Below are 52,698 nucleotides of genomic sequence, written 5' to 3' on the forward strand. Positions count from 1 at the left end.
GCTCAGCAACTGTATTGGATGTCATGTTTTCTGAGTTTTGCGTTGAGGATTGTGAGGAGTTTTCTGGCGATAGCGATGAGGGCGAGCTTTGGAGGTTTTCCAGCGGTTCGCATGGCGCAGTAGGTCTGCTTGAGCCTTGGGTGATGGCGCGAGGCTGAGAGGGCGGCGAGGTAGAGTGCTTCGCGCACCCTTGCGCGCCCGCCCCAGACCCGGCGTTTTCCCCTGAAGCTTCCGCTTTCATGGGCATGGGGAGCAAGGCCTGCAAGGGCTGCGATGGGTCTTCGGGCCAGGTGTCCGAGCTCTGGCAGGAAGGCGAGCAGGGCTGCGGTTGTGACCGGTCCGACGCCCGGTTCGCTGGCGATGAGGCGGGCCCGGCCAGCCAGGGTGTCATCGGCCTCGATATGGACCGCGATCTCCTTGTCCATGGTGACGATCTGTCGGGTCAGGCCTGCGATCCTGGCTTTCAGCCGCCGCACCAGCGGGCCGCAGCGATAGCGTTCGAGCTGGTTGAGACAGGCTTTTCGGGCTTCAACAAGATCATGCCGGTAGGCGTGAAGCTCGCGCAGGACCTGCACGCCGGGTGCGGGTGGGACGTGCACCGGCAGGCTGATCTGGCCGGCCATGGCCGACAGGAGCCGGGCATCGACACGGTCTGTCTTGGCCAGCACGCCAGAGGCGCGGGCAAACTCGCGCGCCTGGCGCGGGTTGACCCGGTACATCCGCACGCCAGCCTGGCTCATCGCCCGTTCGAGCGCTTCGCCATAAGGGCCTGTGGCCTCGAAGACGATGGATGGGGGAGCCAGCAGACAGAGGGTATCGAGCCCTGCCGCATCATTGGACAGCCGGTGAAAGCAGCCGTCACGCGGATCGAAGACATCGAGATGCGTCTTGGAAATATCGACGCCGAGAGCAGGGTGTGACATGAAGAAAATCCTGTCCTTGTCATACGGGGTCGGCTGTCACCGCCCCTGGCAACTGTTCAGGCGACACAACTGTCGTACCCGGCAGGCGAGCCCCTGGCTGAGCCACGATCCGTCAAATCAAGGATGAGAACGGGGTCTCGCCTGCCACCCCTCTATCGCACACTTCAAACAGACAAGGATGAGGGCCTTAAGGCAGGCTCAGGGCGGGTCGAGGGTGCGGGGGTGCAGCGGTGCAGTGACGGTACACCTGGAGGGTGCAGTAAACCGTCCGCAGGGTGCCGTGAGAGTGCACCAATCGAACAGCACCGCGAGCGCGCCAGGGTCGAGCGGGGCAAGCCGCGTCCAGGGCGTGCGGTCGAAATCGCGCGGCAGCTCACCGCGGGCGGCGCGCTCGGCCTCGGAGGCATCCATGAAGCTCACGATAATGACGCCGGTTTTCATCAGGTGCCACATGAAGCCCTTGCGGCCTTCGGCGCGGCACCTCGCCGCCGTCGCCTCAAGGCGGATGAGATAGACCCACAGCACCGGCCAGAAAATGACCGGCACGTGAGAATGGCACCTCAGAAGCATCCGCGCATCCATGACCGGGAGCATAGGGCCGGATCAGGGGGAGGGGGATAGATTCGCGACCGTGCCTGCTTTGGGCGCACAGCGGAGATTCGCACTGCTGAGTCTTTCACTGTCCAGAACTAAGGAGTTGCTTGGGGGCAGCACTTATCGCACCGGTAGACTGGCTCGGGCCAAAAATTTGCTTCAGAAGCTTGCTTCTTTTATTACTTCCTCAACGTAAAGGTAATGGAGGGGCTATGGAGGCCGCATTTTGGTTCTTCCTGCTTGTTGGCGCATTTTTCACTGCGCTAATAGGCGCGTGGCTTGGATCGAAAGTCCATCAGGAGGGAACCGGTTTTTGGCTTGGCCTTTTGCTGGGTCCGATTGGTTGGATCATAGTTTTGCTTCTTCCCCGGGAGGCTGATCCGGCTACGCGGCCCAGTACAAGCACAGCCTCACATTCGGGATCGATAGCCGCAACGAAGTGGTCTGAGTTGCGGACAAGCACAGATATCGCGGAACTGTCGGCATTCATTGAAGCTTTTCCCGGCACCAATGAAGCGTACGAAGCTGCAAAGCACAAACAAACTGTCGCTTCCTGGCGTGCTGCCGACCAAGAAGACTTAAGCGTTCTCAGAGAATTCTATCACCGCGATGATTTGCCTTGGCTTAAACTAGAAATTTGGGAAGCAATCCGACGAGCAGCTCCAAAACATACGGAAATCGCTGCGTTCAAAACTGAAGTTGAAAAAGAGGAAGACCGCCAGCGAGAACAAGAAGAGGAAAAACGGCGTGTCGAGGCTGAACAGCAAAGAGTGATTGCCGAAGAGGAAGCAGAACGAAGAAAAGCTCGTGAAATTAAAGACAAGAAGAACGCGTATTTGGTCATGTGGATATCGATTGGCGCAGTCGTCATAGGAGGATCCGTGTATATCGCTTATCATTACCAGAAATACCAAGCACTCTCACCCAACCCGTTAAGGGCTGAATTGGATCAGAAGCTACAAGCGTGTTTGCCTTTAGCTGAGCAAAGAGATGAGCTTGTGGCCCAACGCAACGCCATGCCCCTTTCTCCGGAAAGAGACGAATTAGCCTCTCGTATTGAGGAGTTAGAGTACGATAAATTACCCGAATGCATGGGCAATGTTCGACAACTACAAGACGATCTGCGCGAAACAGAAGCGGAAACACCGAACAATTTTTTCGACTACCTAGTATCGGGATCAAATTAGCCGAACTATATGCTTACGCAAACAATGAGGCAGTGACCGTTTTGGCAAATGGTGTTGCGATTAATCGCCGCTACCTAAACCTTACCTGACTGTCGAACGGTCACCGCTCAGTCTCTACCTAATGTCCGCTTTCGGGCTACAAGAGATATTCGCGGCGCCAAACTGTTTTCCCTACTCCCCCGCACTCCATCCCCCCGGCGGCGGCATGGCGCTGGCGACTTCGCGGTAGGGGGTCCATTCGCCTTCATGTTTCTTCAGGATGAGCAAATAGGTGTTGGGGATCTCGACGCGCGCGCTTGCGCCTTCGGGCCGGTATGACTGCACCGTGGTGCCGTATTCATACGCCCAGTCCTCATTGACGATGACGAGCTCCTTCGGCGTGATGTCGAGGCGGTAGCCGGGCGGCAGGGGCGCCTCGCCGGCGGCGGCATACATCTGAAGGTGCGCCGGGCTGCCGGGCACGGTCTGCTGGAAGTCCGGATGGCTGAGTGCGCCGAGCGCGGCGAAATCCGCCCCGGCCATGGCGGCCATGAAGTCTTCACGGAGCCGGTCGATCGCGGCGGCCTCCGTGCGCTCGTCGAGCGGGGCGGTCTCAGGCGGCGTCGTGGTGCAGGCGCCGAGCGCCAGAGCGAGCCCGGCGGCGGCAAGTCCTGTGCGGCACTGTCCGAGGATGTTCATGGGCGTCCCTCCCTTGTGTGTGCGTCCCGGCGGGAAGAATGCGCGGCGTCTGCGCGCGGCGCAAGTTTTCCGGGCTTAACGCCCACGGCAAACGCCGCTATACGGCTCGCCCATGAGCGAGACGAGCCCCAACCCCGCCCAGTACACCGCCGAGACGCTGTCGGAGGCGCTGCCCTATATTCAGCGCTATGACCACCAGACCGTGGTCATCAAGTTCGGCGGCCATGCCATGGTGGACGAGACGCTGTCGGACGCGTTTGCGCGCGACGTGGTGCTCTTGAAGCATCTCGGCATCAACCCGGTCATCGTGCATGGCGGCGGCCCGCAGATTGCGAGCCTGCTCGACAAGCTCGGCATCAAGTCGGAGTTTCGCGACGGGCTGCGCGTGACCGACGATGCGACCATGGAAGTCGTCGAGATGGTGCTGTCGGGGCCGATCAACAAATCCATCGTGCGCGCCATCAACAAGGCCGGCGGCAAGGCGGTCGGCCTGTCGGGCGCCGATGCCGACCTGATGAAGGTGAAGCGCGCGGCCCGCAAGTCGAAGGATGCCGACAGCCAGGTCGAGAAGCTGATCGATCTGGGCTTTGTGGGCGAGCCGGAAGCCATCGATGTCTCGGTGCTGAAACTGCTGTCTGCCTATGAGCACGACTTCATCCCCGTCATCGCGCCGGTCGGCTTCGACGGCGAGGGCAAGCGCTACAACGTCAATGCCGACACCGCGGCCGGCGCCATCGCCTCGGCGCTGGGGGCGAGCCGGCTGCTCCTGCTCACCGATGTCGCCGGCGTGCTCGACAAGAACAAGCAGCTCATCCGTGAGCTGAAGGCCGACGACGTGCCGGGCCTGATCGCGGAGGGCACCGCGCAGGGCGGTATGATACCGAAGCTTGAAACGGCTGCCGGAGCCGTCAAGAATGGGGTCGGAGGGGCCGTCATTCTGGACGGGCGCGCCAAGCACGCCCTGCTCATGGAGCTGTTTACCGAACATGGAGCCGGCACGATTGTTCTCTAGAGCGCTGGGCGTTTTCGCGGGGCTGTTTCTCCTCGGCCTGGTGGGCGCAGGCAGCGCGCAGGCGCAGGACAAGTCCGGCCAGGGCTGGTCGATCTGCAACCGCACGAGTTTCGTTATCGAGACGTCGGTGGCCCGCTATGAGGGCCAGGGCGTCGTCGTCGAGGGCTGGAAGCGGCTGCGGCCCGGCAGCTGCGAAGTCGCGCTCGCCGGCTCGCTTCGGCCCGGCGTGCACTATCTCTTCGCGCGCAGCTCCACGGCCCATCGCGGCGGGCGGCGCATCTGGGGCGGCGACACGCCTCTTTGCGTCGACACCACCGGCAGCTTCTCGGTCGAGAGCCCGCAGGACTGCGCGGCCATGGGGCTGGAAAGCCGCGACTTCCGCCCCGTCCTGATCGAGAACCGCGACACCTGGAAGACCTCGCTCACCGAGATCGAGGAGTACAGCCTGGAGCAGGCCGGCAATGCGGGCATCCAGCGCCTGCTCGCCGATGCCGGAGTGTTCAACGGCAATATCGACGGCGCCATCGGGCGCAAGACGCGCGCGGCGATCAACGACTTCCTAACCAATAACGATCTCGACCAGGAGATGAGCGATCCGGACCTGATCGACATCCTTGAACAGATCGCCCAGGACCGCGGGCGCAATATCGGCATGACGCTGTGCAACCGCACGCGCAACCGCATCTGGGCGTCGATTGCGCGCCGGCGCGGTGAGGGTTGGGAAAGCCGCGGCTGGTGGCAGCTGGAAAGCGGCGGCTGTGCGCGCGTCATCGACGAGCCGCTGCTGACAGCCGAACACTTCGTCTATGCCGAGATGGAGGATGGCGGCCAGACGCGCATGCTGAAGGACACGACCGACCCGTTCTGCATCGGCCATATGCGCTTTGCGATCACGGGCCGGAAGGATTGCGAGGCCTCGGCCTATGAGACCGCGCTCTTTGCCGCCACCCCGCAGCCGGAAAACCGCCGCCTGCTTTACGAATTCTTCGAGCGCGACTTCAAGGAGCCGGACTCGTGAGCCAGCCCAGCATCGACCTGAGCCGGATCGAAGCGCGCGATGTCTGGGTCTTCGACCTCGACAACACGCTCTATCCGGCCGAGTGCGACCTGTTCGCCCAGATCGACCAGCGCATGACGGATTTCGTGGCGCGCTTCCTGCGGCTCGACCGGGCCGAGGCGCGCGCGCTCCAGAAGCAGTATTATGCCGACCACGGCACGACGCTCAAAGGCCTGATGACGATGCACGGCATGGCGCCGGACGACTTCCTCTCCCATGTCCACGAGATCGACCTGTCGCCGCTGCCGGTGAAGCCGGACCTCTGCGACGCCATCGCCTCGCTGCCCGGCCGAAAGCTCGTCTACACCAATGGCTCGCGCCGCCATGCCGAGCGGGTGACGGAGTATATGGAGCTGCACACCGTCTTCGACGGCCTGTTCGGCATCGAGGACAGCACCTATCATCCAAAGCCCGCCCAGGCCGCCTATGACGCCTTCTGCGCGCATCACGATGTCGACCCGGCGCGCGCGGTCTTCTTCGAGGATCTCGAGCGCAATCTCGCGCCCGCCCACGCCATGGGCTTTGCCACCGTGCTCGTCGGCTCCACCAAGGACTGGAGCCATGAGCCGGCCGGGGCGCGGCCTGCCGGCGAGGCCGACGCCGACCATCCGCATGTCGACTATCTGACCCATGACCTGACAGGCTTCCTGCAGGACGTGTTGCGGACCTTGAGGCCGGAAGACGAAACGGCGCCGGACGCGGCCACACCGGCGCAAGGCTAAGGCGGCCATTGCGCTGAAAGCGGTCTCTCCGGCATAAAGAGAGACCTAGCCCGAAGGAGGATTGGCATGAGGCAGACATCCGGATGGACCGCAAAGGGCCCGGCGCTCGGGCTGGTGATCGGTCTGGCCATGGCAGGCCTTGCGGCTTGCGGCGGCCCTGACACCCCGCCGGAAGACACGACGTCCCCGGACACAAGCTCCCAGGATGAGGTGAGTGACGTGACGACGAGCGATGCGGCGATGGTCGAGAACGGCCGCGCGATCGTCGAGATGCAGTGCGCGACCTGCCATGCGATTGGCACCGCAGACGAAAGCCCGCGCACCGATGCACCGCCACTGCGTACCGTGCTCGCCGACTATGACCCGGATGCGCTGGCCGATGATTTCCGGGAAGGCATCCATGTCGGCCATCCCGATATGCCGGATTTCAATCTCGGTCCGAAAGGCACCGATTCCGTCCTCGCCTATCTGATCTCCATCAGGGCGGACGACTAGGCGCCTTCCGGCTGAGGGCAGGGCTATTTTTTGCCGAGATATTCCTCGTCGGTCACGAGTTCCATCCATTCGACATTCTTGCCGTCCAGGGCTTCCTGGATGGCGATATGGGTCATGGCGGTGGTGGATGTCGCGCCGTGCCAGTGCTTGTGACCGGGCGGGCACCAGATCACGTCGCCCGCCTTCACCTCGACACGTTCTTCGCCTTCGCACTGAGTCCAGCCAACACCGTCGGTGACGATCAGCGTCTGGCCGAGCGGGTGGGTGTGCCAGGCGGTGCGGGCACCGGGCTGGAAGGTCACGCTGGCGCCAGTGACGCGCGACGGGTCCGGGCGGTTGATCATCCAGTCGATGCGCACATCGCCGGTAAAGGTTTCGGCGGGGCCTTTCACGGCCTCCTTCGAGCCGTTCCTGATGATATCCATGATGTCTGCTCCTTTCGGCTTGGCCCGTGGCAGCCTGTGATAGCTGCCGTCCGGGGTGAGGATCATCCCTGTCAGGACATCCAACCGAAAAGATAGGGGCTTGGTTGCAGGCCGATTACCGCGCTGTGCGCGATGAGACTGGTGAACAGAATTCAGGAATGGCCGAAGCGGGCAGGGCCGGGCCTCAGGTTTCGGCGCCCGTCTCGCCGCAGGCCCTGAAGGCCCTCAAGGCGCTGGAAGGGAAGACGCCGTAGTCTTTCGCCGGGCCGTGCCTGTCCGCGCAAGGGGATGATTGCCAGCCTGATCCGGCCTGCTAAGCTCACCTGAAAAAGAGGGGAGGAGCAGGCATGTCGGAGACATTTCACCTGCCGGAGGTCAATCGCGTCGGGCTCATGGCACCGTTTGAGTGGCTGAAACTTGGCTGGCGGGATTTCCGCCGCGCGCCGGTGACCTGCCTGGCTTATGGGGCCGGGCTGGCGGCGCTCAGCCTGCTGGTCACCGCCACGCTTTATCTGACCGGCCAGTTCACATGGTTCCTGGTGCTCGCCGGGGGCTTTCTGATCGTTGCGCCGATCCTTGGCATGGGGCTCTACAAGGCCGCATGCCTGCTGGAGCGTGGAGAGAAGCCGGCCCTGCCCGCGATCCTGCCGCAGCCGGGCATGGTGCGTGCCGACGTGATCCTGCTGGGCGTCGCGCTCTTCGTGCTGTTCGGCGTCTGGGCGGAGGCTGCCTATATCGTCTACGGCCTGTCGACCTACACCCTGCACGAGACGATCCCCGAATTCCTCACCTTCCTGCTGACGACCGAGGAAGGCCGGCAGATGGGGCTGGTTGGCAGCGTGATCGGCGGGGGCATCGCCTTTCTCGCCTTCACGCTCGTGGTCGTCTCTGCGCCGATGCTGCTGGACGAGGCGAACAATGTCTTCATCGCCGTGATCACCAGCATCCGCAGCGTGATGAGCAACCTGCCGGTGATGCTGCTCTGGGCCTTCCTGATTTCTGCCCTGGTCGCGCTCGGCATGGCGTTCGCTCTGGTCGGGCTGGCACTCGTCTTCCCGTGGATTGGTCTCTCCAGCTGGCACGCCTATCGCAGCCTCGTCGCGCCCCGTCCGGCCCTGGCCGGCTGAAGAAAAACACCCTGCCGGAAGAAACCTGTCGCGGGGGGCATGCATTAGACGGGGAAGTCCCGATGCATGCCAACGAGAGGCGACATGCCGTGGATACGTCCGGCCCTGGCCATCCTGCTTCCGGCCCCGCTCCTGCTGGCGCCTACCGCGCGCGCGCAGCCGCTGAAGGTGGGCGATGTCGAGATTGGCGGCGCTCTGCGCTTCAATTTCTGGGACAAGAGCTGGCAACGCACCAATAACCGCCCGATCGACGAGCTTGAAGTCGACACGCTGCGCGCCGAGCTTCGCTATGACGAGGGCGGCGACTGGTTCGCTTCGGCGCAATATCGCTACTATTTCTATCAGGATGAAAAGAAGGACTCGTCTTTCTTCCATAGCGCCTATGTCGGCTATCGCCCGGACGAGGAGAGCGAGGTCGTCGCCGGCATCAACAAGGTGCCGTTCGGCCTCATGCCTTATGCCGGCAACAGCTATTTCTCGACCATCGCCTACTATGTCGGGCTGGAGGACGATTACGATCTCGGCATCCGCTATGGCCGCGATGAGGGCCCGTGGCGCGTCGATGTCGGCTGGTATCCGTCGGCAGAACCTGATGGCGTCGGCCAGAGCCGTGACAGTGCGCGCTATTCCTATGATGTCGTGGCGTCGGGAACCTCCGGCAATAGCGAGGAAAACCAGTTCAACGCCCGGGTCGCGCGCAGCTATGAGTTCGGCCCCGTCACCGGCGAGGCAGGGCTGTCGGCCCAGTATGGCAAGATCCCGAACGAGACGACGGGGCGGACCGGCGATCACTGGGCCGGCGCCGCGCACCTGGCAGCCAATTACGAGCGCTGGTCGGCGAAGCTTCAGACAACCGCCTATGAGTACGATCTCGCCAGTGCGCCCGGAGAAGATCGGCGCCGGGTGACGATGGGGGCGTATGACTATCCCTATAAGGTGGCCGCCGCAGGGCGGATCCATTCACTCGCGCTGAGTTACACCCAACCGGTCGACGCGATGGGGGTGGAGGCGGTCACGCTTTACAATGACTACAGCATCCTGACGAAGCAGGCCGAGGGCTTCGGCGATACCCAGCACAATGTCACCGGCGCGGCGATCGATTTCGAGGGGCCGGTCTTCGTCTATGTCGATTATGCGCTCGGTCAGAACAATGCCTGGCTGGGCCCGAATTTCGGCACTGCGCTCGCCGAGGGCGGCCCGGACAATGACTGGGAGCATCGCTTCAACATCAATGTCGGCGTCTATTTCTGATCGAGGGCGAGCCGCGCGCGCCCGTCTGATTTTCACCGTGGCTCTTGCAGCCTCGATCCAATCAGGCTTGAAGGCGTGGCAACAAGACGTGACCACAATGGAGAGCGCGCCATGACCGCGAAGCTGGAAAGCATCATCGAACAGGCCTGGGAAGACCGGGCCAATGTCTCCGTCGAAACGAAGGGTGAAGTCCGCGACAGCGTCGAGGAAGCCCTCGCCATGCTCGACTCCGGCAAGGCGCGCGTCGCCGAGAAGGGCGGCGATGGCGACTGGCATGTGAACCAGTGGCTCAAGAAGGCCGTGCTCCTGTCGTTCCGCCTTAATGCCAACGGTCCGATCAAGGGCGGCCCGGATGGCTCGACCTGGTGGGACAAGGTGCCGTCCAAGTTCGATGGCTGGGGCGCGGACGACTTCGCAGCCTCCGGCCTGCGCGCGGTGCCGAATGCGGTGGCGCGCCGTGGCTCCTATATCGCGTCCGGCGTCGTGCTGATGCCGAGCTTCGTGAACATCGGCGCCTATGTCGACGAGGGCACCATGGTCGACACCTGGGCGACCGTCGGCTCATGCGCGCAGATCGGCAAGGGCGTGCACCTGTCGGGCGGCGCCGGCATCGGCGGCGTGCTGGAGCCGCTGCAGGCCAACCCGACCATCATCGAGGACAATTGCTTCATCGGCGCGCGCGCCGAGGTGGCCGAGGGCGTCATCGTGCGCGAGGGCGCCGTGCTCGCCATGGGCACCTATCTCAGCCAGTCGACCAAGATCGTGCACCGCACGACCGGCGAGGTCGTCATGGGTGAAGTGCCGCCTTATTCGGTCGTCGTGCCGGGCTCGATGCCGGCCCCCGACGGCAAGGGGCCGGGCCTCTATTGCGCGGTCATCATCAAGACCGTCGACGAGCGCACGCGTGGCAAGGTCGGCATCAACGAGCTGCTGCGGCCTTAAGGCAAGCGCCTTTGGGGGCGTGATAAGCTCATGGCATGACGACAGACACTCTCACCCGCCCATCCGCGCTTGCGGCAATCGGCGAGACCGCGCCGGAAGAGGGCGGGCGCTGGGAGGTGCATCTGGCCTACCGGCTGGAGACGTCGAACACCGTGGTCGACTTGCGGGCTATTATTGACTTTGTCCGCATCGGCCAGTTCTTCAGCGGGCAGACGGTTGTGGCTTTTCAGGCCGGTGATGATGTCAGGTACCGCGTCGATGCCGATGTCGAAGGCGAGCTGACCAAAAGCCTCGTCATGCTCGACCTGCACATGCAGGAAGGTGTCCTCAGCGTGTCGCCCTTCTTTTGTACGGGCGAGGCGAAGACCGAGGGCAAGCGCTATGAAGGCCACTGGCACATGCCCTGCCTCAAGCCCCAGACTTGCGGGTGCGATGGCGACGATGGCGCCTTCTCGTTGACGCGCATCGGCTAACGTTTTTGCGCTGGCGTCGGCTTCACGCCAGCGCTGGGGAGCGACCGCCGCCAAGCCCCCACAGGGGTCCGGCACCGGCGCTTGGTTGGCGACCACCGGTGCCGGAGAGGGATACTCTATTCGGTCGTGTCGCCGATGACCGTATAGAGGCTTTTGAGCTCCATCGCCGGGGCAAAGCCGGGCTTCAGAGCAATCGTGTCCTCGATCCAGGCATAGGCCTGCGAATACTCGCCGAGATTATGGTGGGCCAGAGCGAGGTTGTGGGTGTACTTGTAGCGCTCCCCGCCCTCGGGACCGCCGGTTGCCTCGAGCACGTCGATGGCGGCTTGCGGGTGCCCGGCCTCGATGAAGACGGCCGCGCAGGATACCCCGGCTTCCGGGCCGCTCAGCCCGATCCCGATGGCGCGCTCGCAGTCCTCTACGGCAGCGGAGACCTGTCCCAGGCGGCGCTTGAGCGTCGCCCGGTTGACCAGCGTGGCGGAGCGTTTCTCATCGTTCATCCACGTCTCCTCCAGGGCGAGCGTGCAGCGGCGGATATCCGACGCCTTCGAGGTGGCCTCTCGCGTGGCTTCATAGCATTTCAGCGCATCGCCCTTCTCAAAGCGGAGGATGCGCGGACCGGCGTGCGCGGTCATGGCCGGCACGAGCGTTAGCGCGGCGAGCAGGGCCGCCGACAGGGTCCGGCAGCGGAGGGCGATTCTGTGTGTCATGTCTGTCTCCTTTGCAGGTCAGCATTGAGCCTGCGGGGAAACTGGCCTCTTGAAGCCTCGATCGGAATTGGCGATAATGACAATACATGGTCGATTTCCGACAAGGTGGAGGCAGAACATGACCACAGCAAAGTCCGACCGGCTGCACCGCGTCGTGGCCATCACCTATGACCGGCTCTGGCCCTTCGAACTTGGCATCGCCTCGGAGATCTTCGGCTGGAAACGCCCGGAGCTTGACACTGACTGGTATGACTTCCAGGTCGCCGGACCGAAGCAGATCCTGTGCGCGCAGGGCGGATTTTCCATCATTCCGGATGCCGGCTATGAGGTGCTGGCCGAGGCCGACACGATCATCATTCCGGGCTGGCGCGATTACAATGAGATCACACCCGACGAGATCATGGAGCCGCTAAAGGCCGCGCATGCGCGCGGGGCGCGGCTTGTTTCCTATTGTACCGGAGCGTTCGTGCTGGCCCATGCCGGCCTGCTGAACGGGCGCAAGGCCACGACGCACTGGCGCTATCTGCCGGCGCTCTGCGAGCGCTTCCCCGAGATCGAGGCGGTCGAGGATGTGCTTTATGTCCATGATGGCAACATCGTCACCTCGGCCGGCAGCAGCGCGGCCATCGATTCCAGCCTGCATCTCGTGCGCCAGGATTTCGGTTCCGAGATCGCCAACAAGGTGGCGCGCAGCCTGGTCACGCCGCCGCACCGCGATGGCGGCCAGTCGCAATATATCGAGGCGCCCTATCAGGAGCGGGCCGGCAAGTCGGTCGCCCTGGTGCTTGACTGGGCACGCGAGCATCTGCACGAACCGCTGACCATCGCGCAGATGGCCGAGCATGCGGGCATGAGCGAGCGCACCTTCCTGCGCCGCTTTCGTGAGGGGACAGGCATCACGCCGCTCAAATGGCTGCGCCGCGAACGCGTTTTCCGGGCGATGCGCCTGCTGGAGAAGACCCGGCTGGACCTCGCCGACATTTCCGACCAGTGCGGCTTCGGCTCGCTCGAGACCTTTCGCACCGCCTTCCGGGAGATTGCCGGCACCTCGCCGCATGCCTATCGCAAGCGCTTCGAAGCGGTGTCCGATCAGCCGATGGCGACCTGAATGCCGGCCAGCCCGACATAGGCGGCCAGGATGGCGAGGCCCTCGAAGCCGATGCCGCGGCGTTCGCGCATGATGAGGCCCATGAGCAGGATGGCGGTGATCATGATCGCGCCGACCAGCATCAGATCGTCGGCCTCGGTCATGGCGTGATAGATCGAGCCTTCGCGATAGGCCGCATCCGACAGCGACAGGAAGAGCACGTCGAACGTGTTGCCGCCAATGATGCCGCCGACGGCCAGCTGCAGCGCCCCGCGGCGCACCGCCGCCAGCGTCGTCACCAGCTCCGGCAGCGAGGTCGCGACCGCCGTCATCAGCGCGCCGACGACGGTTCCCGAGATGCCGAGCTCCTGAGAGAGGACGGCCCCGGCGCGGGCAATGGCAAAGCCGCAAAGGGCCAGAACCACGCTGAGACCGGCAAAGACAGCGATCATCACCGGCAGGGGCTGCTTGTTGGCTTCGCCTTCGTCGGGCGTGTCGGCGCGGGTTTCCGGAGTGCTTGACGGGCGCCACATCGGTTTGTCCCTGAGCGCCACGGCGGCCCGCGTGCCGAAGAGGTAGGCCGCGACCAGCAGGAGCGAGATCGGGTGGACACCGTAGACGGTGACCGGCGGGGCAAAGGCGGCGGCCAGCGGCAGGCTGACCAGCAGCATCAGCAGGGCCGCCATCAGCATGTTGTTCGCGTCCGCGGCGGCATGTTCGAGATTGACCCGCCGGTAGATCATGTCCGCGACGACGAGGAAGGCCGTCTGGGCCGTGATCCCGCCGACCGCATTCGAGACGGCCAGTGAGGCAAAGCCGTCGCTGGCCGCGGTCACGGAGGTCACGATGCCTGACAGGGACGTCGCTGCGCCCAGCAGTATACCGCCGAAGATCGCTTCGCCGAGGCCGGTGCGGTCGGCCAGGCGGTCGGCTTCCGTCGTCAGACGTGTGCCGGCGAGCGCCACCACGCCTGCCGCGATGAAAAAGACGAGCAGGGCAAGCGGGGTGGAAATGATGATGGCCTTTCTGTCGCCGGGTTAAGCTGGTGCCTTGGCAATGCCTGCCCGGCGCGATGGTTCCGCCCGGCGACGGCGCTTAGCTGGCCCGGGCGGTGATTTCCCAGCAAGCTGCGGTAAAGCGGATTTCCCCGTCTTCGATATGCGCTGCAAAAGCGGCCCGCAAGGCGTCGAGCAATTCCGCGCGTTTTGCCTCCGTCATTTCAGGCAGGCGGCTGCTGACGGGGCCAAGCCGGGTGAGGAACAGGTCGAGCGCGTCGGCCGGAATAGCGCAGGCGATATCCACGGGTGCGATCTTGATACCGGTCCAGCCGGCCTCATCCAGGATGGTGCGCACACGGGTGTCATCGGCAAAGCCGAACTGGCCCGGCGCGTCCGGGTTGGGTGCGGGCAGGTCCGGCAGGAAGGGGCGCGCGGTGCGTCCGGCGAGCGTCATGAACGGATTGTCCGCAGGGCTGCGCCAGGCATAGGCGTGCAACTTCGCCCCGTCCGAACAGGCGCTGCGGAGATTGGCGAAGGCGGCGACCGGGTCGGCGAAGAACATGATGCCGAAGCGCGAGAGGACCATGTCGAACCGGCCCGGCTCGAAGGCATGGGTTTCCGCGTCGGCGGCGATGAAGTCTATCTTCGCCCCGGCCTCTGCCGCGCGTTCGCGGGCGCGGGCCAGCATCGGGCGGGAAATATCGATGCCGGTATAGCGGGCCTTGCCGTCTGTGGCGCGCCAGGCGGCCAGGCTGACGGCACCCGTGCCGCAGCCGATTTCGAGAATATCGCCGGGCTTTTCCGCCTGCACCGCGTCGGCGAGCGCGGTCTCGAGGCCGGAGAACATCGCGTCCATGACGCCTTGCGCCTCGACCCAGGCGGCCCCGCCGGCCCCGTTCCAGTGCGCGCTCTGCTGGCTGCGTATCTCGTCCTGCTGGCTCATGCCCGTTTCCTTTCCGGTTGACTGTCTGCCCGCTTGAATATTGGGCCTCGATGCCGCATCCTGCCACTTGAAGTCAGCTTTAGGTCAAGCCTGTCATGGATCCTGATATTTCGGAAGTGGCCCGGCGGGCCGGTGTACCTGCCTCCACGCTACGCTATTATGAAAAGAAGGGGCTGATCGCCTCGACCGGGCGGCACGGGTTGCGGCGCCAGTTCGACCCGGACGTCTATGAACGCCTCGCCCTGATCCAGCTCGGCCAGGCGGCCGGCTTCTCGCTGGATGAGATCGCGCAGATGTTTGCCGGCGGCGCGCCGCAGATCGACCATGCCCAGCTTGCCGCCAAGGCCGATGACCTCGACCGCACCATCCGGCGCCTCAGCGCCATGCGCGACGGGCTGCGCCACGCCGCGAACTGTCCGGCGCCGAGCCATATGGAGTGCCCGAAATTCCGCCGGATCCTGAAGGCCGCCGCAAGCGGCGCCTTCCGCCCGCGCGACGGGAGCCCTGCCTAGTCGTCTTCCATGACGTCCGGGTTGCGCACCTTGATGAGCCCGTTGCCGATCATGGTCATGACCAGCTCGTCATTCTGGTTGAAGACTTTCTGCTGCGTCTTTGTGAGCCCCATTTCCGGCCGGCTCTTCATGCGGCGCTTGGACATCAGCGTTGTCTCGACGCGCAGCTCGTCGCCCGGATAGACGGGCTTGATCCAGCGCAACTCGTCGACGCCGGGCGAGCCGAGACTGGCGCTCTCTTCCTGGTCTTTCCAGCTTTCCACCATCAGCCGCATCGTCATCGCCGCGGTGTGCCAGCCGGATGCCGACAGCTTGCCGAAGAAGGTCTTCGCGGCGGCCTCGTCATCGAGGTGGAAGGGCTGGGGATCGTACTTTGAGGCGAAGTCGATTACCTCCTCGCGGGTCACCTTGTAGGGGCGCGGAGAATGGGTGACGGTGCCGACGACCATGTCTTCATAATATTTCATGCGGGGCTCATCCTTGAGGCTCGATCCGCGCCTAGATCGGCATTGTTGCGGCCCGATGCAAACCCTGACCGTGCGGCAGCTGAGGCTTGCATGAAGCGCTGCCGCCTGCTTCCTAGGCCCCATGCAGACGCTTCTTCCCCTGGCGGCCGAGATCGGCAACCGCCTCAAGGCCCGCGGCGAGACCGTCGCGGTGTCGGAATCATCTTCCGGCGGACTGATTTCCGCGGCCCTGCTGGCGCAGGCTGGCGCCTCGGCCTGGTATCGCGGTGGTGGCGTGATCTACACCCCGCAGGCCTTTCGCGGGCTGATGGGGCTCACACGGGACGACATTGACGGCATGCGCTCGGCGACCGAGCCCTATGCCCGGCTGATGGCGCGGACCATCCGGACCCGGCTGGATGCAAGCTGGGGGCTTTGCGAGACCGGCGCGTCCGGGCCCGGCGGCAACCCTTATGGCGATGCGGCCGGCCATACCTGTGTGGCGATCGCGGGCGAGGGCGGTCATGCCCCGATCCTCTCGCGCACACTGGAAACAGGCCTCAGCGACCGGGAAGAGAATATGCGCCGCTTTGCCCGCGAGGCACTGGAACTTCTCCATAACGTACTTGCATGAGCAATCCGGCATTGTCGCCGCATCGCGGACGGGGCTAGACTTCACCTGAAGCAAGCGAGGGGGAAGCGATGGACGGCACAACGCCAGCCGGCGAAAGCTGGGATTTCGGACAACCGGTGGCCGGCTATGCCTGGCGGGTTCCCGCGCCGCGGGCGAACCTGCTGCTTCATCATGGCTATGGCGAGTATGCCGAACGGTTCGTGGAGAGCTATAGCCGGCTGATCCCGACGCTGAACGCCAAGGGCTTCAGCGTCTTTGCCTATGACGCCGAGGGTCATGGCCGCTCTCCTGGCCCGCGCGGGTCGATGGACATGATGAAGGCCGTGGCGATCCACCAGGCCGCCCGCAAGGCGCTGGCGGACGCAGACGAGCCGCTCTTCCTGATGGGGCATTCGCTGGGCGGGCTTGTGACGGCGGCGAGTGTCTCTGACGCGCCGGATGGCGCGGCCGGCGTGGTGCTGACCAACCCCGCGCTGGAGATCGAACTCAGCCCTGTGCTCAAGGTCATTGCCGGGGTTGTGGCGGCCGTTGCCCCGCATGCCCGGCTGACCCCGCAGCTCGAAAACGATGCCATCTCGCGCGACCCGGAGGTTATCGCGGCCTATGACGCCGATCCGATGGTCATCAACGAGGCGCCCACGGCCCGCGTCGGAACCACGGCCTTGCGCCTCATCAAAAAGGCCTGGGCGCAGTTTCCGGACTGGACGGTGCCGGTGCTCGTCCTGCATGGCGATGCCGACCGGATCGTGCCTGTGGAGGGCAGCCGGCGGTTCTTCGACACGATTGCCAGTGCTGACAAGAAGCTGGAGGTGTTCGAGGGCGGCTATCACGAGCTGCTGAACGATCTCGAACGCGAGCGGGCGCTGGCGGCGATTATTTCCTGGCTCGATGCGCGGACGGGATGAAGATCCGGGCCTACCGCGCTGAGGATGCCTCGCGTCTGGAAGAGATCTTCCGGCGGGCGGTGCATGAGATCGGGATTGATTTCTACACGGATGAACAGGTCTCGGCCTGGGGCGGCCCGCGTGTAACCGCCGCGCACCTGCACAGGAAATATGCCGATGGCCGGGCGACCTTCATTGCCGAGGACAGGGCCGGAGCGGCCATCGCCTTCTCGGATCTCGAAGCCGACGGCCATGTCGATATGCTCTATTGCCATCCGGACTATGCCCGCAAGGGGATTGCCTCGGCGCTGCTCGAGGCCGTAGAGCGCACCGCAAGGGCCAGCGGCATCGAGCGGCTGTACACCGAAGCTAGCGACGCGGCGCGACCGGTCTTCGAGCGGGCCGGTTACACGGTGCTGTCGCGCCAGGACCTCGATATCGATGGGGTCGCACTGCACAATTGGAAAATGGAGAAACGGTTTTGACGCAGAAGATGGATGGGGCGCCCTTGCAGGAAAGCGATATCGCGATCCGCCTCCACACCGGCCATGCCGACTTGCTGGAGCAGGGGGTGCGGGCGGCTTTCCCCGGGATCGAGCTTGCCCGTGGCCCGCTGGAGACCTCGCGCCGCGAGCGGATGCTCGTCACCTTCATCCCGCCCCGCGACGAGGACCTCTCCAAGTATGACTGGGTGCATTGTGTCGGCGCCGGGGTCGATGCGATCTGCAAGACCTTCGAGGCCATTGATCCCAAGCCTCTCGTGACACGGACCGTTGGCCGTATGGGCGACCAGATCGGGGAATATTGCGTCGCCTATGCCCTGGCGCATCTGCAGAAGATGGCGCTGCGCCGCGCGCTTCAGGCCGAGGCGCGCTGGGCAAGGGGCATGTGTGCGCCGACCTATCTCTTCGAGACGAGCGTGGCCGTTCTCGGCACCGGCGCAATCGGCCAGGGGGTGGCGCGCGCCTTCAGTGCGCTTGGTGCCACTGTCACCGGGATCTCGCGCTCCGGGACGCCGGTCGACGCCTTCGACCGGGTGATCCGGCTCGATAATGTCGCCAGTCATCCGGGGGCGGACATTCTTGTTGCCGCCCTGCCGCTGACACCGCAAACCGACGAGCTGGTCGGTGCCCAGGTCTTCTCGACGCTGAAGAGCGCGCTTTTCATCAATGTCGGGCGCGGGGCGACCCTGGACGAGGGGGCCTTGCGCGGGGCGCTCGATGCCGGGCAAGTCTCGCATGCCGTGCTGGATGTCTTCCGCGATGAACCGCTCGATCCGTCGAGCTGGCTCTGGCGGCATGAAGCGATCACGGTCACCCCGCACGTCTCGGGCCTGACCCGGCCGGAGGATTCCGTCGAGCGGCTGCTGCAGCTGTTGAAGACGCGCCTGTCGGGTGAGGCAATCCACTCCGACGTCGATATTTCACGCGGCTATTAGGCGGCCGACAGCGGCAGGCCGAGGGTGCGCAGCATGAAGTCGGCACGCGCGCCCACGCCTGTTTTTGGCAGGTCGATAATGGCCAGCCCGCGTTTGGGGTAGGCGAGCCGCAGCCAGTTATATTCGCGCACCGCCTCTTCATAGGGCAGCGGGCGCTCGTCGTCCTGCTCATAGAGCGCCGGCCAAGGCGGGGCGAAGAAGACCGGGCTGGAATAGACACAGGCCCTTCCGCGTGCCTCGAGATCCGCCGGCAGCGGGATGGAGAGCCGCTCGAAATGCGCCAGTGCGTCGATGGCCGAGCGGTCGAAGAAGGCCGGCGCGTTGAGGCCCCGGACGGAGGCGAGGCTCGTGCACGCATATTCGATGGCCTTGCGCACGAAAGCTTCCGGATTGACCCAGGGCAGGGCATCCGACCCGGTTGCCAGTGCTTCGCGGACAATGTTGCGGCCGGGCTCCTCTACGGTGTGAAAGCCGCGGGCAGCGAGCTCTGCGAGCAGCGTGGACTTGCCGCCCGACGAGCAGCCCGAGATCACGATGCGGCGCTTGTCTGTCATGTGCCCCAGGGGTGGTCATCATACATGACGCGTTCGAGATAGAGCCCGTCGGAGGGGGCGACCGGCCCGCAGGCGGTGCGCTCGCGTGCCTCCAGGATCTCCGCGATCCACTCCGGCGGTTTCATGCCGCGGCCGACTTCGACCAGGCTGCCGACAATGGAGCGCACCTGACGGTGGAGATAGGAGCGCGCCGTGGTCGTCACTTCCACCCGGTCGGCAAAGCGGTGCACCTCCAGCGTGTCGAGCGTCTTCACCGGGCTCGCGGCCTGGCACTCGGTATCGCGGAAGGTGGAGAAGTCATGCTCGCCGATCAGCAGGTTGGCGCCAGCCTGCATGGCATCGGCGTCGAGGTGCTGGGCGACGCGCCAGGCGCGCCCGCGCTCTAGGGTGAGGTCGGCGCGTCGGTTGATGATGATGTAGCGATAGGCCCGGCCGGTGGCGGAAAAGCGGGCGTGGAAATTCTGGTCGACTTCCTCGGCCTTCAGCACGGCGACGGGTTTGGGCCGCAGATGGAAGTTCAGCGCGTCCGGGATCTTGCGCAGCGGGCGCGGCTTCTGCAGCTCGATATGCGCGACCTGGCCGGTCGCATGGACGCCGGCATCGGTGCGCCCGGCCCCCTGAACGAGGACCGGCGCGCCGTCGAGCGCGGCGCAGGCGGCTTCCAGCGCGCCCTGCACGGTCGGCTGGTCGTCCTGGCGCTGCCAGCCATAGAAGGGGCGGCCATCATATTCGAGGAGGAGGCGGAGGCGCTGGGTCATTGCGGCTGGCTGAAGGCCTGGGGATAGGTGAGGCCGCCCGAGCGCGGGGCGGTCATGGTCAGTTCGATGCCCATGAAGGCCGGGCCGGACCAGGGCGCCTCATAGCGTGCGCCGACGTCGGGCGAAAAACCGAACCTTGAATAATAGTCCGTATGCCCCAGAACGAAGACCAACCCGCGCCCGGCACGCTCGACCCGGCTCATGCCGAGACGGATAAGATCGTGGCCGACCCCCTTGCGCTGGCGCGAGGGGCGTACCGACATGGGGCCGAGACCGGCGGCAATGTCGCGCCCGTCGACCAGGATCCGGAAGAACTGGATATGGCCGACAAGCTGCTCGTCATCATGCGCGACCAGCGAGACGAGGCTGTCGCTGTCGGCATTCAGCTGGTCGATGATGGCGGCTTCGGCCGAGGAGCCGAAAACCCGTGTGTTCAGCGCGGCGACGGCGCCGGCCTCGATGGCGAGCGTGTCGCGGATCCAGACATCGCTCATGTAAAGGCGGTGCCTTTCGCCACCCTGTTGCCGCGCAGGAAATCCTCTGCCTCCATGGCGCGGGCGCCCGGCTTCTGCAGCTTGAGCAGGCGCACGGCGCCGCCATCGCCGCAGGCCACGAGAAGCGCATCATCGAGCAGCGTACCCGGCGCGGCGTCATGGGTTTCGTCGCTGAGCCTGCTCATCAGGGCCTTTACGCGGACCGGCTCATCCTCCGGCTTCGGCGACCAGTGGAACCAGGCGCCGGGGAAGGGGGCGAGGCCGCGGATCTGGCAATCGACCTCATGGGCGGGCATCGACCAGTCGATGCGCTGGTCGGCGGCCGTGATCTTGGCGGCATAGGTGACGCCGTCCTCGGCCTGCGATTGCGGGGTGAGGGTGCCTTCAGCAAGGCCGTCGAGCGCGCGTGGGGCCAGCTCGGCGGCGAGCCCGGCCAGTGTGTCATGCAGGCTGCCGGCGGTGGTGAAGGGGAAGATACGGGTCTCTTCGCTGGCCAGCACCGGGCCGGTGTCGAGGCCTTCCTCCATCATCATCGCCTGCACGCCGGTTATTTCATCGCCGGCCATGATGGCACGCTGGATCGGCGCGGCGCCTCTCCACCGGGGGAGAAGCGAGGCGTGCATGTTCATGCAGCCGAGCCGCGGGGCGTCGAGCACGTCCTTCGGCAGGATCAGGCCATAGGCGACGACCACGGCGGCATCGAGACCGAGCGCGGCGAAGCGGGCCTTTTCCTCGGCGGGCTTCAGCGATTTGGGCGTGCGGACCTCTATGCCCTCAGCGTCTGCCCAGGCATGGACGGGCGTCGGCCTCAACTTCCTGCCGCGTCCGGAAGGGCGCGGCGGCTGGGAATAGACACAGGCGATCTCATGGCCGGCCTCGGCGAGGGCGGCGAGCACCGGGACGGAAAAGTCCGGGCTTCCCATGAAGGCGATGCGCAGGGGCTTTGTCATGGGGGCGGGTCTATCGCGGCAGGCGGAATCCGCAAGACGGAAGGCTGTCGTCTACCATCTCAGGCCGAAGGGCGCGGGATCCATCCGCGCATAAGGCCGGAAGATGATGACAAGGGTGAGCGATATGAGGATCGCGATGGTCCAGCGGACCCAGGTCTTGGCGAGAAAGCGCCGGATGATCTAGGCCACCGTGGCGGCAGCCGGGCGGGGCTTCGACTTGGCCTTGAAGCGCAGGGCCTTCTTCACCTTGTCGACCGCGCGCTGGCGCTTCAGGCGCGACAGGTGATCGATGAAGAGGATGCCTTCGAGGTGGTCCATCTCGTGCTGGATGCAGACGGCGAACATGCCCTCGGCGATTTCCTCGCGCTCATTGCCGTCATAGTCGAGATATTTGACGCGGCAGCGCGTCGGGCGGTCGACCTCGTCGAATACGTCCGGCACCGACAGGCAGCCTTCTTCATACGGCGCCATGTCCTCGGTCAGCGGCAGGATTTCCGGGTTCACGAAATAGCGTGGATTGGGCTCTTCGCCTTCGCCGGCGAGGTCCATCACGATGACGCGCAGCGGCTCGCCGATCTGGATGGCGGCCAGCCCGATGCCGGGGGCATCGTACATCGTCTCCAGCATGTCATCCATGAGCTGACGAAGTTCATCCGTGACACCGCCTTCGACGGGCTTGGAGACTTCCTTCAGACGCGGGTCCGGGACGGTAAGAATTTCGCGAATAGCCATGCGCACAAAATAAGGGGCAGGCGGGGGAAAATCAACGCGTGAGCGCTGATCACGCCGCATCCTCCTCATCTCCATCCTCATCCTCGCTGGAGAAATCGAGTTCTCCGGTGCGGTCCGGCAGGATGGCGCGTTTTTCGATAGTCTCGATCTCGGGCACGGATTTTTCCGGCGGGGCGATCTGCAGGTCCTCGAACTTGCGCGCGGCTGGCAGGACGCGTGAGGTGAGGCTGGAGCCGAGCTTGTTATAGGCGTCCACCGCGCCATTGAGCGATTTTCCGACCTTCTCGACATGCCCGCCCAGCGTGGTGAGGCGCGCATAGAGGTCACGGCCGAGTTCGGCGGCCTGCCTCGCATTCTCGGTCGCCTGTTCCTGGCGCCAGCCATAGGCCACCGCCTTGGCGAGCGCGAGCAGGGTCGATGGCGTGACCACGATCACCTGACGGGCGGCGGCAAAGTCGAACAGGTCCGGCTCATGCTCGAGGGCGGCGACATAGAAATTCTCGCCCGGAATGAAAAGCGCCACGAAATCAACGCGTTTGGAGAAAGCGCTCTGATAGTCCTTCGAGCCGAGCGTCTTGATGTGATCGCGCACCTTCTTGCCGTGGGCTTGCAGATAAGCCTTGCGACGGGCCGGGTCGGTTTCATCAAGCGCTTTCAGATAGTCCTCGATGGAAACCTTTGAATCGACGACGATTTCACGCCCGCCGGGTAGATTGATGATCACGTCCGGACGAATCGACTTTTCCTCCACGCGGTCATGCACCTGTTCGGAGAAGTCGCAATGGGCCGACAGGCCCGCATGCTCCATCACATTGCGCAGCGTCGTCTCGCCCCAGCGGCCGCCGCCCTTGGGCGCCGAGAGCGCGGTCACGAGTTTGTTGGTCTCGGTCGTGTGCAGTTTCAGGCTCTCCCCGATCGCCTTGACCTGCTCCTGGATGGAGGACTTGTCCTCGGCGCGCACCTTCTCGATCTCGGACACCTTCTTCGAGAATTCCTCGAGGTTCTTCGTGATCGGCGTCATCAGCTCTTTCAGGTTCGACTGGGCGCCTTCCTTGTGACGTTTGAAGTGCTCGTCGGCCTGGCTGAGGAAGCGCCGGCTCGACTGGTCGAGCACGCGCTGGGCAAGGTCGGCGAATTTTTTCTCGTCCTCCTCGCTGCGCGCTTCGGCGCGGGCAAGCGCAAGCTTGGCGTCTTCCGCCACGGCTTGCTGCGTCTTCAGCTGCTGGCGAAGATCCTCACGTTCGGTCCTGACCGTTTCGAGCGCCTCCTGCGTGTAGGCGAGGTCCCGCGTGACCTCGCCGGTCCGGTTGCGCAGTTCGCCGCGCATCCAGAAAACAGCCCCCGCCAGCGCGGCCACCGCCACGAGGAGGATGACGTGCACGAGATCGAGGCTGAGCGAGCCGATGGTGATGAGAGCGTCCATGAGGCGTTTCTAGTCCGATTCGGCTTGGTATTCCGGCGGCAATACTCAGAACATACAAGGAACAAACGCCCGCGTCCAGAGGCCAGGCATGGACGCCCGATGCAGGGAACGGAAGCGCCGAGGCCGTCGTTGCATTCCTTTCAAGGGAGGTCGTGATGGCCAGCCAGGACAAGTGGTCAAAAGACGTAACCGAAAAGAGCGATGCGCTCGATCTCGAAGAAGGCGTGTTCAGGAAGGATGACCCGGCCGAGATCGCTGCCTCGCTGAAGCGGTCTGCCGAGCAGAGCGGCAAGAAGAAATCCTCGCCCTATGCCTCGGCCATGTCGATGCTGACCTTCCACATCAACCGGGCGGGCAGCAACCTGTCGAAGGCAGAGAAAGACAGGCTGGAAGCGGCCAAGGACGAATTGCGCAAGCAGTTTGGGCGCGCGCCGAAGAACGGCTAGAACACGCCCATGGCAAGGCCGGCGGCCATGGCTTCGCCCAGTTCGCGGCATTTCTGAAGATCTTCCTCACTGATGGTCTTGTCGGCCAGGATCTCATCCTTCCCCTGCGCATGCGTGCAGACGATGAAGCCCTCCTGCGCGATTTTCAGCCGCCAGCCCTGCGCGATGCGGGCGGTCTGGCGCATGGCATTCTCGCCATCCGAGCCCGCGCAGACCATCTGCGCATAGGGACGGCCCTCGATCCTGCCGAGCACGGGATAGTAGGAGCGGTCGAAGAATTCCTTCATCCCGCCGGCAATCGCGGCGAGGTTTTCCGGTGCGCAGAAGATGTAGCCGTCGGCGGCGAGAAGGTCGTCAGGGCCGGCCTCTTCGGCCCATTTCAGGATTGTCTCCGTGCCCTCTTCGGAGCGGGCGGCCTCGGCGGCGGCTTTCGCCATTTGCTCGGCGCCGCCGGTGCGGGAGAAAAAGACGATCAGGAGCGTGGGCATGCCCGCACCCTATCGAAAAGTGTCAGACATTGAAGCGGAAGTGCAGGACATCGCCTTCCTTGACGATGTATTCCTTGCCTTCCTGACGCATCTTGCCGGCTTCCTTGGCGGCGGCTTCCCCGCCCAGCTCGACGAAGTCCTCATAGGCGATGGTTTCTGCCCGGATGAAGCCCTTCTCGAAATCGCCATGGATGACACCGGCCGCCTGCGGCGCGGTCCAGCCCTTGCGGATGGTCCAGGCGCGGGCCTCTTTCGGGCCGACGGTGAAATAGGTCTGCAGGCCGAGCAGGGCGTAGCCGGCATGGATGAGGCGGTTGAGGCCCGGTTCTTCAAGCCCCTGCATTTCGAGAAATTCCGCACGCTCTTCCGGGGCGAGCACGGCCATTTCCGCCTCGATCTGGGCGGAGATGACGACGGCCTGCGCGCCTTCCTTGGCGGCGCGTTCGAGCACCTTTTCGGAATACTGGTTGCCGGTGGCCGCGCTGTCCTCATCGACATTGGCCACCAGCAGGACAGGCTTCGCCGTCAAGAGCTGCAGCATCTGCCAGGCTTTCTTCTCGTCGGCAGGCACATCGGCCATGCGCGCCGGGCGGCCCTCATTGAGCTCGGCCAGCGCGAGGTCGACCAGGGCGAGGGTGGCCTTGGCTTCCTTCTCGCCGGTCTTGGCTTTCTTCTCGAGCGTGACGCGGCGCTTTTCGAGGCTTTCCATGTCGGCGATCATCAGCTCGGTCTCGACGATGTCGAGGTCGGCGATCGGATCGACGCGGCCGGCGACGTGAGTGATGTCGTCATCCTCGAAGCAGCGCAGGACATAGATGACGGCGTCGGTCTCGCGGATATTGGCGAGGAACTGGTTGCCGAGGCCTTCGCCCTTGGAGGCGCCCTCGACGAGGCCGGCAATGTCGACAAAATTCATCCGCGCGGGGATGACCTCCTTCGACCCGGCGACCTCGGCCAGTTTCTGCAGGCGCGGTTCGGGCACGGCGACCTCGCCGACATTTGGCTCGATCGTGCAGAAGGGATAGTTCGCAGCCTGGGCGGCGGCGGTCTGGGTCAGCGCATTGAACAGGGTGGACTTGCCGACATTCGGCAGGCCAACGATGCCGCACTTGAATCCCATGAAACTCTCCTTCGCCTTGTCTCGCGGCGAGCGGCATAGCGCATTTTGTCCGCAGGGGCAGGGTGTTTTATCGGTAGAAACTGGTATTTCGTGGTAAAAACAGGCGTGAGGCTTGCATAAATGCTCACATAGAGTTCCCGGGAGGTGGTGATGGCCCATGACGTGATGATCGCGTCTGCCATAGCAGACAAGACGAAGGCCCAGCTGGTGGCCAAGCGTCTGCGCGCGCTTAAATTCAAGGTCCGCTACGATGCCCGGCGCGAGCATATGACGCCGACGACGCGGGATCTGAACGATGCGAACCGGGCGACGACGGTGCTCGTGCTCTGGTCGAAAGCTGCCTGCAATGCCGGTACGCCGGACAGTGACTGGGTGCATGTCATCGCCCATCAGGGCCGCTCGCGCCGCGGGGCGCTGATGCAGGCCACGCTCGATAATACCGTGCCCGACGAGCCCTTCGACCGGGATGACCGCTTCAAGTTCACCGGGATGGGCCCGAAGCGCATTCCGAACGGCTTTCTGGAGATGGTCGAGGCGCTGGCGAAAAAGCACAAGCGCAAGGATCTCGGCGAATGGCTGAAGATCGATCCGAAGGATAAGGACGCCCAGGCCGCCTGGAAGAAGGCGCACCCGAAGGACCCGATCAGCCTCGCGGGCAAGAAGAAGCCTGCGGACACCCCGAAGACCGCGGCAAAGGCGACGCCCGCGCCAAAACCTGAAGGCAAGCCTGCCGCTGAGCCGGAGAGCCCGGCCAAGGCGCCTCCGCCTGCACCGGAAAAGCCGGCGGCAGAAGAGGCCAGACCGGTACCGCCTGCGCAGGCGGCCGCTGCAGCAACGGCGGGCATGGCCGCGCGCTCGGCCCCGGCCTCACAACCGGCCCGCCCGGCGCAAACCCAGTTTCCATACCGCCGCCCGCACCCCTCGACGCTTCACGATGACAGCGACGAGATCGAGGTCGGTTGGAAGATATTAGGGCCGATCATTGCGGGCTGTGTGCTGATGTTGTTCTTCGCCTGGCTTGGCCGGTCGGAACAGATCAGCGAGCCGTCCATGCCGGCCATCGGTAATGCCCGGCCGGTCTACACCCAGACCTGCCCGCCGGGACAGGTGCCGCGCTCGCTGATCGAGAGCCGGCCGCTGAGGACCGGGCCGATTGTCGACGATACGGAAGAGCCTTCACAGGAAGGCGAGGGCGGCTAGCCCTCTTCGCGGGCGCCCTTGCGCGGATCCGATTTCGGTGCCGGGGCCAGCCGCAGAACCTCGGTCTGGTAGCGCTCGTCGCCGCCTTCGATGAGGTAGGGCAGGGCCCGTGAGCAGGCGTCCAGCAGGGCATCGACCCACTGCTTGTCGGCCTTGGCAAAATCCGCCAGCACATAGGGCATGACCTTGGACTTGTCGCCGGGATGGCCGACGCCGAGCCGCACACGGCGGACCTCGGGGCCGAGATGGGCCAGCATGGAGCGGATGCCATTATTGCCGGAATGCCCGCCGCCGCGCTTTACACGCACGCGGCCGGGCGCGAGGTCGATCTCGTCATGGAAGACGGTCACGGCCTCGGCCGGAAGCTTGAAGAAGCGCGCCGCCTCACCGGCTGCGCGCCCACTTTCATTGTAGAAGGTCTGCGGCTTCAGCAGCAGCAGTTTGACCGGGCCATCACCCGTCTGGATCGTGCCTTCGGCGGCCTGGCTCTGAAAGCGCTGCTTCCAGGGACCGAAACCGTGATCGGCCGCGATCCGGTCGAGCACCATGAAGCCGAGATTGTGCCGGTTGCCGGCATATTTCGGCCCCGGATTACCCTGGCCTGCAAGGATCTGCATGACAGGCTCCGTGGTGGACGGTGACGGCTCTCCGGCCGATTTGGGCTGGCCGATCAGCCAGCCCATGAACCGGGAGACTATTCCTTGGATTCGTCTTCGCCTTCAGCTTCGCCATCGCCGTCGCCTTCACCTTCGTCCTCGTCGGACTGGTTGATGGCTTCGACTTCATCGGCCTCTGCGGCCTCTTCATCGGTCTCTTCGACAACTTCAGCCATACGGCCGGTGATCGTCGCGATGGTGAAGTCGCGGTCGGTGATGGTCGGCTCGGCGCCTTCCGGCAGCTTGATGTCGGAAATCTTGACGTTGTCGCCGATTTCGAGACCGGTCAGGTCGGCATCGAGCTGATCGGGAATGCCGTCCGCGCGCACGTTCAGTTCGACCGCGTGACGCACAACGTTGAGCGCGCCGCCGCGCTTGATGCCCGGGCAGTCTTCTTCATTGTGGAAGTGAACCGGAACTTCGACCGAGATGATCTGGCTGGCTTTGACGCGGTACAGGTCGACGTGCATCGGCATGTCGGTGACCGGGTGCAGCTGGATGGCCTGCGGGATGACGAGCTGCTTCTTGCCGTTATGGACCAGGTTGGCCGTCGAGGTCAGGAAGTGGCCGGAATTGATCGCGCGGACAACTTCGTTGAGCTTCAGCGTGATGGCGACGGGATCTTCACCGCCCCCATAGAGAACACCCGGCACCATCTTGTTACGACGGGCTTCGCGTGCGCCGCCCTTACCGATGCGTTCGCGCACTTCGACATTGAAATTCAGTTTCTCGGACATTGTTTTTCCTTTCGCCCTGAAGTCCGCCGCCGGTCTCCTTGCCGGTCGGTGACAGCCTGACAGGCACGGCCTTGCGCCGCCCTTTCGAAGCGCTGGGCCATACACCACACATGCCCCATTCGCAACCGGCGAACTGAAAAGCGCTTGACATGGGCGCGTTACAAACGTCATACGCTACATATGTAACGCAAAAGGGTCATGCAACATGTCGAAGCCGAATGCCTCGGAACTCGTCATTCTGAAATATCTCTGGTCCGCCGGGCGCCGGACCGCACGTGAAATCCACGAAGCCGTCGGTCCGCAGCAGGGCTGGCAGCTCTCCACCACGCGGACGGTCATCAACCGCATGGAAGCCAAGAACTGGGTCAAACGCGACGGGGAGTCGCCGGATGCGGCGGCTTTCTATGTCGCCGTGCTCGACCGGGTCGAGACGCTGGGTGGCCTGGTCCGCCAGCTGACCCGGCAGGTGCTGGACCTGAAAGGCCCGCTGCCGGCGGCTCTCTTCGCCGACAGCCCGCACCTGTCGGACGCCGAGCTCGATGAGCTCGACGCGATCATCAATGCCGCCGAGGACCGGGAAAACGCCAAGAAGGACAACAAGAAATGAGCACCGCCTGGTTCGTGATCTTCATCCTGCTCTGGACCGGCTTTCTCGCCGGGACGGCCAGCCTCGTGACCAGCGGCCGGGTTCAGGCCCGCTTTGCCCAGCTTGTCTGGCGCGGCGCCGCCGGGCTTGCCGTCCTGCCGCTGATCGTTCTGGCGCTGGCGGGCCTGATGCCGTCGCAGCTGCCGTCGGCCATTCCCGACCTGCCTTATGTCGAGCCGGCCGCCGGTGCGATGAGCACGGCCTCGACCTCGCTCAATGCGGCCGTTTCCAGCCCGGAATGGAGCTGGACGGCGCCGGCCCTGCTGGGCGTGCTGATCGCCGGCTGGCTGGTGCGCATCGGCATGACACTCGCCGGACAGGTCCGGCTACAGATCCTGAAATCCCGCTCGGTGGCCCAGAGGCGCACCTTCGACGCCTTTCCCCTGACGCATATGGGCCTCGAGCGGGTCCCTGATATCCGGCTGATCCCGGGCGGTTCGCCCTTCATCGCCGGGCTGGCGCGGCGCGTCATCTATGTCCCACAGGGCCTGGAGCGCCCGGACGATCTGCGCCGGATCGCCATCCATGAATGCGTCCATCTCAAGCGCGGGGATCTTGTCACCCGTCCGCTGGAGCGCCTGGTCGCCGATATCTTCTGGTTCTCGCCCTTCGCCTGGATGATGCGGCGCGAACTCGATTTCTGGCGTGAGGCCGTCTGTGACGAGATCGCCTCCGACCTCAGCGGCGACCGGATCGGCTATGCCCGAACGCTCGCCCAGGCCGCCCGCATCAGCGCGCCGGCCCGTACCCTGCCTGTCTCTGCTTTCATCCTGCCGCGCAAAAGGAGCCTGCCCATGCGTCTCAATCGTCTGCTCGAAACCCGTCCCGCCCGCTCACGCCCGGTCGTGGCGCTGGGGGCGAGCCTTGTCGCCCTTGCCCTGACCCCGATCGCGCTTGCCGAAGTCAAGCAGGAGGCCACGGGTGAGAAAACCGATGGGGAGGCGCACTTCCAGTCCGCTGTCCTGATCAGCCCGAAGGCCCGCGTCACCAGCGAGTTCGGTGAGCGCACACACCCGGTCACGAAGGAAGCCAAGTTTCACAACGGGACCGATATTGCGGCGCCGGCCGGCACGCCGGTGCATACGCCCGATTGCGGCAAGGTCGTCTATTCCGGGGTCAAGGAAGGGTATGGCGAAACCGTCGAGATCGCTTTCGACGATGGCAGCAAGATGCGCTTTGCCCAGCTTGAAGCGCGCAAGGTGGCGCTTGGCGACTCTGTGTCCGCCGGAACGGTGATCGGCACGGTCGGTATGTCCGGGAAGTTAGCCACAGGCCCGCACCTGCACCTGGAGCACTGGGTGAATGGCGAACCGGCCAATCCGCGCCAGGCTGCCGGCCTCGTTCTTTACACCGCCAGCTAGACAGACGGCGGAGGGAAGGAAAGGCTCCCCAGCCGCTTCGGGCAGGGGAGCCTTTTCTCGTCTGGATCGCTCAATGAACCGATCAGCCCATCACATTGATGGCCTTGATGTTCACGAACTCCTTCATGCCGAAGCCGCCATGCTCGCGGCCATAGCCGGAATTCTTCACACCGCCGAAGGGCATGTTGGGCTGGGCGAGACCGAAGCCGTTGATGAACACCATGCCGGTGTCGAAATGCTTCTCGGCCAGCTCGATTGCCTTCTCCTTGTCGGCGCTGAAGATGCCGCCGCCAAGACCGAACCGGCTGTCATTGGCGATCCTCATCGCATCCTCGCCGTCCTTGGCACGGATCAGTGAAGCGACCGGGCCGAACAGCTCGTCATCATAGGCCGGCATACCGGGGCTGACATTGTCGATCACAGTGGCCGGATACCACCAGCCATCATCCGGAGGCACTTCGCCGCCACACTGGATGCGCGCGCCCTTCTCGACGCTCTTCCGGACCTGCTCATGCAGGTCATCGCGCAGATCTTCGCGCGCCATCGGGCCGATATCGCCCTCATTGTTCAGCGGGTCGCCATATTTGATGTCCTTCATCGCTTTCACGAATTTATGGCGGAAGGCATCATAGATCTCGTCGACGACAATGAAGCGCTTGGCGGCGACACAGGTCTCGCCATTATTGTAGACCCGCCCCATCACGCATTGCTGGACGGCGGCATCTATGTCGGCATCGGCCAGCACGATATAGGCATCGTTGGAGCCGAGCTCGAGCACGGTCTTCTTGAGCTTCTCGCCGGCCTTCTTCGCGATGATCTGGCCAGCTGACGCGCTACCCGTCAGGGTGACGCCGCGCACCAGCTTGTGCTCGATCACCTTGTCGGACTGGTCGTGATTGATGCGCAGCACGGAGAAGAGGTTTTCCGGCAGGCCGGCATCGCGGAACAGCTTCTCCAGCATCAGGCCGGAGCCGGTGACGGATTCGGCATGCTTCAGCAGGACGCCATTGCCCGCCATCAGATTGGCGATGGCATAGCGGATCACCTGATAGGCCGGGAAGTTCCAGGGCTGGATGCCATAGATCACGCCGATCGGGGAATAGGCGATCAGGCCGCGCCCGCCATTCGGCAGCTTGCGTTCCTCGCGCTGCAGCTCTTTCGGGCCATTCTCCGCCGTCCAGTCGCAGATGCCAGCGCAGAGGTCGATTTCCTGCTCGCCCTGTTTGACGAGCTTGCCCATCTCATTGGTCATCAGGCGGGCGAGTTCGGTCTTCTTCGAGCGCAGGCGCTCGCCAATGGCCTTGATGATTTCGGCGCGCTTTCCCGGGCTTTCATGGCGCCAGTCGAGAAAGGCTTCGTGGCATTTCTGGATGGTGTTCTCGACATCGCTGTCGCCCATCCGCGGAAAGCGTTCCAGCTCTTCGCCGGTTGCCGGATTGATTGTCGTGAGCATGTCGCCCAGTTGCTGACTGTCAGCCATTTCTTGGCCCTTCCTTCTTGCTGGATGTCAAAAACCAACACAAAGGAGGCGCAGGCTGTTCCGGCCCAACCGGGCCGGACTGCATTACAAATCAGTCGAAGAGTTTCGAAACACTCTCATTATTGGCGATGCGGCGAATGGCTTCGCCAAGCAACGGCGCCACAGAGAGCACGCGCAGGCTGCTGGACTTGAAGTCTTCCTCGGTGGGGCGGATCGTGTCGCAGATGACGATCTCGTCCATGACGGATTTTTCGATCCGCTTGACCGCATTGTTGGAGAGCACCCCGTGAGTGACATAGGCGCTGACGCCGCTCGCGCCCTTGTCCTTCAGCGCCTTGGCGGCGTTCACCAGCGTGCCGCCGGAGTCGCAGATATCGTCGACCATGATGCAGTGGCGTCCGGAGACGTCGCCGATAATGTTCATCACTTCCGACTTGCCGGCTTCCGGGCGGCGCTTGTCGACGATGGCGAGGTCGACGCCCAGCCGGTTGGCGAGGTTGCGCGCGCGCACCACGCCGCCAACATCCGGTGAGACCACCATGACATTATTGCTCGCATGCGCGATGCGGATATCGTTCTCGATGACCGGCATGGCGACAAGATTGTCGGTCGGCACGTCGAAGAAGCCCTGGATCTGGCCGGCATGGAGATCCATGGTCAGCACGCGGTCGGCGCCGGCCTTGGCGATGAGATTGGCGACCAGCTTGGCCGAGATCGGCGTGCGGCCATCGGTCTTCCGGTCCTGGCGGGCATAGCCGTAATAGGGGATGACGGCGGTGATCCGGCTGGCAGACGCGCGCACCAGCGCATCGATGCAGATCAAGAGTTCCATCAGATTGTCGTTCGCCGGCTTCGAAGTCGACTGGATCACGAAGACATCCTCGCCGCGCACATTCTCGTTTATGCGCACGAAGATCTCATTGTCGGCGAAATTCTTGATCTCGGCATCCGAGAGCGGGCAGTCGAGATGGTCGGCGATAGCCTCGGCCAGCGGTTTGTTGGCGTTGCAGGAAATCAGTTTCATCGCGGGGGCAGCCCTTCCCGTTACTCCGTTTGCGGTGCTTTTGACGCAAGGCACGACGAGTCGCAAGGGAAAGGGTGTAGGTCGGAGTCAGCTCTCCAGCATGATCACCGAGCCCTGGCGGCCATAATCGGGTTCGCCGCGATGGGTTCGGCGCCGGTTGGAGAAGTACATCTCCTCCATGGCGCAGGTGTCGTGGCCGATGACGTCGACCCAGGCGAGCTTCTCGTGGACCAGCCGGTTCTTCACGAAGGTCTCGATATTGAACTGGAAGCGCCCGGCCTGTCCCGGCCAGAAGAGGTTGCCGCTCCAGGGCGCGCGCTCGAGGAATTCGTCGCGGAATTCCGGGCCGACTTCATAACTGTCCTGACCGATGCACGGGCCGACAGCGGCGTGAATGTCCTTCCGGTTGGCCCCGATCTCTTCCATCTTCGCGATTGTGGCCTCGCAGATGCCGCCCAGCGCACCTTTCCAGCCGGCATGGCAGGCGCCGATCACGCCGGCTTTCCGGTCGGCCAGCAGGACGGGCACGCAATCGGCGGTCAGGATGCAGAGCGCGATCCCCGGCAGATTGGTCACCATACCGTCGGCGCGCGGACGCTCGTCGCCCCAGGGCATGGTGGCGAGGAGGGCGCGGTCGGAATGGACCTGATGGCAGGAGAGCAGCATCTCCGGGCCTTTCGCACCGATCTCTTCGGCGATCAGCGCGCGGTTGCGGGTCACCGCCTTGGGCTTGTCGTCGGAGCCGGGGCCGACATTGAGGCTTTCATAGATGCCGTCGGAAGTGCCGCCCTGACGCCCGAAGAAGCCGTGGCGCAGGCCCTTCATGCTGGCAAGGTGCGGGGCGAGAGTGTGGGGAATGGTGGCCATGGGAGGAGGGCGTAGGGCGAATTGCGGGAAAAGGGAACGCCGCTTCTACTCCGCCTGTTCCGGACGTGTCTCGTCGGTTGGGGCGGTTTCGCCGGCTTTCGGCTCGGCTGCGCTGTCTGCCTCGTCCGTCGAGGCCTTGCGCTTGCCCCGGCCTTTGATCCAGCCGGCACGCTCTTCCATCTTGCGCAGCTCGCTGTCGAGTTTCGCCATGGTGCGCGAGAGATCGGCGGACTCTTCCTTGCGCCAGGCGCGTTCGGCCTGCGCGATGGCCCAGGCAATCGCGGTCGCCCGCAGCGGCTTGGGCAGGCCCTCGGAGGCGTCGAGCCCGGCGCAGACGAGCGCCCATTCGGCCGAGGCCTGGCGTGCCGAGATCAGCGCCATCAGGCGCAGCGGCTGGGTCTGGCGCCACTTCATCAGCGAGAGCAGGGCCGGGCGGTGGGCTTCCATCGCCTCGAAGCGCATCATGATGACGTCGAAGAGGCGGGTGCGCGGGGTTTCGTCTGCGGCGAAGGAGCCTTCGCTCATCGCGCGGTCGAAATAGCTCTCGACCGTGTCGGCAATCGTGTCCTTGTCGGCGACGCCGTGAAAGCTCTCAAGTTCCAGACCGGCCTTCTTGGCGATGGCCGACAGGGTCAGCTCGTTCCATGGCGTGTCGTGGGCAAGCTCAAGGGCGGCCCGCACACCAAGGTCCAGGATGGTTGTCTTGCGCTCGTCTTTCATCGTCTCAGTCTCCGGAGAGTTCGCGATCGCGCTTGATCGCTGCCCCGACAGCTTCTTCCATGAGAGATGGCATCGCATCCGCGCGCATCAAGACATCAAGTGCTGCCTTGGTGACGCCGCCCGGCGAAGTAACGTTCTCGCGCAGTTTCGAGGGCGGTTCGTCGGCGTCCATCATCAGCGCACCAGCGCCTTCGATGGTTTTCTTTGCCAGGCGAAGCGCCATAGCCTCGTCTAGGCCGTGAGCCTTGCCGGCGGCTGCCATGACTTCCGCAAGCAGGAAGGCATAGGCGGGTCCGCAGCCCGAGATTGCGGTTGCCGCCGAGAGCTGGTCTTCCCTGATCGGGCCTTCGACATCGCCCAGGGGCGCCAGCAGGTCTTTCAGATAAGCGCCGTCATCGGGCGAGGCATCATCAGGCAGGCAGAGCAGCGTCATGCCTTTTCCGATGAGACCCGGCGTGTTCGGCATGGCGCGGGCCACGCGCTTGGTGTCGAGCTTGCCGGCCATGCCGTCCAGCGTGATGCCGGCCATGATGGAGAGCACCAGCGTGTCCGGGCCGACCAGCGGGGTCACCGTATCGGTGATCTTTGGGAAGATTTGAGGCTTCACCGCGACGACGAGCGTGGCCGCCGGTTCCGGCGCCGGGTTGAGCGCGATCTTGCCGGCCGCTTCCCAGGCTTTCAGTTGCTCTGTCGGGTTCGGATCGTGAATGGCAATCGGGCCGTCATAGCCCGCACCGATCCAGCCGCCCGCAAGGGCAGAGCCCATGCGGCCGCCGCCGACAAGCGTAATGCCGGGCTCAGGCTTCGCCATCGGTTTCGAACAGGGCCGCGTCGATGGCCTCTTCCGGGCTCTTGCCGGCCCAGATCACGAAGTTGAAGGCCGGTACGAACATGTTGACCGCATCGGTGGCGGCCGCCAGCACGGCGCGGATTTCGCCCGGATCCGGCTCCAGCCGGTCCAGCATCGGAATGGTGTGGCGGAACAGCATGACGCCGTCCTCGATCCAGTAATCGAAATGGCCGAGCCAGAGGCGTTCGTTCGCCATCAGGACGAGCTTCGCAATCGCCTGCTGGCGTGCGCGCGTCGGTTTCAGGTCGAGCGTCAGCGTGAAGTGCAGGGCCGGCGGCTCGATGCGCGAAGCGAACAGAGCCCCCATCTCGCCCCAGCGGCTCTGGGCGATGCACTGCAGCGTCGACTCCTCGTCGCGCTGATGCTCCCACCCGGCGCTTTCGAGGCAGGCTTCGACGAGATCGAGCGGATCGGCCAGGTTATCCCGGGAATGTTCGATGTTGAGGCTCATTGGCTTGGTCCTCCGAATCGGCGTGGCAGGAGGCCACGGGACGGGACGGTAACATGGGACGGTCGGCCTGCAACCGAGCTTCTCCCAAGGGTTGTGGAAACGCCCCCATACCTGCGTCGCACGGGGATTGCTGCACTGCAAACATTCAGTGCAGCTGACACAGCGCTGGGAGCGCCTCAGGCTTTCTTCTTTTCCAGCGCCTCGACGCGCGCCTCGAGGGCTTCGACACGCTCCAGCGCCTTGACGGCGATCTGCCTGAGCGCCTCGACCTCGTCGCGCTCGGCGAGGTCCATGTCGGCGATCATCGAGCGCACGCGGGCCTGCATGGCCGTGCGGGCTTCGTCGCCTGCGGTGCGGGCCGCGCCCATCGCGCCCGTCATCAGCCCGGCGAGATCATCAAGCAGTGGATTTGAAGTGGCCATGCGGTTACTCCTTGCCGCGAGGTATGGGAGAGATTACCCGATCCCTAGCAGATAGGACGGGTGTCAGACAGGGGAAAGACGCCGCATGTATTCACTCTACACCGCCGCGCTCAGTTTCCCGGGCTTCAGTCCCGCCCTGTTCGAAATCGATCTCGGCTTTCTCGGTCTCGGGACATTCCCGATCCGCTGGTATGCGCTGGCCTATATTGCGGGCCTGGTCATCGGCTGGCGTTATGCGCTCGCCCTGATCCGCCGCCCGGCCCTGTGGGGTGGCAAGAGCCCGGCCACCAAGGACGATATCGACGACCTGCTTTTCTACGCCACGCTCGGCGTCATCCTGGGCGGGCGGATCGGTTATATCCTGTTCTACCAGATACCCTTCCAGTTCGACACGATCCAGCGCGACCCGATAAGCATTCTGCGCATATGGGAGGGCGGCATGTCCTTTCATGGCGGCCTGCTGGGCGTTGCCATCGCCATCCTGATCGTGGCCAAGCTGCGCGGGATCCGGTTGATGCCGATTGCCGACATTGCCGGTGTGGTGACCCCGATCGGGCTTTTCCTCGGCCGGTGCACCAACTTCATCAATGCCGAGCTCTATGGCCGCCCGACGGATGCGCCGGTCGGCATGGTCTTTCCGGAAGGCAATGCGGGCGGCACGCCGGCAGCCTATGACTGGCAGGCCGGGGAGTGGGTCTATACCGGCGCCGAAGTGCCGCGCCATCCAAGCCAGCTCTATGAGGCCTGCCTCGAGGGCCTGATCCCGGCGCTGATCATTTCCTTTCTGGTCTGGCGCTTCGGCCTCCTGAAACGGCCGGGGCTGTCGGCCGGCCTCTTCCTGCTCTTCTACGGCATCGGGCGCTCGATCTCCGAACAGTTCCGGGAGCCCGACCGGTTTACCTGGGGCGTTATGCCGGAGTGGCTGACCATGGGACAGCTCCTGTCCATGCCGCTCTGGCTGGGCGGGGTCTTCCTCGTCTGGAACGCGCTGCGCAAGCCGCCCATGCAGGCGTCTGCGTGAGCCTGAAGGACGACCTGACCTCCCTCATCCAGGCCGGCGGGCCCTTGCCTGTCTCGGCCTATATGAATGCCTGCCTGCACGATCCGAAAGCGGGCTATTACGCCACGCGCCCCGGCATCGGACGGGACTTCGTGACCGCGCCGGAGATCAGCCAGATCTTCGGGGAGCTGCTGGGCCTATGGTCGCTGCATGAGTGGCAGGCCATGGGCGAACCGCGGCCGGTGCGCCTGGTCGAGGTCGGCGGCGGACGCGGCACCATGATGACCGACATGCTGCGCGCCATTGGCAAGGCGGGGCCCGGCGAGGTCTTCTCGCTCGCCATGAATGAGGCGAGCCCCATCCATGCCGCGCGCCAGAGCGAGGCACTGTCACACTTCCATCCCGATTTTCTCGGTGAGTTTCAGACGCTTGGGGATGCTCCCTTCATCCTGATTGCGAATGAATGGCTCGACTGCCTGCCGGCCCGACAGTTCGTCAAATCCGGCGAAGCCTGGCATGAGAAAGTTGTCGGGCTGGACGAGGATGGCGGCCTGGCCTTCGGGCTTGCGGCCGATGATGCCGGCGATGCCCCGCAGGCACCGGGGCGGGGCGCGGTAGAGGTGCAGCCCGCACTCGAGACGCTCGTGGACATGCTGCGGAACGCCTTCGACAAGGTGCCGGGTCGGGCGCTTTTTATCGATTACGGGCCGGACGATGCGGCCCCCGGCGACACGCTCCGCGCCTTCCATCGCGGCGAGCAGGTCGATCCGCTCGCCATGCCCGGCGAAAGCGACCTCACCGTCGATGTCGACTTTGGCCGGCTGAAACGGCTCGCAGAGGCGGCCGGGCTGCATGTTCATGGGCCGGTGGAGCAGGGGCCGTTCCTGCTGTCCCTCGGCGCCGAAGCACGCATGCAGGCTCTCATCAAGGCCAACCCGGCGCAGGCTGAGGCGCTCCATGAGGGTGTCGTGCGCCTGGTCGATCCCGAGCAGATGGGCGCGCGCTTCAAGGTGATCTGCCTGTCTTCGCCAAACCTGCCGGCGCCGGCCGGGCTCTAGCTCGGCAGCCGCAGCCTGACCCGCAGGCCACCTAGCGGGCTGTCTTCCAGCCGGATGTCGCCGCCATGCTGGCGGGCCGTGTCGCGCGCAATAGAGAGGCCGAGCCCCGTGCCGGGGACATTCTGGTTGCGCGAGGCATCGAGGCGGTGGAAGGGCTTGAAGGCTTCCTCGCGGCGGTCCTCGGGAATGCCCGGCCCGTCATCGTCGACGATCAGTTCGGCCATGTGTGGCCCGTTGACGACCTCGACCTCGACCGTTTTGCCGAAGCCCTGCGCATTGGAGATCAGGTTCGAGACCGCCCGGCGCACCAGCCCTTGCCGGGCAATGATGGTGACCGGGTCTAGCTTGCGCAGCGTCGCCTCCTTGCCGAGCGCGGCGACAACCTCCTGGACCAGCTCATCGAAGCGGAAGGAGACGGGCTGTTCGCCCTCGCGCCCGCTGGCAAAGGAGAGATATTCCTCCAGCATGGCCGACATCTCCTTGAGGTCGGCCTTGGCCGCCTTGATCTCGTCGGTCTCCTCCATCATGGCGAGCTGCAGCTTCAGCCGCGTGAGCGGGGTGCGCAGGTCATGGCTGATGCCGGCCAGCATGGCGGTACGCTCCTCGGCGAAGGTGGTCAGGCGCGTGCGCATGTCCATCACCGCGCGGGCAGCATCGCGGATTTCGGTCGCCCCGGACGGCCTGTACTTGTGGGCGTTGCGCCCTCGGCCATAGGCCTTGGCGGCTTCGGTGAGCTTCAGGATGGAGCGGACCTGGTTGCGCAGGAAGCCGAGCGCCAGGGCGATCAGGATGCCCGTCGCCCCGATCACCCAGACGATGAAGATATGGCCCGTGGTCGAGAAGGTCCGGTCGCGCTCGGCCAGGAAGCGGATCACATCGTCGCCGTCCTGGACGCGGATATCGACGGTCTCGCCATAGCCGGAAATGTCGAACCAGAAGGGCTCGTCCAGCGAGACATCGAGCTCGCGCGTCAGGATGTCGTCGAGCGCGGTGAAGAAGAGCTGCTTCTGTTCCGTCGGCAGGGTCGCGTCCTCGAGCACATCGACGCTGAGCTGCATCTGGTCGTCTGCCAGCTGGCGCATCTCGTCGAAGTCGGCCCCGAAGCGGTGGCGGGCCTCGACCATGAAGGCGATCTCGCTCGACATGGTCTGGGAGAGCTTGCGCGAGGTGTGGCGCCAGTGGCTGTCATAGAAGATATAGGTCACCGCCGTCAGCAGCAGGATCACAGGCAGGACCACCATCAGCACCGAGCGCGGATAAAGCCCGCGCGGGGTGATGTCCCTCAGTCTCAGGTGAAACAGCTTCGGCATCTCTCCATGCCTAGCCGGGCCGAGCGGAATGCGAAAGCGCCTTCTGTCCTGATGCAGACAGAAGGCGCCATACGCTGGAAGACAGCGTCTCTAGTGGTGGATGCCGCCGGAGACCTCTATGCGCTCGCCATTGATCCAGCGTGTGTCACTGGTCAGCATGGCGGCAACGGCCCCGCCGATATCCTCCGGCAGGCCAACCCGGCCGAGCGGCGTGTTGCCGGCAATGGCCGCATTCATTTCTTCATTGTCGCGCACCAGACCGCCGCCAAAATCGGTCTCGATTGCGCCCGGCGCGATGGTGTTGACCGAAATGCCGCGTGATCCGAGTTCAAGTGCCAGATAGCGCGTGAAGACCTCGATGCCGCCTTTCATCATCGCATAGGCCGAAAAGCCGGCATAGGAGAAACGGGCAAGCCCCGAGGAGATATTGAGAATACGCCCATTATCGGCGATGCGGGGCAGAAGGGTCTGCGTCAGGAAGTAGACGCCCTTCAGATGCATGTTCATCAGCTGGTCGAATTGCGCCTCGCTGGTTTCAGCGATTGGCGTGTTGATGCCGATGCCGGCATTGTTGACGAGGCCGGTGATCGTGTCGGTGCCCCAGGTCTCGCCGAGTGTTTGGCCAAGTTGCGTCTCGAACCGGGTGAAACTGGCCATGTCACCGGTATCGAGCTGCAGGGCGGCGGCCGTCCGGCCTTTCGCCTCGATTTCCGAGACGACGCCGGCGGCGTCCTCTTTTCTGGCGTGATAGGTGAGAACGACATCGGCGCCCTTGTCGGCCAGGCCCAGGGCCATGGCACGGCCGAGGCCTCGGCTGCCGCCCGTAATGAGGAAGATGGGGGTTTGTGTGTCGAAGGTCATGACTAGCTCCTTTCCGCTATGCCCGGAAGCTAGGGAGAGGGGGCGGTTCGCTTAATGCCGGATGGTCCGCATGTCTTGCCTGATTGTCCAAATGGCCTTGTGCGCCTTTCCGGTCTGCCTCAGATTGCCGGCGATGACACGCCAGACCCTTATCGAGGCCGTTGATGGCTGGATCGACCGACAGCCGGGCCACGGCCCCTTTCATGACGGGCCTGTCGAAGGGCTGCGCTTCATGCGAACGGCGGCCCCGGTCTCACCTGAACCGATTATCTACCAGCCGCAGATTTGCCTGAATCTCCGAGGGGCCAAGCAGCTCCTGATCGGTGACCGCATTGTCGATTACGACGAGATGCAGTTCCTGCTGCTCAGCATCGACCTGCCGGTGCGCGGCCGTGTCACGCGGATCGGCGAGGCCTCGACCTTTCTGGGGCTGATCCTTGAAATCGACATCGGGGCGATGGTGAAGGTGGCCGAGCGCGCCGCACTGGATCGTCCGCCTGAGGAGAGGGCCGGCCCCGGCCTGTTCGTCGCTGATCTGACCGGGGACATGATGGACGCGATCGAACGCCTGATGCGGCTTTCCGACCGCCCGGAGGCCATTCCGGTTCTGGCCCCGGCCATCAAGGACGAGCTTTATTACTGGCTGCTGACTGGTCCGTACGGGCGTGATGTGCGCCGTCTCTTTCCGGCCGACAGTCATGCCCAGCGTATCGCCCGGGCCATTGCCGCGATCCGGGAGGATCTTACCGCTCCGGTCAGCGTACCGGAGCTGGCCGGTCTTTCAGGGATGAGTGTCTCTTCCTTTCACCAGCATTTCAGGACGGTGACCTCGATGTCGCCGATCCAGTACCAAAAGCGGCTGCGGCTCCTCTCGGCGCGCGACATCATGCTGTGCGAAGGCGTGAATGTCTCACAGGCGGCGTTCCGGGTCGGCTATGAAAGCCCGTCGCAGTTCAGCCGGGAGTATGCACGGACCTTCGGCGCCCCGCCGCGCCGGGACATTGAGCAAATCAATCCGGCATGAGCCTGTAGCCGATGCCGCGCACGGTCTGGAGATGGACGGGCTGTTTCGGGTCGGGTTCGATCTTGCGGCGCAGGCGGGTGACCTGCACGTCGATGGACCGCTCCGTGCTGCCGGCTGAATGGGAGGCGAGTTCCTCGCGGCTGACCGCTTCGCCGGCCTGTGAGGCCAGCGCCGTCAGCAGCTGCAGCTCGGCTTCGGTCAGGCGCACACGCCGGTCGCCCTCGGTCAGCTCGCCGCGCTTGGCGTTGAAGACCAGCCCCGACATCTCGATTTCTTCGGGCGGCGGCTCGACATGGGTGCGCCGCAGGATGGCATTGACGCGCAGGGCGAGTTCTTCGGGCTCGAATGGCTTGGCGAGATAGTCGTCGGCGCCGGCCTTCAGCCCCTCGATCCGGTCGGAGGTCTCGCCGCGCGCGGTCAGCATCAGGACCGGCGATTTGATGCCCTGCTTGCGCAGGCTCTCGATCAGCTCCAGGCCGGACTCGCCCGGCATCATAATGTCGAAGATGGCGAGGTCGAAGTCGAAGGTCGCAAACAGCTTGCGGGCGCTGGTGGCATTGGCGGCGACCGTGACGCGATAGCCCTCGCGCGTGAGATACTGTTTCAGCAGGGTGCGGATGCGGTCGTCGTCATCGACAACGAGGATGTGCGGGGCTTCGCTCATCGCGTCAGCGCCTCCAGCACGGCCCGGTTGCCGGCCACCGATGTGGCCCCGGCTTCGCGGAAGGCTTCGCGCATGGCGGACCGCAGCTCTGAAACGACCGGATTCAGCACTTGTTCTCCTTGCTCGGACACTGACAGGCGGCGGCGGCGGGCGTCGCGTCCGCCCGGTGTCTTGCGGATCAGCTCGCGCTTGTCGAGCTCTCCGAGCAGGCGGGCCATGGTCGGTGTGGTGGCGCCGGTCAGCTCCCGCAGTTCGCTGACGGTGCGGTTCGGTTCATAGCGGATCGTGATCAGCAACCGGAGCGCCGGCATGTTCAGCCCGGTCTCCTCCTGGCCGCGTCGCAGCGCCGCAGCTATTGCACGTTCACTTGCGAGCAGAAGCGCAATACCATTGTCGAGCTCTTCCTCCCTGAGAAAGAGTCGCGGATCCACCCGCCCCGTTTCGCCCGGCTTTTGGTTGACTTCAGATGCCACAGTCTGAGAATGGAGCGGTTTTCTTTTAGAAGTTCAAGCGAGGACATAAAAAATGGCTTCCATCCCGTATCATGATCGCGACGGATACATCTGGATGGACGGCGAGTTCGTCCCGTGGCGCGAGGCGAATATTCACGTCCTGACCCATGGCCTGCACTATGCCTCCTGCGTCTTCGAGGGCGAGCGCGCCTATGGCGGCCAGATTTTCGAATCGCGGCGCCACTCGGAACGCCTGCACCGCTCCGCGGAGATTCTCGACTTCACGGTGCCCGGCACGGTCGAGCAGCTGGAAGACGCCAAGAAGGAAACGCTCGCCAAGTCCGGCCTGGACAGCGCCTATGTGCGTGCCTTCGCCTGGCGCGGCAGCGAGATGATGGGCGTCTCGGCCCAGAACAACAAGATCCACCTCGCCATCGCCGTCTGGCACTGGGGCGACTATTTCAAGGACAAGATGAAGGGCATCGCGCTGACCCATTCGCAGTGGCGCCGTCCCGACCCGAAGACCGCGCCCTGCGACGCCAAGGCGGCCGGGCTCTACATGATCTGTACCCTGTCCAAGCACGCTGCCGAGCGCGACGGCTATGCCGACGCCCTGATGCTCGACTGGCGCGGCCATGTGGCCGAGGCGACTGGCGCGAACATCTTCTTCCTGCGCGATGGCGCGCTGCACACGCCGACGCCGGACTGCTTCCTGAACGGCATCACCCGTCAGACCGCGATCAAGCTCGCCGAGGCGCGGGGCATCGAGGTGGTCGAGCGCACCATCCTGCCGGAAGAACTGCCGACCTTCTCGGAATGCTTTATCACCGGCACAGCCGCCGAGATCACGCCGGTGCGCTCCATCGGCGATGTCCAATACACGCCGGATGCGGTCACCGAGGCGCTTGTGACCGATTATTCGGACCTCGTGAACGGCAAGGTGAAGAACCCCGTCGCGGGCTGATCCGGGCTAATATCCATCGGAATCGATGTGGACGAGGACGGCGCTTGCGTCGTCCTCTTTCTTTACGCGCGGCGCTTTCCGGCAATCGGGATCGTCGGCTTCGAGCTGGCGCAATAGCCGGTAGAGCGGGTCGAGGCCGTCCTGCATGGCGGCAGCGATCAGGCCCCCGGGCGTATAGGCCGTGAAATGGTCGATCAGCCGGGCGAAGCCATCCGTCATCAGCAGCATGTCGACCGGGGCGGGCAGGGCGAAGGTGTATTCGCGCATATGGCTGGCGGCTTCCGGTGTGATCGAGAACACCCAGTAGCCGCCGGGCCGGTTCATCAGCCGGCGCTGCTCGCGCAAATGCGACCAGAGTGCTTCCTGGGCGGCGGGGTCGGTGGCGCCACTGAAAGCCGCGAAGGTGGAGAGGCGCTCGGCATCGCCGCCGCCATGGCTCAGGTCGCCCACGACATGGATCGTGCCGTCGCCGACGCGCAGGATGGCGCTGCAATCGCCGAGCCCGGTGAAGCGAAGGTGCAGGCGGCGGCCACACCGCTCCCAGCCGCAGAACAGCCCGGCCGCCGAGGGGATGGCGAAATCTGGCACGTCCTTGCCGGCAACCGCCAGCATATAGTCATCCCGCACGCGCCCGAGGATCCGCCGGATCGGGACGCGCACCGGCGTGGCGCCGCGCGGAAGGTCTGAGAAATAGCGGTCCAGCTGTTCGGCAAGCCAGGCGGCATCGCTGTCGGCGCCCGGAACATAGACGTCGGAGGTGACGCCCGTCGCTCCGTCGATGACCCAGGCATAGCCATTGTCGAGCCCGCTGGTGCCGCCCGCCCGGTCGTCATTCGGCGTGCTTCCGCCACGATTGGAAAGGACAGACAGCCAGGTCGTCTTGATCATGAAATCGGGACTTACCGGGATTCTGGTACAGATTTACGTCGCTTGCGCCGATTTCATCTTCCGCGCGAGGGGGCGGCCTGCGGCAAACCCGCCGGCGGCCTTCGGTTCGCGCCGGTTTTGTGCTATGGTCAGACAATAACCGAAAGAGGTTCGCTATCGCTTTATTCAGCAAGAAATCCGCAAAGAACAAGGCGTTGAAACGGCTGCGCATGCTGCGCTCCATCCATGAGCAACCGACAGCCCTGCGCAGGGGCCTTGGCCTGAAACGCCGCAAGATGACCCGTAGTCAGAAATTCGTCCGCTTCCTCGCCACTCGCTAGGCCGGAGCGACAATCCCAAACAGAAAAACCGCGCCGGTGGCCCCGGCGCGGTTTTCTGATTCGTGGGGGAGAGCCCCTTACTTGTCCGGCTGCGGCGTGGTGCGCAGATACGGCTTCACCGTCTTGTAGCCTTTCGGGAAGAGCTTGTCGGCATCCTCGTCGGACACGCTCGGCACGATGATCACGTCTTCGCCCGGCTGCCAGTTGACCGGCGTGGCAACCTTGTAGCCATCAGTCAGCTGCAGGGAGTCGATCAGGCGCAGGATCTCGTTGAAGTTCCGGCCCGCGCTCGGCGGATAGACGATGGAGGCGCGGATCTTCTTGTTCGGGTCGATGACATAGACCGCCCGCACCGTCACCTTCGGATCGGCGTTCGGGTGGATCATGTTGTAGAGGGTCGCGACCTTCTTGTCCGGGTCGGCAATGATCGGGAAATCGACCTTGCAGCCCTGGGTCTCCTCGATGTCGCCGATCCAGTTCTTGTGATCCTCGAGACTGTCGGCAGAAATGACAATGGCCTTTGCGCCGCGCGCGGCCAGCTCATCCTTCAGTTTTGCTGTGTAGCCGAGTTCCGTCGTGCAAACGGGCGTGAAATCGGCCGGGTGGGAAAAGAAGACAACCCAGTCATCGCCGATCCAGTCGTGAAAACTGATCTTGCCTTCCGTGGTATCTGCTTCGAAATCGGGGGCAACGTCGCCAAGCAGGAGGCTCATGGAATTCTCCATTGATTGCTTTAATCTTGACGGCGAAGATGGGTCGGAGCACGCCGGACGACAAGTTTGCCGGGCTGATTCAGTCGTTTAATTTTACTACACCTATGGGGACTGTCCGGAGCACATGAAACGCCTGATCCTGATGCGGCACGCCAAGACTGAACCCTGGAACGAGGGGGTGAAGGACCGCGACCGCATCCTTACTCCGCGGGGGCATGGCGATGCCGAGGCGGTTGCCGTCGCGCTGCAGCAATATGGCTGGGCCCCCGACCGGGCGCTGATCTCCTCCTCGCGGCGCACGCGCGAGACCTGGCGCCACCTGTCGCTGGTCTTTCCCGAGTGCGAAAAGGTCATCTCCGACGATCTCTATCTCGCAGGGATTCCGGCCATCGAGACGCAGATCGCCGCCCAGGCCGATGCCGGCACGCTGATCGTGATCGGTCACAATCCCGGCCTGCATGAGCTGTCGGGCTCTATCCTGCGCCAGGCGGGCAGCGACAATCATCAGGCCGCGATGCGGCTGGCCGCGAAATTCCCGACCTCGGCGGCCGCGCTGTTCGAGCAGGAAGAGGACGGACCCTATGTCCCGGTCCATTTCAAGCTGCAGACCTTCATCAAGCCGAAGTCGCTCGCCTGATTCATAAAGTTGAACCGCCCTGCCGGGCGGGGCAGGGCGGTTCCGGGTAGAGACGCTGACGGGACGGCGCAAGGAGTGAGCCCGTCAGGCCCCGTTCTGATTAATAGTGCACCGCGCGCCGGGCGGACCTGCGACGGCGCTGGACCAGCAGGCTGGGTTTCCAGGCGCCCGTATTGTCATTGGCCGCTGCGGTGGTCCGGTCCGTCCGGACGGGGGCGACCATCGGGGCCAGGGACGGGGCTTCAACCGGTTGGGCCGAAGCAGGGAAGCTCTGGGAGGCGAGCGGGGACATCTATTGTACTCCTTTGTTGCAAGTATCCGGTCTTGATGCCGGTCTGGTTTGGTTTCGTTTCTCTGCCGGCGGGGTTGTTTTGTTGTGTCCGCCGATGACCAAGAGTTAAGACGCGACTTATCGAAAATCAATAACTTTTTTCCGAAAAACGGTGAACACCAATAAAAACAAGGCATTATTTTTATTGTTTTTCGATAATTTCAGCCTTGAGGGCGGGATTTCGATGCCCGGCGGCAGCGCTCACAGCAGAATCGGACCTCGTGCCAGACCTTTTCCCACTTCTTTCGCCAGGAGAATTGGCGCCCGCAGACCGCGCACGGCTTTGACGGCAAGTTGCCCTTGCCACGCTGTCCGGGGGAGGTGGCTCGCTTGTCCCGCGCCGGTTTGGCCATGCCCTGTGCCTCATGCTGTCCCGGCGACAAGCTAGAGCTGTCATCCACAGCATCCAGACCCTTGCCTTTCGCCGCGCCGGGCTAGATCCCAAAGATGGGTAAGTAAGTGACTTCAGAATGAATGTCGGAATTATCGGAGCCGGAATTGCCGGACTAAGTGCAGCGCGACGGTTAACCGCGGCGGGCTGCAAGGTCAGCCTCTTCGACAAGGGGCGAGGCGCGGGGGGGCGGATGTCCACCCGGCGGGCAAAGACCAGCATTGGCGAGGTTCGCTTCGACCACGGCGCCCAGTATTTCACCGCGCGCGATGAGGCCTTCCGCGCCGAACTCGCCGGCCTGCAGGCCGAAGGCGCTGTCAAACAGTGGCGTCCGCGCCTGGCCGATATCCGGAAGGAGGCGGAGGGGTGGCATGTCGCGCCACGCGCCGACGAAGCGGATCGCGAGAGCCTGTTTGTCGGCACCCCCTCGATGAACGCAATGCTCAAGGCTTTGGCTGAGGGCCAGTCGATCCTCTGGGGCTGGCGGGCCACCGGAATCGTCTTTGATGGAAATGGCCGCTGGATCCGTTTCGAAGACGGCGGAGAGGCCGGGCCCTTCGATGTCGTGATCTGCGCCGTCCCGGGTGAACAGGCGGCCGATCTGCTGGCTGGGGCCAGTCCGCAGCTTGCCGCAGAAGCCGGCGAGGCGCGCTCTCTGCCATGCTGGGCTGTGATGCTCGCCTTTGACCGTCCGGTTGCGACGCCCTGGGACGGGGCGCGCGTCTTCGGGTCGCCTCTTGGATGGATTGCGCGCAATGCGTCCAAGCCGGGCCGGGTGCGTGCCGAAAGCTGGGTGCTGCATGCCACGCCTGAATGGTCGGCGGCGAATATCGACCGGGAAGCCGACAGCGTGGCCGCTGAGCTGGTTGGAGAGTTCCGGGTCATGACGGGGGCCATGGCCCCGGTCCACGTCGCGGCCCATCGCTGGCGATATGCGCTTGTCGAGCGACCTGCCGGCACCGTTTTCGGCTGGGACGCAGAGAGACAAATCGCCGCGATCGGAGACTGGTGCACCGGCCCGCGCATCGAACTGGCGTGGGAAAGCGGGCGGGCCTGTGCCGAGCATCTGAAAGACGCGGTTCCTGCAACTTGAAATACAGGATGAATTGCGCTGACGTTGTTTCATGGGCGAGGGCATCATGGGCAAGGACAGCGCCGTTCCGTCATCTGGCGGGGCAGGGGAAGACGCGGCAACACGCGGGGCCGGCGAACGCCCCGCGTCGCTGACGGACGCGATTGCCGCGTCGCAGGCGCTGCCGCCCTGGATGAGTGCGCGGGGCGTTCCGACGGTGTTGCACTGGATCGTCTTCGCCCTGGTTGTCGCCGGGCTGGTCTATGGCGGCTACCGCGCACCGGTGATGATGCTGACAGGGCTGAAGGTTTTCGTCTGGTCGCTCTTCTTTGTCATTGTCTGCTGGCGATTCGGCCTGGCCTTTGCGGGCTGGATGGGACGGCTTTCGCCGGATAAACGGCCAGAGCTGGAAGACATCGATGAGGATTTGCCGGTCTATAGCGTGCTCGTGCCCTTGCGCGACGAGGCCAATATGATGGCCCAGCTTGCCGCCAGCCTTGGCGCGCTCGACTGGCCGGCCGACCGGCTTGAGATCCTCCTGCTGGTCGAGGCCGATGACACCGCCACGCGCGAGGCTGTCCAGAAAGCGGCCTTTCCGCCCGCGGCGCGCCTACTAAGCGTGCCGCCCGGCCAGCCGCTGACCAAGCCCCGGGCGCTCAATTTCGGCCTGTCGCGGGCAAGGGGTGATTACATCGTCATCTATGACGCCGAGGACCGTCCGCATCCCGGCCAGTTACGGGCTGCCCATGCGGCTCTGGCGTCGGGCGGGGGATGGGCGGCCGCGGTGCAGGCTCCGCTCTATGCGTCGAACGGGGCGGGCAGCTGGATCGCGGCGCACTGGGCGCTTGAATACCGGGTGCAGTTCGGCCTCGTCATCCCGGCGCTCGCCAGGATCGGCCATCCGGTGATGCTGGGCGGGACGAGCAATCATTTCCGCCGCACCAGCCTGCTGGCGGCCGGGGGCTGGGACGCCTGGAACGTCACAGAGGACGCCGATCTCGGCGTGCGGTTTGCCCGGCTTGGCGGCGCGGTGCGCTCCATCGGGGCCCCGACCTATGAGGCCGCTCCGGAGACCTATGGCGTCTGGTTCCGCCAGCGCACCCGCTGGATCAAGGGCTTCATGCAGACCTGGCTTGTCTGCATGCGCCGGCCGTTCAGCCTCATCGGAGAGCTGGGCGCGATGCGCTGGATCAGCCTGCAGCTCACCCTGATGGGGGCGATCCTGAGCGCTTTCCTTTATGGCCCCATGACCCTTCTCGTCCTGCTGGGCCTCCTGTTTCCACAGCTCGGCCCGGAAGTGGTGAGCTTTGCGCTGTTCGGTCTTGGCTGGGCGAGCGGAGCGCTGACGGAAGTGCTGGCGCCGGGCCGCTGGAGCTTCTCGCGCTGCCTTGCCATTCTCAGCCGTCCTCTCTACTGGCCGCTGCAGACATTTGCCGCCTTGAACGCCTTTTACGGCTTGCTCATAAAGCCCTCCTTCTGGGCCAAGACACCGCACTGGCCCGACGCTTCCGACGAGACACCTGCATGGCCTCCTGGATCATCACGCTTTCCGTCATCACCGCCCTCACGGGCATGATCGTCTTCGCGAACCGGAAGATGGGGGGCATGCGCAAGGATGGCCGGCCGAACCAGGTCCCGTGGGGGCTGGTCATGGTGATGTGTGTGCTGGGCATCTTCATCGCCTTCGTCCACGCCATCAATCTGGCCGGCTTCGAGACCGGGCCCGAGCACGGCCTTCTGGGCCGGTTCGGGCGCTAGCCGCTCACGGCGATGTCAGGGAACAGGGTTGAGGGCCTGCGCATTCGCTTCCCAGACCTGTTCGAGAAAGAGGGGATCTCCCATGAAATATCTGCTGAGCGCGCTGGCAGGACTGGTGATGACGGCACCGGCGGCGGCCGACCCGATGCTGTCGGATTTCGACTACCCCTGGCCGGTGGAACGCCACGCCCTTGTCAGCCAGGGTCACGCGCTGGAAATGGCCTATCTTGATGTCACTCCCGAACAGGCCAATGGCGAGACGGTGGTCCTGCTTCACGGCAAGAATTTCTGCGCGGCGACCTGGGAGGTCACCATGCAGGCGCTGCTGGATGCCGGCTACCGTGTCGTCGCGCCCGACCAGATCGGCTTCTGCAAATCATCGAAGCCGCAGGGCTATCAGTATGGCCTGCACACGCTGGCGGCGAACACGCACGGGCTTCTCGAAGCGCTCGGTGTCGACGACCCAGTGATCATGGGCCACTCCATGGGCGGCATGCTGGCGGCGCGTTATGCGCTGCAATATCCGGACACGACGGGCGCGCTTGTCCTGCTCAACCCGATCGGGCTGGAAGACTGGCGCGCCAAGGGCGTGCCGAACGTCACCGTCGATGAGCTCTATGAGGGCCAGCTCAAGACGACGCGGGACGGCATCAAGGCCTATCAGCAATCGACCTATTATGTCGGGGAGTGGAAAGACCGCTATGACCGCTGGGTCGACATGCTGTGGAGCATGTATCAGGGCGAGGGCGGCAGGATCACCGCCTGGCACCAGGCGCTGACCGCCGACATGGTCTTCAATCAGCCGGTCGTCCACGAATTCCCGGACATTGCAGTGCCGACGCTGCTTCTGATCGGCGAGAAGGACAATACCGCGCTCGGCAAAGGCCGGGCGAGCGAAGCGGTGCAGGCCGAGCTCGGCAATTACGAGACGCTCGCACGCGAAACCGAGCAGGCGATTCCGGACGCGAGGCTGGTGACCTTTCCCGACCTCGGCCACAGTCCGCACATCGAGGCGCCGGAGCGCTTCCAGGACGAGCTTCTGGCCGGGCTGGAGACGGTTCTCGCGGAGTAGGTCTCTGCCGGCTGCGAAAGGCGGGACGCTCTGACGCAAAGGAAGGCTTGGACCTTCAATACCGGTGGCACTAGTGTACTATCAGAAACAAGAGGTACACGCCGGAGGAGCCTGCCCCCATGCCATACGATACGCCTGTCGATCTCGACGCCTTCCGCACAGAGGTGCGTGACTGGCTTGAGGAGAATTGTCCGCCATCGATGCGCACGCCGATGCCCGAAGACGAAGTCGTCTGGGGCGGACGGCGTGAGAAGTTCAAGAACCCGGACTCGAAAGTCTGGCTTGAGCGCATGGGCGAGAAAGGCTGGACCGCGCCGACCTGGCCCACCGAATATGGTGGCGGTGGGCTCTCCCGCGAGCAGGCCAAGGTGGTCGACCAGGAGATGGCGCGCATCAAGGCGCGCCCGCCGCTCTTTTCCTTCGGCCTCTGGATGTTCGGCCCGGCGCTGCTGGAGTTCGGCAATGAGGAACAGAAGAAGCGTTTTCTGCCCGACATCGTGATGGGCAAGACACGTTGGTGCCAGGGCTATTCCGAGCCGGGCGCCGGCTCCGACCTCGCCGGCCTGCAGACCAAGTGCGAGGACAAGGGCGACCACTATCTCATCAATGGTCAGAAGGTCTGGACCTCATACGCCGATCAGGCCGACTGGATTTTCTGCCTGGTGCGCACCGACAACACCAAGAAGCATGAAGGCATCAGCTTCATCCTGTTCGACATGGAAAGCGACGGCGTCGAGGCCCGGCCGATCAAGCTCATCTCCGGCTCGTCGCCTTTCTGCGAGACCTTCTTCAACGATGTAAAGGTGCCGAAGGACCAGCTTGTCGGAGAGGTGAATGGCGGCTGGAAGATTGCCAAGCGCCTGCTCCAGTTCGAGCGCTCGTCCATCTCGGCCGGTGGCTTTGGCGGCCTCGGCGCGTCCGGCGCGCTCGGGCCGGATGGTTATGCCAAGCTCCATGTGGGGACCGACAAGGAGGGCCGCGTCCTCGACGGCGACCTGCGCGGTCGCATCGCCGAGCATCTCATGTATGCCAAGGCGTTCGAACTGACCGTGCAGCGCACTGGCGAGCAGGCCAAGGCCGGCCAGGAAGTGGGTCACACCGCCTCCATCCTGAAATACGCCGCCGCCAAGATGAACCAGGACAAGTTCGAGCTGATCATCGAGGCGCTGGGCACCGAGGGCCTCGGCTGGTCGGGGCAGGGCTTCGAGGAGGATGCGATCAAGTCGACGCGCGGCTGGCTGCGCTCGAAGGGCAATTCCATCGAAGGCGGGACCAGCGAGATCAATCTCAATGTCATCGCCAAACGTGTCCTCGGCCTGCGCGAGCATCAGTAGAGGTCATGGATGCCGATGTGGGTTGTCCTCTTTGTGGTGATCGGCCTGCCCGTGCTGGCCGGCATCGTCACGGGACTGATCAGGACGCGGCCCGGCTTGCACAAATATGTCTGGATCGCCGCCGCCGCTCCTATCCTGATCTACCTCCTGCTCGGCATCGCCGCCGGCCACCGCATGCCCCTGGATGTTGTTCTCATCCTTGTGGCACTCGCCGTTTTCTGGCTCGCGCTCGGCTGGACCAGCAAGAAGATTACGAAGGAAGTTCGAGACGCCGTTCTCGATAATATGGGTTGAGAAAAATGACGTTTGTACTGACAGAAGACCAGGAGATGCTGCGCGATACCGCAGTGAACTTCACGCGCGACGAGCTGCCGGTGAAGCACCTGCGAGGGCTTCGCGACAATGGCAAGAACGGCGTCGATCCGGACGCCCGCCAGCAGCTGGCCGAGCTCGGCTTTTTCGGGGTGCTCATCCCGGAGGAGTATGACGGGGTCGGCATGGGCATGGTTGCCCTTGGCCAGGTGATGGAAGCCCAGGGCCGCACGCTGGCCTCCACGCCGCTCCTGCAGACCGCCTGCATTGGCGCCTCCGCCATCCTGCTGGGCGGCACCGAAGCGCAGAAGAAGGAATGGCTGCCGAAGATTGCCGCCGGCGAGGTCACGACCGCGCTCGCCCTCGATGAAGGCAGCCACCACAACCCGACAGGCGTGGCGACCGAAGCCGAGCGTGACGGGCAGGGCTATACGCTCAACGGCGCGAAGAAATATGTGCAGGACGGCCACCATACCGATGTCTTCATCGTCGTGGCGCGCACCTTTGGCGAGCCGGGCGACACGCACGGCCTGACGCTCTTCCTCGTGCCGCGCGATGCGAAAGGCGTCACGGTGCAGACGCTGAACACCGTCGACAGCCATGGCGCCGCGCATCTGACG

At 64.3% G+C, this 52,698-nt stretch carries 65 protein-coding genes (1 of these 65 only partly in view); 32 read left to right on the top strand and 33 right to left on the bottom strand.

The genetic code is table 11. The features are described 5' to 3' along the window. Nucleotides 1–2 precede the first annotated feature (2 nt). Both B8784_RS11155 and B8784_RS11160 read right to left on the bottom strand, forming a co-directional pair. A complete protein-coding gene (locus B8784_RS11155; RefSeq protein WP_084396516.1) occupies nt 3–923 on the bottom strand; it encodes a transposase in 921 nt (306 codons plus the stop codon). A gap of 198 nt (nt 924–1,121) precedes the next feature. Continuing rightward, nucleotides 1,122–1,469, bottom strand: coding sequence for a hypothetical protein (locus B8784_RS11160; RefSeq protein ID WP_143435439.1), 348 nt, complete (start codon nt 1,467–1,469; stop codon nt 1,122–1,124). Between the two features lie 155 nt (nt 1,470–1,624). On the opposite strand from B8784_RS11160, the gene B8784_RS11165 reads away from it, so the two are divergent. Then, a complete protein-coding gene (locus B8784_RS11165; RefSeq protein ID WP_143435440.1) occupies nt 1,625–2,704 on the top strand; it encodes a hypothetical protein in 1,080 nt (359 codons plus the stop codon). Between the two features lie 171 nt (nt 2,705–2,875). On the opposite strand, the gene B8784_RS11170 is transcribed toward B8784_RS11165, so the two are convergent. Further along, on the bottom strand, nt 2,876–3,382 hold the full coding sequence (locus B8784_RS11170; RefSeq protein ID WP_084398036.1) for a DUF4440 domain-containing protein: 507 nt from the start codon (nt 3,380–3,382) through the stop codon (nt 2,876–2,878). A 112-nt stretch (nt 3,383–3,494) separates the two neighbouring features. Here B8784_RS11170 and argB point away from each other — a divergent pair, with 112 nt between their 5' ends. The 4 genes from argB (at nt 3,495) to B8784_RS11190 (ending at nt 6,668) form a co-directional block, all read left to right on the top strand. Next, complete coding sequence (gene argB / locus B8784_RS11175; RefSeq protein ID WP_084398037.1) at nt 3,495–4,394, top strand: acetylglutamate kinase; 900 nt, start codon at nt 3,495–3,497, stop codon at nt 4,392–4,394. Next, a complete protein-coding gene (locus B8784_RS11180; RefSeq protein ID WP_233356070.1) occupies nt 4,384–5,412 on the top strand; it encodes a DUF1036 domain-containing protein in 1,029 nt (342 codons plus the stop codon). Before argB ends, B8784_RS11180 begins: the two co-directional genes overlap by 11 nt. Beyond that, on the top strand, nt 5,409–6,173 hold the full coding sequence (locus B8784_RS11185) for a pyrimidine 5'-nucleotidase (protein ID WP_233356071.1): 765 nt from the start codon (nt 5,409–5,411) through the stop codon (nt 6,171–6,173). The genes B8784_RS11180 and B8784_RS11185 overlap by 4 nt, the downstream gene beginning before the upstream one ends. A gap of 66 nt (nt 6,174–6,239) precedes the next feature. Then, the gene (locus tag B8784_RS11190; RefSeq protein WP_084398039.1) at nt 6,240–6,668 is read left to right on the top strand and encodes a c-type cytochrome; all 429 of its coding nucleotides are present in this window, start codon (nt 6,240–6,242) and stop codon (nt 6,666–6,668) included. Nucleotides 6,669–6,691: 23 nt separating this feature from the next. On the opposite strand, the gene B8784_RS11195 is transcribed toward B8784_RS11190, so the two are convergent. Continuing rightward, nucleotides 6,692–7,093 carry a (R)-mandelonitrile lyase gene (locus B8784_RS11195; RefSeq protein WP_084398150.1) on the bottom strand — a complete coding sequence of 134 codons (402 nt, stop codon included), beginning with the start codon at nt 7,091–7,093 and terminating at the stop codon, nt 6,692–6,694. A gap of 347 nt (nt 7,094–7,440) precedes the next feature. On the opposite strand from B8784_RS11195, the gene B8784_RS11200 reads away from it, so the two are divergent. The 4 genes from B8784_RS11200 (at nt 7,441) to B8784_RS11215 (ending at nt 10,886) form a co-directional block, all read left to right on the top strand. Next, entirely contained in the window at nt 7,441–8,220 is a 780-nt protein-coding gene (locus B8784_RS11200; RefSeq protein ID WP_084398040.1) for a DUF2189 domain-containing protein, read from the top strand. 84 nt (nt 8,221–8,304) lie between these two features. Next, nucleotides 8,305–9,471 carry a porin gene (locus B8784_RS11205; protein ID WP_084398041.1) on the top strand — a complete coding sequence of 389 codons (1,167 nt, stop codon included), beginning with the start codon at nt 8,305–8,307 and terminating at the stop codon, nt 9,469–9,471. Nucleotides 9,472–9,582: 111 nt separating this feature from the next. Next, nucleotides 9,583–10,413, top strand: a complete 831-nt coding sequence (dapD, locus tag B8784_RS11210; RefSeq protein WP_084398042.1) for a 2,3,4,5-tetrahydropyridine-2,6-dicarboxylate N-succinyltransferase — start codon at nt 9,583–9,585, stop codon at nt 10,411–10,413. Nucleotides 10,414–10,448: 35 nt separating this feature from the next. Next, nucleotides 10,449–10,886, top strand: coding sequence for a hypothetical protein (locus B8784_RS11215; RefSeq protein ID WP_084398043.1), 438 nt, complete (start codon nt 10,449–10,451; stop codon nt 10,884–10,886). Between the two features lie 116 nt (nt 10,887–11,002). Here B8784_RS11215 and B8784_RS11220 read toward each other — a convergent pair whose 3' ends face one another. Continuing rightward, nucleotides 11,003–11,596, bottom strand: coding sequence for a tetratricopeptide repeat protein (locus B8784_RS11220; RefSeq protein ID WP_084398044.1), 594 nt, complete (start codon nt 11,594–11,596; stop codon nt 11,003–11,005). 118 nt (nt 11,597–11,714) lie between these two features. Between B8784_RS11220 and ftrA the strand changes: the two genes are divergently transcribed. Next, complete coding sequence (gene ftrA, locus B8784_RS11225) at nt 11,715–12,704, top strand: transcriptional regulator FtrA (protein WP_084398045.1); 990 nt, start codon at nt 11,715–11,717, stop codon at nt 12,702–12,704. Here ftrA and B8784_RS11230 read toward each other — a convergent pair. Together B8784_RS11230 and B8784_RS11235 are read right to left on the bottom strand one after the other, a co-directional pair. Then, nucleotides 12,686–13,702 carry a sodium:calcium antiporter gene (locus tag B8784_RS11230; protein WP_084398046.1) on the bottom strand — a complete coding sequence of 339 codons (1,017 nt, stop codon included), beginning with the start codon at nt 13,700–13,702 and terminating at the stop codon, nt 12,686–12,688. The two genes, ftrA and B8784_RS11230, sit on opposite strands and share 19 nt — an antisense overlap. Before the next feature lie 76 nt (nt 13,703–13,778). Next, nucleotides 13,779–14,624, bottom strand: a complete 846-nt coding sequence (locus B8784_RS11235; protein WP_084398047.1) for a class I SAM-dependent methyltransferase — start codon at nt 14,622–14,624, stop codon at nt 13,779–13,781. Between the two features lie 95 nt (nt 14,625–14,719). Between B8784_RS11235 and B8784_RS11240 the strand changes: the two genes are divergently transcribed. Then, complete coding sequence (locus tag B8784_RS11240) at nt 14,720–15,136, top strand: helix-turn-helix domain-containing protein (protein ID WP_084398048.1); 417 nt, start codon at nt 14,720–14,722, stop codon at nt 15,134–15,136. Here the strand turns inward: B8784_RS11240 and B8784_RS11245 are convergent. Then, the gene (locus B8784_RS11245; RefSeq protein WP_084398049.1) at nt 15,133–15,603 is read right to left on the bottom strand and encodes a MaoC family dehydratase; all 471 of its coding nucleotides are present in this window, start codon (nt 15,601–15,603) and stop codon (nt 15,133–15,135) included. The two genes, B8784_RS11240 and B8784_RS11245, sit on opposite strands and share 4 nt — an antisense overlap. Nucleotides 15,604–15,724: 121 nt before the next feature. Between B8784_RS11245 and B8784_RS11250 the strand changes: the two genes are divergently transcribed. From B8784_RS11250 to B8784_RS11265, 4 genes are all read left to right on the top strand, one after another. After that, nucleotides 15,725–16,216, top strand: a complete 492-nt coding sequence (locus B8784_RS11250; protein WP_084398050.1) for a CinA family protein — start codon at nt 15,725–15,727, stop codon at nt 16,214–16,216. Nucleotides 16,217–16,284: 68 nt separating this feature from the next. Then, on the top strand, nt 16,285–17,121 hold the full coding sequence (locus B8784_RS11255) for an alpha/beta hydrolase (RefSeq protein ID WP_084398051.1): 837 nt from the start codon (nt 16,285–16,287) through the stop codon (nt 17,119–17,121). After that, nucleotides 17,118–17,585 carry a GNAT family N-acetyltransferase gene (locus B8784_RS11260; RefSeq protein ID WP_084398052.1) on the top strand — a complete coding sequence of 156 codons (468 nt, stop codon included), beginning with the start codon at nt 17,118–17,120 and terminating at the stop codon, nt 17,583–17,585. The genes B8784_RS11255 and B8784_RS11260 overlap by 4 nt, the downstream gene beginning before the upstream one ends. Beyond that, nucleotides 17,582–18,538 carry a D-2-hydroxyacid dehydrogenase gene (locus B8784_RS11265; protein ID WP_084398053.1) on the top strand — a complete coding sequence of 319 codons (957 nt, stop codon included), beginning with the start codon at nt 17,582–17,584 and terminating at the stop codon, nt 18,536–18,538. Before B8784_RS11260 ends, B8784_RS11265 begins: the two co-directional genes overlap by 4 nt. Here the strand turns inward: B8784_RS11265 and B8784_RS11270 are convergent. The 6 genes from B8784_RS11270 to rmuC all read right to left on the bottom strand — a co-directional run bounded on the left by B8784_RS11270 (nt 18,535) and on the right by rmuC (nt 23,449). Beyond that, entirely contained in the window at nt 18,535–19,092 is a 558-nt protein-coding gene (locus B8784_RS11270; RefSeq protein WP_084398054.1) for an AAA family ATPase, read from the bottom strand. The genes B8784_RS11265 and B8784_RS11270 overlap by 4 nt on opposite strands. Continuing rightward, nucleotides 19,089–19,850 carry a tRNA pseudouridine(38-40) synthase TruA gene (gene truA, locus B8784_RS11275; RefSeq protein WP_084398055.1) on the bottom strand — a complete coding sequence of 254 codons (762 nt, stop codon included), beginning with the start codon at nt 19,848–19,850 and terminating at the stop codon, nt 19,089–19,091. Before truA ends, B8784_RS11270 begins: the two co-directional genes overlap by 4 nt. Beyond that, nucleotides 19,847–20,344: a GNAT family N-acetyltransferase gene (locus B8784_RS11280; protein WP_084398056.1), complete on the bottom strand. Its 498-nt coding sequence runs from the start codon at nt 20,342–20,344 to the stop codon at nt 19,847–19,849. Before B8784_RS11280 ends, truA begins: the two co-directional genes overlap by 4 nt. Continuing rightward, entirely contained in the window at nt 20,341–21,294 is a 954-nt protein-coding gene (fmt, locus tag B8784_RS11285; RefSeq protein WP_084398057.1) for a methionyl-tRNA formyltransferase, read from the bottom strand. Before fmt ends, B8784_RS11280 begins: the two co-directional genes overlap by 4 nt. Before the next feature lie 180 nt (nt 21,295–21,474). Next, a complete protein-coding gene (def, locus tag B8784_RS11290; protein ID WP_084398151.1) occupies nt 21,475–22,026 on the bottom strand; it encodes a peptide deformylase in 552 nt (183 codons plus the stop codon). A 49-nt stretch (nt 22,027–22,075) separates the two neighbouring features. Next, nucleotides 22,076–23,449 (bottom strand): DNA recombination protein RmuC, encoded by a 1,374-nt coding sequence (gene rmuC, locus B8784_RS11295; RefSeq protein WP_084398058.1) that lies wholly within the window; start codon nt 23,447–23,449, stop codon nt 22,076–22,078. Nucleotides 23,450–23,604: 155 nt separating this feature from the next. On the opposite strand from rmuC, the gene B8784_RS11300 reads away from it, so the two are divergent. Further along, nucleotides 23,605–23,895, top strand: a complete 291-nt coding sequence (locus tag B8784_RS11300) for a DUF3175 domain-containing protein (protein WP_084398059.1) — start codon at nt 23,605–23,607, stop codon at nt 23,893–23,895. Here the strand turns inward: B8784_RS11300 and B8784_RS11305 are convergent. Both B8784_RS11305 and ychF read right to left on the bottom strand, forming a co-directional pair. After that, the gene (locus B8784_RS11305) at nt 23,892–24,383 is read right to left on the bottom strand and encodes a flavodoxin family protein (protein WP_084398060.1); all 492 of its coding nucleotides are present in this window, start codon (nt 24,381–24,383) and stop codon (nt 23,892–23,894) included. The genes B8784_RS11300 and B8784_RS11305 overlap by 4 nt on opposite strands. A 22-nt stretch (nt 24,384–24,405) precedes the next feature. Beyond that, nucleotides 24,406–25,503 (bottom strand): redox-regulated ATPase YchF, encoded by a 1,098-nt coding sequence (gene ychF / locus B8784_RS11310; RefSeq protein WP_084398061.1) that lies wholly within the window; start codon nt 25,501–25,503, stop codon nt 24,406–24,408. A 150-nt stretch (nt 25,504–25,653) separates the two neighbouring features. On the opposite strand from ychF, the gene B8784_RS21790 reads away from it, so the two are divergent. Beyond that, nucleotides 25,654–26,703: a hypothetical protein gene (locus B8784_RS21790; RefSeq protein WP_084398062.1), complete on the top strand. Its 1,050-nt coding sequence runs from the start codon at nt 25,654–25,656 to the stop codon at nt 26,701–26,703. Here B8784_RS21790 and pth read toward each other — a convergent pair. Together pth and B8784_RS11325 are read right to left on the bottom strand one after the other, a co-directional pair. Then, the gene (gene pth / locus B8784_RS11320; RefSeq protein ID WP_084398152.1) at nt 26,700–27,320 is read right to left on the bottom strand and encodes an aminoacyl-tRNA hydrolase; all 621 of its coding nucleotides are present in this window, start codon (nt 27,318–27,320) and stop codon (nt 26,700–26,702) included. The two genes, B8784_RS21790 and pth, sit on opposite strands and share 4 nt — an antisense overlap. Nucleotides 27,321–27,397: 77 nt before the next feature. Then, a complete protein-coding gene (locus B8784_RS11325) occupies nt 27,398–28,096 on the bottom strand; it encodes a 50S ribosomal protein L25/general stress protein Ctc (RefSeq protein WP_084398063.1) in 699 nt (232 codons plus the stop codon). 205 nt (nt 28,097–28,301) lie between these two features. Between B8784_RS11325 and B8784_RS11330 the strand changes: the two genes are divergently transcribed. After that, the gene (locus B8784_RS11330) at nt 28,302–28,703 is read left to right on the top strand and encodes a BlaI/MecI/CopY family transcriptional regulator (RefSeq protein WP_084398064.1); all 402 of its coding nucleotides are present in this window, start codon (nt 28,302–28,304) and stop codon (nt 28,701–28,703) included. Continuing rightward, entirely contained in the window at nt 28,700–30,103 is a 1,404-nt protein-coding gene (locus B8784_RS11335) for a M23/M56 family metallopeptidase (protein WP_084398065.1), read from the top strand. Before B8784_RS11330 ends, B8784_RS11335 begins: the two co-directional genes overlap by 4 nt. An 82-nt stretch (nt 30,104–30,185) precedes the next feature. Here the strand turns inward: B8784_RS11335 and B8784_RS11340 are convergent, their stop codons facing one another. The 7 genes from B8784_RS11340 to B8784_RS11370 all read right to left on the bottom strand — a co-directional run bounded on the left by B8784_RS11340 (nt 30,186) and on the right by B8784_RS11370 (nt 35,917). Continuing rightward, nucleotides 30,186–31,583, bottom strand: a complete 1,398-nt coding sequence (locus B8784_RS11340) for an NAD-dependent succinate-semialdehyde dehydrogenase (protein WP_084398066.1) — start codon at nt 31,581–31,583, stop codon at nt 30,186–30,188. Nucleotides 31,584–31,674: 91 nt separating this feature from the next. After that, complete coding sequence (locus B8784_RS11345; protein ID WP_084398067.1) at nt 31,675–32,607, bottom strand: ribose-phosphate pyrophosphokinase; 933 nt, start codon at nt 32,605–32,607, stop codon at nt 31,675–31,677. An 87-nt stretch (nt 32,608–32,694) separates the two neighbouring features. Further along, a complete protein-coding gene (pgeF, locus tag B8784_RS11350) occupies nt 32,695–33,474 on the bottom strand; it encodes a peptidoglycan editing factor PgeF (protein WP_233356074.1) in 780 nt (259 codons plus the stop codon). Nucleotides 33,475–33,519: 45 nt separating this feature from the next. Continuing rightward, the gene (locus B8784_RS11355) at nt 33,520–34,194 is read right to left on the bottom strand and encodes a hypothetical protein (RefSeq protein ID WP_084398069.1); all 675 of its coding nucleotides are present in this window, start codon (nt 34,192–34,194) and stop codon (nt 33,520–33,522) included. 4 nt (nt 34,195–34,198) lie between these two features. After that, the gene (gene proC / locus B8784_RS11360) at nt 34,199–35,005 is read right to left on the bottom strand and encodes a pyrroline-5-carboxylate reductase (protein WP_084398070.1); all 807 of its coding nucleotides are present in this window, start codon (nt 35,003–35,005) and stop codon (nt 34,199–34,201) included. Then, nucleotides 34,992–35,495, bottom strand: coding sequence for a type III secretion system chaperone family protein (locus B8784_RS11365; protein WP_084398071.1), 504 nt, complete (start codon nt 35,493–35,495; stop codon nt 34,992–34,994). The genes proC and B8784_RS11365 overlap by 14 nt, the downstream gene beginning before the upstream one ends. Nucleotides 35,496–35,671: 176 nt before the next feature. Then, complete coding sequence (locus tag B8784_RS11370) at nt 35,672–35,917, bottom strand: accessory factor UbiK family protein (protein ID WP_084398072.1); 246 nt, start codon at nt 35,915–35,917, stop codon at nt 35,672–35,674. Nucleotides 35,918–36,002: 85 nt separating this feature from the next. Between B8784_RS11370 and lgt the strand changes: the two genes are divergently transcribed. Together lgt and B8784_RS11380 are read left to right on the top strand one after the other, a co-directional pair. Next, entirely contained in the window at nt 36,003–36,938 is a 936-nt protein-coding gene (gene lgt, locus B8784_RS11375) for a prolipoprotein diacylglyceryl transferase (protein WP_084398073.1), read from the top strand. Continuing rightward, the gene (locus B8784_RS11380; RefSeq protein WP_233356075.1) at nt 36,935–37,975 is read left to right on the top strand and encodes a class I SAM-dependent methyltransferase; all 1,041 of its coding nucleotides are present in this window, start codon (nt 36,935–36,937) and stop codon (nt 37,973–37,975) included. Before lgt ends, B8784_RS11380 begins: the two co-directional genes overlap by 4 nt. On the opposite strand, the gene B8784_RS11385 is transcribed toward B8784_RS11380, so the two are convergent. Then, entirely contained in the window at nt 37,972–39,285 is a 1,314-nt protein-coding gene (locus tag B8784_RS11385) for a sensor histidine kinase (protein ID WP_084398074.1), read from the bottom strand. The two genes, B8784_RS11380 and B8784_RS11385, sit on opposite strands and share 4 nt — an antisense overlap. Before the next feature lie 90 nt (nt 39,286–39,375). Then, nucleotides 39,376–40,146, bottom strand: coding sequence for an SDR family NAD(P)-dependent oxidoreductase (locus B8784_RS11390; RefSeq protein WP_084398075.1), 771 nt, complete (start codon nt 40,144–40,146; stop codon nt 39,376–39,378). Between the two features lie 133 nt (nt 40,147–40,279). Here B8784_RS11390 and B8784_RS11395 point away from each other — a divergent pair, with 133 nt between their 5' ends. Continuing rightward, nucleotides 40,280–41,170: an AraC family transcriptional regulator gene (locus tag B8784_RS11395; RefSeq protein WP_084398154.1), complete on the top strand. Its 891-nt coding sequence runs from the start codon at nt 40,280–40,282 to the stop codon at nt 41,168–41,170. Here the strand turns inward: B8784_RS11395 and B8784_RS11400 are convergent. Further along, nucleotides 41,157–41,834 (bottom strand): response regulator, encoded by a 678-nt coding sequence (locus B8784_RS11400; RefSeq protein WP_084398076.1) that lies wholly within the window; start codon nt 41,832–41,834, stop codon nt 41,157–41,159. The two genes, B8784_RS11395 and B8784_RS11400, sit on opposite strands and share 14 nt — an antisense overlap. Further along, entirely contained in the window at nt 41,831–42,265 is a 435-nt protein-coding gene (locus tag B8784_RS11405) for a MarR family winged helix-turn-helix transcriptional regulator (RefSeq protein WP_143435443.1), read from the bottom strand. The genes B8784_RS11400 and B8784_RS11405 overlap by 4 nt, the downstream gene beginning before the upstream one ends. Before the next feature lie 94 nt (nt 42,266–42,359). Here B8784_RS11405 and B8784_RS11410 point away from each other — a divergent pair, with 94 nt between their 5' ends. Further along, entirely contained in the window at nt 42,360–43,250 is an 891-nt protein-coding gene (locus B8784_RS11410; RefSeq protein ID WP_084398078.1) for a branched-chain amino acid aminotransferase, read from the top strand. Nucleotides 43,251–43,256: 6 nt separating this feature from the next. Here the strand turns inward: B8784_RS11410 and B8784_RS11415 are convergent, their stop codons facing one another. Then, complete coding sequence (locus tag B8784_RS11415; protein WP_084398079.1) at nt 43,257–44,138, bottom strand: protein phosphatase 2C domain-containing protein; 882 nt, start codon at nt 44,136–44,138, stop codon at nt 43,257–43,259. Between the two features lie 194 nt (nt 44,139–44,332). Here B8784_RS11415 and B8784_RS22065 point away from each other — a divergent pair, with 194 nt between their 5' ends. Then, the gene (locus tag B8784_RS22065) at nt 44,333–44,458 is read left to right on the top strand and encodes a hypothetical protein (RefSeq protein WP_267889981.1); all 126 of its coding nucleotides are present in this window, start codon (nt 44,333–44,335) and stop codon (nt 44,456–44,458) included. Between the two features lie 77 nt (nt 44,459–44,535). On the opposite strand, the gene B8784_RS11420 is transcribed toward B8784_RS22065, so the two are convergent. Continuing rightward, nucleotides 44,536–45,171: a peroxiredoxin gene (locus B8784_RS11420; protein ID WP_084398155.1), complete on the bottom strand. Its 636-nt coding sequence runs from the start codon at nt 45,169–45,171 to the stop codon at nt 44,536–44,538. 124 nt (nt 45,172–45,295) lie between these two features. On the opposite strand from B8784_RS11420, the gene B8784_RS11425 reads away from it, so the two are divergent. Further along, nucleotides 45,296–45,808, top strand: coding sequence for a SixA phosphatase family protein (locus B8784_RS11425; RefSeq protein ID WP_084398080.1), 513 nt, complete (start codon nt 45,296–45,298; stop codon nt 45,806–45,808). Between the two features lie 100 nt (nt 45,809–45,908). On the opposite strand, the gene B8784_RS11430 is transcribed toward B8784_RS11425, so the two are convergent. Beyond that, on the bottom strand, nt 45,909–46,100 hold the full coding sequence (locus B8784_RS11430) for a hypothetical protein (protein WP_084398081.1): 192 nt from the start codon (nt 46,098–46,100) through the stop codon (nt 45,909–45,911). Nucleotides 46,101–46,300: 200 nt separating this feature from the next. Further along, nucleotides 46,301–46,492, bottom strand: a complete 192-nt coding sequence (locus B8784_RS22070) for a DUF2256 domain-containing protein (RefSeq protein WP_084398082.1) — start codon at nt 46,490–46,492, stop codon at nt 46,301–46,303. A gap of 117 nt (nt 46,493–46,609) precedes the next feature. Between B8784_RS22070 and B8784_RS11440 the strand changes: the two genes are divergently transcribed. From B8784_RS11440 to B8784_RS11470, 7 genes are all read left to right on the top strand, one after another. Then, complete coding sequence (locus tag B8784_RS11440; RefSeq protein WP_084398083.1) at nt 46,610–47,623, top strand: NAD(P)/FAD-dependent oxidoreductase; 1,014 nt, start codon at nt 46,610–46,612, stop codon at nt 47,621–47,623. 31 nt (nt 47,624–47,654) lie between these two features. Beyond that, nucleotides 47,655–49,178, top strand: a complete 1,524-nt coding sequence (locus tag B8784_RS11445) for a glycosyltransferase family 2 protein (RefSeq protein ID WP_084398084.1) — start codon at nt 47,655–47,657, stop codon at nt 49,176–49,178. Next, nucleotides 49,127–49,360, top strand: coding sequence for a hypothetical protein (locus tag B8784_RS11450; protein WP_084398085.1), 234 nt, complete (start codon nt 49,127–49,129; stop codon nt 49,358–49,360). The genes B8784_RS11445 and B8784_RS11450 overlap by 52 nt, the downstream gene beginning before the upstream one ends. 82 nt (nt 49,361–49,442) lie before the next feature. After that, nucleotides 49,443–50,432: an alpha/beta fold hydrolase gene (locus B8784_RS11455; protein WP_084398086.1), complete on the top strand. Its 990-nt coding sequence runs from the start codon at nt 49,443–49,445 to the stop codon at nt 50,430–50,432. Nucleotides 50,433–50,551: 119 nt separating this feature from the next. After that, nucleotides 50,552–51,766 (top strand): acyl-CoA dehydrogenase family protein, encoded by a 1,215-nt coding sequence (locus tag B8784_RS11460; RefSeq protein ID WP_084398087.1) that lies wholly within the window; start codon nt 50,552–50,554, stop codon nt 51,764–51,766. A 9-nt stretch (nt 51,767–51,775) separates the two neighbouring features. Next, nucleotides 51,776–52,060, top strand: coding sequence for a hypothetical protein (locus B8784_RS11465; RefSeq protein WP_143435444.1), 285 nt, complete (start codon nt 51,776–51,778; stop codon nt 52,058–52,060). A 5-nt stretch (nt 52,061–52,065) separates the two neighbouring features. After that, nucleotides 52,066–52,698 carry the 5' portion of an acyl-CoA dehydrogenase family protein gene (locus B8784_RS11470; RefSeq protein ID WP_084398089.1) on the top strand. It continues 504 nt past the right edge of the window, so only the first 633 of its 1,137 coding nucleotides appear in the window; its start codon is at nt 52,066–52,068; the stop codon falls past the right edge of the window.

This window comes from Henriciella aquimarina, assembly GCF_002088975.1.
GTDB classification, from domain to species: domain Bacteria; phylum Pseudomonadota; class Alphaproteobacteria; order Caulobacterales; family Hyphomonadaceae; genus Henriciella; species Henriciella aquimarina.

What these genes read in the sequence shown, in the direction of transcription:
- B8784_RS11155 (WP_084396516.1), bottom strand. Translation starts at nt 923, where the DNA reads ATGTCACACCCTGCTCTCGGCGTCGATATTTCCAAGACGCATCTCGAT.
- B8784_RS11170 (WP_084398036.1), bottom strand. Translation starts at nt 3,382, where the DNA reads ATGAACATCCTCGGACAGTGCCGCACAGGACTTGCCGCCGCCGGGCTC.
- argB (WP_084398037.1), top strand. Translation starts at nt 3,495, where the DNA reads ATGAGCGAGACGAGCCCCAACCCCGCCCAGTACACCGCCGAGACGCTG.
- B8784_RS11190 (WP_084398039.1), top strand. Translation starts at nt 6,240, where the DNA reads ATGAGGCAGACATCCGGATGGACCGCAAAGGGCCCGGCGCTCGGGCTG.
- B8784_RS11195 (WP_084398150.1), bottom strand. Translation starts at nt 7,093, where the DNA reads ATGGATATCATCAGGAACGGCTCGAAGGAGGCCGTGAAAGGCCCCGCC.
- B8784_RS11200 (WP_084398040.1), top strand. Translation starts at nt 7,441, where the DNA reads ATGTCGGAGACATTTCACCTGCCGGAGGTCAATCGCGTCGGGCTCATG.
- B8784_RS11205 (WP_084398041.1), top strand. Translation starts at nt 8,305, where the DNA reads ATGCCGTGGATACGTCCGGCCCTGGCCATCCTGCTTCCGGCCCCGCTC.
- dapD (WP_084398042.1), top strand. Translation starts at nt 9,583, where the DNA reads ATGACCGCGAAGCTGGAAAGCATCATCGAACAGGCCTGGGAAGACCGG.
- B8784_RS11215 (WP_084398043.1), top strand. Translation starts at nt 10,449, where the DNA reads ATGACGACAGACACTCTCACCCGCCCATCCGCGCTTGCGGCAATCGGC.
- B8784_RS11220 (WP_084398044.1), bottom strand. Translation starts at nt 11,596, where the DNA reads ATGACACACAGAATCGCCCTCCGCTGCCGGACCCTGTCGGCGGCCCTG.
- ftrA (WP_084398045.1), top strand. Translation starts at nt 11,715, where the DNA reads ATGACCACAGCAAAGTCCGACCGGCTGCACCGCGTCGTGGCCATCACC.
- B8784_RS11235 (WP_084398047.1), bottom strand. Translation starts at nt 14,624, where the DNA reads ATGAGCCAGCAGGACGAGATACGCAGCCAGCAGAGCGCGCACTGGAAC.
- B8784_RS11240 (WP_084398048.1), top strand. Translation starts at nt 14,720, where the DNA reads ATGGATCCTGATATTTCGGAAGTGGCCCGGCGGGCCGGTGTACCTGCC.
- B8784_RS11245 (WP_084398049.1), bottom strand. Translation starts at nt 15,603, where the DNA reads ATGAAATATTATGAAGACATGGTCGTCGGCACCGTCACCCATTCTCCG.
- B8784_RS11250 (WP_084398050.1), top strand. Translation starts at nt 15,725, where the DNA reads ATGCAGACGCTTCTTCCCCTGGCGGCCGAGATCGGCAACCGCCTCAAG.
- B8784_RS11255 (WP_084398051.1), top strand. Translation starts at nt 16,285, where the DNA reads ATGGACGGCACAACGCCAGCCGGCGAAAGCTGGGATTTCGGACAACCG.
- B8784_RS11260 (WP_084398052.1), top strand. Translation starts at nt 17,118, where the DNA reads ATGAAGATCCGGGCCTACCGCGCTGAGGATGCCTCGCGTCTGGAAGAG.
- B8784_RS11270 (WP_084398054.1), bottom strand. Translation starts at nt 19,092, where the DNA reads ATGACAGACAAGCGCCGCATCGTGATCTCGGGCTGCTCGTCGGGCGGC.
- truA (WP_084398055.1), bottom strand. Translation starts at nt 19,850, where the DNA reads ATGACCCAGCGCCTCCGCCTCCTCCTCGAATATGATGGCCGCCCCTTC.
- B8784_RS11280 (WP_084398056.1), bottom strand. Translation starts at nt 20,344, where the DNA reads ATGAGCGATGTCTGGATCCGCGACACGCTCGCCATCGAGGCCGGCGCC.
- fmt (WP_084398057.1), bottom strand. Translation starts at nt 21,294, where the DNA reads ATGACAAAGCCCCTGCGCATCGCCTTCATGGGAAGCCCGGACTTTTCC.
- def (WP_084398151.1), bottom strand. Translation starts at nt 22,026, where the DNA reads ATGGCTATTCGCGAAATTCTTACCGTCCCGGACCCGCGTCTGAAGGAA.
- rmuC (WP_084398058.1), bottom strand. Translation starts at nt 23,449, where the DNA reads ATGGACGCTCTCATCACCATCGGCTCGCTCAGCCTCGATCTCGTGCAC.
- B8784_RS11300 (WP_084398059.1), top strand. Translation starts at nt 23,605, where the DNA reads ATGGCCAGCCAGGACAAGTGGTCAAAAGACGTAACCGAAAAGAGCGAT.
- B8784_RS11305 (WP_084398060.1), bottom strand. Translation starts at nt 24,383, where the DNA reads ATGCCCACGCTCCTGATCGTCTTTTTCTCCCGCACCGGCGGCGCCGAG.
- ychF (WP_084398061.1), bottom strand. Translation starts at nt 25,503, where the DNA reads ATGGGATTCAAGTGCGGCATCGTTGGCCTGCCGAATGTCGGCAAGTCC.
- B8784_RS21790 (WP_084398062.1), top strand. Translation starts at nt 25,654, where the DNA reads ATGGCCCATGACGTGATGATCGCGTCTGCCATAGCAGACAAGACGAAG.
- pth (WP_084398152.1), bottom strand. Translation starts at nt 27,320, where the DNA reads ATGCAGATCCTTGCAGGCCAGGGTAATCCGGGGCCGAAATATGCCGGC.
- B8784_RS11325 (WP_084398063.1), bottom strand. Translation starts at nt 28,096, where the DNA reads ATGTCCGAGAAACTGAATTTCAATGTCGAAGTGCGCGAACGCATCGGT.
- B8784_RS11330 (WP_084398064.1), top strand. Translation starts at nt 28,302, where the DNA reads ATGTCGAAGCCGAATGCCTCGGAACTCGTCATTCTGAAATATCTCTGG.
- B8784_RS11335 (WP_084398065.1), top strand. Translation starts at nt 28,700, where the DNA reads ATGAGCACCGCCTGGTTCGTGATCTTCATCCTGCTCTGGACCGGCTTT.
- B8784_RS11340 (WP_084398066.1), bottom strand. Translation starts at nt 31,583, where the DNA reads ATGGCTGACAGTCAGCAACTGGGCGACATGCTCACGACAATCAATCCG.
- B8784_RS11345 (WP_084398067.1), bottom strand. Translation starts at nt 32,607, where the DNA reads ATGAAACTGATTTCCTGCAACGCCAACAAACCGCTGGCCGAGGCTATC.
- pgeF (WP_233356074.1), bottom strand. Translation starts at nt 33,474, where the DNA reads ATGGCCACCATTCCCCACACTCTCGCCCCGCACCTTGCCAGCATGAAG.
- B8784_RS11355 (WP_084398069.1), bottom strand. Translation starts at nt 34,194, where the DNA reads ATGAAAGACGAGCGCAAGACAACCATCCTGGACCTTGGTGTGCGGGCC.
- proC (WP_084398070.1), bottom strand. Translation starts at nt 35,005, where the DNA reads ATGGCGAAGCCTGAGCCCGGCATTACGCTTGTCGGCGGCGGCCGCATG.
- B8784_RS11365 (WP_084398071.1), bottom strand. Translation starts at nt 35,495, where the DNA reads ATGAGCCTCAACATCGAACATTCCCGGGATAACCTGGCCGATCCGCTC.
- B8784_RS11370 (WP_084398072.1), bottom strand. Translation starts at nt 35,917, where the DNA reads ATGGCCACTTCAAATCCACTGCTTGATGATCTCGCCGGGCTGATGACG.
- lgt (WP_084398073.1), top strand. Translation starts at nt 36,003, where the DNA reads ATGTATTCACTCTACACCGCCGCGCTCAGTTTCCCGGGCTTCAGTCCC.
- B8784_RS11385 (WP_084398074.1), bottom strand. Translation starts at nt 39,285, where the DNA reads ATGCCGAAGCTGTTTCACCTGAGACTGAGGGACATCACCCCGCGCGGG.
- B8784_RS11390 (WP_084398075.1), bottom strand. Translation starts at nt 40,146, where the DNA reads ATGACCTTCGACACACAAACCCCCATCTTCCTCATTACGGGCGGCAGC.
- B8784_RS11395 (WP_084398154.1), top strand. Translation starts at nt 40,280, where the DNA reads ATGACACGCCAGACCCTTATCGAGGCCGTTGATGGCTGGATCGACCGA.
- B8784_RS11400 (WP_084398076.1), bottom strand. Translation starts at nt 41,834, where the DNA reads ATGAGCGAAGCCCCGCACATCCTCGTTGTCGATGACGACGACCGCATC.
- B8784_RS11410 (WP_084398078.1), top strand. Translation starts at nt 42,360, where the DNA reads ATGGCTTCCATCCCGTATCATGATCGCGACGGATACATCTGGATGGAC.
- B8784_RS11415 (WP_084398079.1), bottom strand. Translation starts at nt 44,138, where the DNA reads ATGATCAAGACGACCTGGCTGTCTGTCCTTTCCAATCGTGGCGGAAGC.
- B8784_RS11420 (WP_084398155.1), bottom strand. Translation starts at nt 45,171, where the DNA reads ATGAGCCTCCTGCTTGGCGACGTTGCCCCCGATTTCGAAGCAGATACC.
- B8784_RS11425 (WP_084398080.1), top strand. Translation starts at nt 45,296, where the DNA reads ATGAAACGCCTGATCCTGATGCGGCACGCCAAGACTGAACCCTGGAAC.
- B8784_RS11430 (WP_084398081.1), bottom strand. Translation starts at nt 46,100, where the DNA reads ATGTCCCCGCTCGCCTCCCAGAGCTTCCCTGCTTCGGCCCAACCGGTT.
- B8784_RS22070 (WP_084398082.1), bottom strand. Translation starts at nt 46,492, where the DNA reads ATGGCCAAACCGGCGCGGGACAAGCGAGCCACCTCCCCCGGACAGCGT.
- B8784_RS11440 (WP_084398083.1), top strand. Translation starts at nt 46,610, where the DNA reads ATGAATGTCGGAATTATCGGAGCCGGAATTGCCGGACTAAGTGCAGCG.
- B8784_RS11445 (WP_084398084.1), top strand. Translation starts at nt 47,655, where the DNA reads ATGGGCGAGGGCATCATGGGCAAGGACAGCGCCGTTCCGTCATCTGGC.
- B8784_RS11450 (WP_084398085.1), top strand. Translation starts at nt 49,127, where the DNA reads ATGGCCTCCTGGATCATCACGCTTTCCGTCATCACCGCCCTCACGGGC.
- B8784_RS11455 (WP_084398086.1), top strand. Translation starts at nt 49,443, where the DNA reads ATGAAATATCTGCTGAGCGCGCTGGCAGGACTGGTGATGACGGCACCG.
- B8784_RS11460 (WP_084398087.1), top strand. Translation starts at nt 50,552, where the DNA reads ATGCCATACGATACGCCTGTCGATCTCGACGCCTTCCGCACAGAGGTG.
- B8784_RS11465 (WP_143435444.1), top strand. Translation starts at nt 51,776, where the DNA reads ATGCCGATGTGGGTTGTCCTCTTTGTGGTGATCGGCCTGCCCGTGCTG.